The organism is Cupriavidus sp. CuC1, assembly GCF_044627735.1.
Lineage (GTDB): Bacteria > Pseudomonadota > Gammaproteobacteria > Burkholderiales > Burkholderiaceae > Cupriavidus > Cupriavidus ulmosensis.
In genome coordinates this window covers 1-50133 of record NZ_JBIUHC010000076.1, presented here as the reverse complement: position 1 = coordinate 50133, position 50133 = coordinate 1, and the positions used below count along the sequence as shown (strand labels likewise).

General features: G+C 62.3%; 46 protein-coding genes and 3 pseudogenes. 28 read left to right on the top strand and 21 right to left on the bottom strand.

Annotation, left to right across the window (positions count from 1 at the left end):
- Positions 1-359 precede the first annotated feature (359 nt).
- Both ACGLHR_RS28735 and ACGLHR_RS28730 read right to left on the bottom strand, forming a co-directional pair.
- Positions 360-3788 (bottom strand): adenylate/guanylate cyclase domain-containing protein, encoded by a 3429-nt coding sequence (locus ACGLHR_RS28735; protein WP_400097764.1) that lies wholly within the window; start codon positions 3786-3788, stop codon positions 360-362.
- Positions 3789-4095: 307 nt separating this feature from the next.
- Positions 4096-4764, bottom strand: coding sequence for a TetR/AcrR family transcriptional regulator (locus tag ACGLHR_RS28730; RefSeq protein ID WP_400097768.1), 669 nt, complete (start codon positions 4762-4764; stop codon positions 4096-4098).
- Positions 4765-5237: 473 nt separating this feature from the next.
- Between ACGLHR_RS28730 and ACGLHR_RS28725 the strand changes: the two genes are divergently transcribed.
- From ACGLHR_RS28725 to ACGLHR_RS28715, 3 genes are all read left to right on the top strand, one after another.
- Positions 5238-5480, top strand: a complete 243-nt coding sequence (locus ACGLHR_RS28725; protein ID WP_400097762.1) for a hypothetical protein — start codon at positions 5238-5240, stop codon at positions 5478-5480.
- A complete protein-coding gene (locus ACGLHR_RS28720; protein ID WP_400097760.1) occupies positions 5477-6919 on the top strand; it encodes an FAD-dependent oxidoreductase in 1443 nt (480 codons plus the stop codon). The genes ACGLHR_RS28725 and ACGLHR_RS28720 overlap by 4 nt, the downstream gene beginning before the upstream one ends.
- A gap of 63 nt (positions 6920-6982) precedes the next feature.
- Positions 6983-7663 carry a hypothetical protein gene (locus ACGLHR_RS28715; protein WP_400097758.1) on the top strand — a complete coding sequence of 227 codons (681 nt, stop codon included), beginning with the start codon at positions 6983-6985 and terminating at the stop codon, positions 7661-7663.
- Between the two features lie 111 nt (positions 7664-7774).
- Here the strand turns inward: ACGLHR_RS28715 and ACGLHR_RS28710 are convergent.
- Positions 7775-8082: pseudogene (locus ACGLHR_RS28710) on the bottom strand (CoA transferase); the annotation flags it as partial.
- Between the two features lie 183 nt (positions 8083-8265).
- On the opposite strand from ACGLHR_RS28710, the gene ACGLHR_RS28705 reads away from it, so the two are divergent.
- The 14 genes from ACGLHR_RS28705 to ACGLHR_RS28640 all read left to right on the top strand — a co-directional run bounded on the left by ACGLHR_RS28705 (position 8266) and on the right by ACGLHR_RS28640 (position 21827).
- Positions 8266-9132 carry an alpha/beta fold hydrolase gene (locus ACGLHR_RS28705; RefSeq protein ID WP_400097756.1) on the top strand — a complete coding sequence of 289 codons (867 nt, stop codon included), beginning with the start codon at positions 8266-8268 and terminating at the stop codon, positions 9130-9132.
- Between the two features lie 154 nt (positions 9133-9286).
- Entirely contained in the window at positions 9287-10936 is a 1650-nt protein-coding gene (locus ACGLHR_RS28700; protein WP_400097754.1) for an AMP-binding protein, read from the top strand.
- Positions 10937-10942: 6 nt separating this feature from the next.
- On the top strand, positions 10943-11719 hold the full coding sequence (locus tag ACGLHR_RS28695) for an SDR family NAD(P)-dependent oxidoreductase (RefSeq protein WP_400097752.1): 777 nt from the start codon (positions 10943-10945) through the stop codon (positions 11717-11719).
- 34 nt (positions 11720-11753) lie between these two features.
- Positions 11754-13076 carry an ABC transporter substrate-binding protein gene (locus ACGLHR_RS28690; RefSeq protein WP_400097751.1) on the top strand — a complete coding sequence of 441 codons (1323 nt, stop codon included), beginning with the start codon at positions 11754-11756 and terminating at the stop codon, positions 13074-13076.
- The gene (locus ACGLHR_RS28685; RefSeq protein ID WP_400097749.1) at positions 13073-13948 is read left to right on the top strand and encodes a branched-chain amino acid ABC transporter permease; all 876 of its coding nucleotides are present in this window, start codon (positions 13073-13075) and stop codon (positions 13946-13948) included. Before ACGLHR_RS28690 ends, ACGLHR_RS28685 begins: the two co-directional genes overlap by 4 nt.
- Positions 13949-13958: 10 nt before the next feature.
- Positions 13959-14999 (top strand): branched-chain amino acid ABC transporter permease, encoded by a 1041-nt coding sequence (locus tag ACGLHR_RS28680; RefSeq protein WP_400097747.1) that lies wholly within the window; start codon positions 13959-13961, stop codon positions 14997-14999.
- Positions 14996-15709: an ABC transporter ATP-binding protein gene (locus ACGLHR_RS28675; protein ID WP_400097745.1), complete on the top strand. Its 714-nt coding sequence runs from the start codon at positions 14996-14998 to the stop codon at positions 15707-15709. Before ACGLHR_RS28680 ends, ACGLHR_RS28675 begins: the two co-directional genes overlap by 4 nt.
- Positions 15706-16437 (top strand): ABC transporter ATP-binding protein, encoded by a 732-nt coding sequence (locus tag ACGLHR_RS28670; protein WP_400097743.1) that lies wholly within the window; start codon positions 15706-15708, stop codon positions 16435-16437. Before ACGLHR_RS28675 ends, ACGLHR_RS28670 begins: the two co-directional genes overlap by 4 nt.
- Positions 16438-16493: 56 nt before the next feature.
- Complete coding sequence (locus ACGLHR_RS28665) at positions 16494-17651, top strand: acyl-CoA dehydrogenase family protein (protein WP_400097741.1); 1158 nt, start codon at positions 16494-16496, stop codon at positions 17649-17651.
- 30 nt (positions 17652-17681) lie between these two features.
- Entirely contained in the window at positions 17682-18449 is a 768-nt protein-coding gene (locus tag ACGLHR_RS28660; RefSeq protein WP_400097739.1) for an SDR family NAD(P)-dependent oxidoreductase, read from the top strand.
- 15 nt (positions 18450-18464) lie between these two features.
- The gene (locus ACGLHR_RS28655; RefSeq protein ID WP_400097737.1) at positions 18465-19256 is read left to right on the top strand and encodes a hypothetical protein; all 792 of its coding nucleotides are present in this window, start codon (positions 18465-18467) and stop codon (positions 19254-19256) included.
- Positions 19257-19290: 34 nt separating this feature from the next.
- The gene (locus tag ACGLHR_RS28650) at positions 19291-20490 is read left to right on the top strand and encodes a thiolase family protein (RefSeq protein WP_400097735.1); all 1200 of its coding nucleotides are present in this window, start codon (positions 19291-19293) and stop codon (positions 20488-20490) included.
- The gene (locus tag ACGLHR_RS28645; protein ID WP_400097733.1) at positions 20487-20927 is read left to right on the top strand and encodes a Zn-ribbon domain-containing OB-fold protein; all 441 of its coding nucleotides are present in this window, start codon (positions 20487-20489) and stop codon (positions 20925-20927) included. The genes ACGLHR_RS28650 and ACGLHR_RS28645 overlap by 4 nt, the downstream gene beginning before the upstream one ends.
- A gap of 108 nt (positions 20928-21035) precedes the next feature.
- Positions 21036-21827, top strand: coding sequence for an enoyl-CoA hydratase-related protein (locus tag ACGLHR_RS28640; protein ID WP_400097731.1), 792 nt, complete (start codon positions 21036-21038; stop codon positions 21825-21827).
- Between the two features lie 47 nt (positions 21828-21874).
- Here the strand turns inward: ACGLHR_RS28640 and ACGLHR_RS28635 are convergent.
- Positions 21875-21973 (bottom strand): annotated as a pseudogene (locus ACGLHR_RS28635) (DDE-type integrase/transposase/recombinase); the annotation flags it as partial.
- Between the two features lie 131 nt (positions 21974-22104).
- On the opposite strand from ACGLHR_RS28635, the gene ACGLHR_RS28630 reads away from it, so the two are divergent.
- Positions 22105-23007 (top strand): LysR substrate-binding domain-containing protein, encoded by a 903-nt coding sequence (locus tag ACGLHR_RS28630; RefSeq protein ID WP_400097766.1) that lies wholly within the window; start codon positions 22105-22107, stop codon positions 23005-23007.
- 24 nt (positions 23008-23031) lie between these two features.
- Here the strand turns inward: ACGLHR_RS28630 and ACGLHR_RS28625 are convergent, their stop codons facing one another.
- The 8 genes from ACGLHR_RS28625 to ACGLHR_RS28590 form a co-directional block, all read right to left on the bottom strand.
- Positions 23032-24564 (bottom strand): class I adenylate-forming enzyme family protein, encoded by a 1533-nt coding sequence (locus tag ACGLHR_RS28625; protein ID WP_400097730.1) that lies wholly within the window; start codon positions 24562-24564, stop codon positions 23032-23034.
- A gap of 193 nt (positions 24565-24757) precedes the next feature.
- The gene (locus ACGLHR_RS28620; RefSeq protein WP_400097729.1) at positions 24758-25396 is read right to left on the bottom strand and encodes an AraC family transcriptional regulator; all 639 of its coding nucleotides are present in this window, start codon (positions 25394-25396) and stop codon (positions 24758-24760) included.
- Positions 25397-25427: 31 nt separating this feature from the next.
- Entirely contained in the window at positions 25428-26726 is a 1299-nt protein-coding gene (locus ACGLHR_RS28615) for a CaiB/BaiF CoA transferase family protein (RefSeq protein ID WP_400097727.1), read from the bottom strand.
- Between the two features lie 96 nt (positions 26727-26822).
- A complete protein-coding gene (locus ACGLHR_RS28610) occupies positions 26823-27980 on the bottom strand; it encodes an acyl-CoA dehydrogenase family protein (protein WP_400097725.1) in 1158 nt (385 codons plus the stop codon).
- A 52-nt stretch (positions 27981-28032) separates the two neighbouring features.
- A complete protein-coding gene (locus tag ACGLHR_RS28605; RefSeq protein WP_400097723.1) occupies positions 28033-29019 on the bottom strand; it encodes a Bug family tripartite tricarboxylate transporter substrate binding protein in 987 nt (328 codons plus the stop codon).
- Positions 29020-29113: 94 nt separating this feature from the next.
- On the bottom strand, positions 29114-30322 hold the full coding sequence (locus ACGLHR_RS28600) for an acetyl-CoA C-acetyltransferase (protein ID WP_400097721.1): 1209 nt from the start codon (positions 30320-30322) through the stop codon (positions 29114-29116).
- A 42-nt stretch (positions 30323-30364) separates the two neighbouring features.
- Positions 30365-31669, bottom strand: a complete 1305-nt coding sequence (locus tag ACGLHR_RS28595; protein ID WP_400097719.1) for an acetyl-CoA hydrolase/transferase family protein — start codon at positions 31667-31669, stop codon at positions 30365-30367.
- Positions 31670-31716: 47 nt separating this feature from the next.
- Entirely contained in the window at positions 31717-32610 is an 894-nt protein-coding gene (locus ACGLHR_RS28590) for a MaoC/PaaZ C-terminal domain-containing protein (RefSeq protein WP_400097717.1), read from the bottom strand.
- Positions 32611-32869: 259 nt separating this feature from the next.
- Between ACGLHR_RS28590 and ACGLHR_RS28585 the strand changes: the two genes are divergently transcribed.
- Both ACGLHR_RS28585 and fabG read left to right on the top strand, forming a co-directional pair.
- Positions 32870-34036: an acyl-CoA dehydrogenase family protein gene (locus ACGLHR_RS28585; protein ID WP_400097715.1), complete on the top strand. Its 1167-nt coding sequence runs from the start codon at positions 32870-32872 to the stop codon at positions 34034-34036.
- 314 nt (positions 34037-34350) lie between these two features.
- A complete protein-coding gene (gene fabG / locus ACGLHR_RS28580) occupies positions 34351-35100 on the top strand; it encodes a 3-oxoacyl-ACP reductase FabG (protein ID WP_400097712.1) in 750 nt (249 codons plus the stop codon).
- A gap of 163 nt (positions 35101-35263) precedes the next feature.
- Here fabG and ACGLHR_RS28575 read toward each other — a convergent pair whose 3' ends face one another.
- The 4 genes from ACGLHR_RS28575 to ACGLHR_RS28560 form a co-directional block, all read right to left on the bottom strand.
- Positions 35264-35977 (bottom strand): carboxymuconolactone decarboxylase family protein, encoded by a 714-nt coding sequence (locus ACGLHR_RS28575; protein ID WP_400097710.1) that lies wholly within the window; start codon positions 35975-35977, stop codon positions 35264-35266.
- A gap of 115 nt (positions 35978-36092) precedes the next feature.
- Positions 36093-36407, bottom strand: coding sequence for a putative quinol monooxygenase (locus tag ACGLHR_RS28570; protein WP_400097708.1), 315 nt, complete (start codon positions 36405-36407; stop codon positions 36093-36095).
- 13 nt (positions 36408-36420) lie between these two features.
- Positions 36421-37194 (bottom strand): SDR family oxidoreductase, encoded by a 774-nt coding sequence (locus ACGLHR_RS28565; RefSeq protein ID WP_400097706.1) that lies wholly within the window; start codon positions 37192-37194, stop codon positions 36421-36423.
- Between the two features lie 84 nt (positions 37195-37278).
- On the bottom strand, positions 37279-38256 hold the full coding sequence (locus ACGLHR_RS28560; RefSeq protein ID WP_400097705.1) for an aldo/keto reductase: 978 nt from the start codon (positions 38254-38256) through the stop codon (positions 37279-37281).
- A gap of 127 nt (positions 38257-38383) precedes the next feature.
- Between ACGLHR_RS28560 and ACGLHR_RS28555 the strand changes: the two genes are divergently transcribed.
- The 4 genes and pseudogenes from ACGLHR_RS28555 (at position 38384) to ACGLHR_RS28540 (ending at position 42398) form a co-directional block, all read left to right on the top strand.
- On the top strand, positions 38384-39277 hold the full coding sequence (locus ACGLHR_RS28555; RefSeq protein ID WP_400097704.1) for a LysR family transcriptional regulator: 894 nt from the start codon (positions 38384-38386) through the stop codon (positions 39275-39277).
- Between the two features lie 410 nt (positions 39278-39687).
- Positions 39688-40333: pseudogene (locus ACGLHR_RS28550) on the top strand (IS630 family transposase); the annotation flags it as partial.
- Positions 40334-40665: 332 nt separating this feature from the next.
- Complete coding sequence (locus tag ACGLHR_RS28545; protein WP_400097702.1) at positions 40666-40878, top strand: tripartite tricarboxylate transporter substrate-binding protein; 213 nt, start codon at positions 40666-40668, stop codon at positions 40876-40878.
- Positions 40879-41306: 428 nt separating this feature from the next.
- Positions 41307-42398, top strand: a complete 1092-nt coding sequence (locus ACGLHR_RS28540) for an alpha/beta fold hydrolase (RefSeq protein WP_400097701.1) — start codon at positions 41307-41309, stop codon at positions 42396-42398.
- A gap of 263 nt (positions 42399-42661) precedes the next feature.
- On the opposite strand, the gene ACGLHR_RS28535 is transcribed toward ACGLHR_RS28540, so the two are convergent.
- From ACGLHR_RS28535 to ACGLHR_RS28525, 3 genes are all read right to left on the bottom strand, one after another.
- Entirely contained in the window at positions 42662-42925 is a 264-nt protein-coding gene (locus ACGLHR_RS28535) for a hypothetical protein (RefSeq protein WP_400097699.1), read from the bottom strand.
- Positions 42926-43192: 267 nt separating this feature from the next.
- Complete coding sequence (locus ACGLHR_RS28530) at positions 43193-43711, bottom strand: HAD domain-containing protein (protein ID WP_400097697.1); 519 nt, start codon at positions 43709-43711, stop codon at positions 43193-43195.
- A gap of 74 nt (positions 43712-43785) precedes the next feature.
- Positions 43786-44127 (bottom strand): hypothetical protein, encoded by a 342-nt coding sequence (locus ACGLHR_RS28525; RefSeq protein WP_400097695.1) that lies wholly within the window; start codon positions 44125-44127, stop codon positions 43786-43788.
- 94 nt (positions 44128-44221) lie between these two features.
- On the opposite strand from ACGLHR_RS28525, the gene ACGLHR_RS28520 reads away from it, so the two are divergent.
- A complete protein-coding gene (locus tag ACGLHR_RS28520) occupies positions 44222-44455 on the top strand; it encodes a helix-turn-helix domain-containing protein (protein ID WP_400097693.1) in 234 nt (77 codons plus the stop codon).
- Between the two features lie 9 nt (positions 44456-44464).
- Entirely contained in the window at positions 44465-44872 is a 408-nt protein-coding gene (locus ACGLHR_RS28515; protein WP_400097691.1) for an RES family NAD+ phosphorylase, read from the top strand.
- 329 nt (positions 44873-45201) lie between these two features.
- Here the strand turns inward: ACGLHR_RS28515 and ACGLHR_RS28510 are convergent, their stop codons facing one another.
- Both ACGLHR_RS28510 and ACGLHR_RS28505 read right to left on the bottom strand, forming a co-directional pair.
- Positions 45202-45696 carry a hypothetical protein gene (locus ACGLHR_RS28510; protein WP_400097689.1) on the bottom strand — a complete coding sequence of 165 codons (495 nt, stop codon included), beginning with the start codon at positions 45694-45696 and terminating at the stop codon, positions 45202-45204.
- Between the two features lie 21 nt (positions 45697-45717).
- Positions 45718-46113 (bottom strand): hypothetical protein, encoded by a 396-nt coding sequence (locus tag ACGLHR_RS28505; protein WP_400097688.1) that lies wholly within the window; start codon positions 46111-46113, stop codon positions 45718-45720.
- Positions 46114-46570: 457 nt separating this feature from the next.
- Here ACGLHR_RS28505 and ACGLHR_RS28500 point away from each other — a divergent pair, with 457 nt between their 5' ends.
- Together ACGLHR_RS28500 and ACGLHR_RS28495 are read left to right on the top strand one after the other, a co-directional pair.
- Positions 46571-47626, top strand: a complete 1056-nt coding sequence (locus ACGLHR_RS28500; RefSeq protein WP_400097686.1) for an IS1595 family transposase — start codon at positions 46571-46573, stop codon at positions 47624-47626.
- Positions 47627-47845: 219 nt separating this feature from the next.
- The gene (locus ACGLHR_RS28495; protein WP_400097685.1) at positions 47846-49900 is read left to right on the top strand and encodes a phage integrase family protein; all 2055 of its coding nucleotides are present in this window, start codon (positions 47846-47848) and stop codon (positions 49898-49900) included.
- The last annotated feature ends 233 nt before the right edge of the window (positions 49901-50133 follow it).

The following is a 50133-nucleotide window of genomic DNA, read 5'->3' as shown; positions in this document are numbered from 1 at the left end:
CGACCTGTTGCCGTTTAACTTCGCACGCCAGCATACCGCGCCGCCGCGCCCAGCCTGAGCGAGACTGATCGTCGCCCAAAGTCCGGAACTCCTTGAATACTCAAGGTGTGCTGGATTTAGCGCTTACGCTGTATCAATCTCCGCCTCGAGAGCGCCAGATCAGGCCTTGCTCTGGCCAACATCTGTCCACACTCGCTCGCCGAAATCAGGCCGCCAGCAATTGACTGCGAAGCGAACAGCAATGCGCCAACATCATTGCTGCGTACTGGAAGCAGGCGCGTTGTGGTGACGTCTTCATGCAGACGAGGTTCTGCACATTCATTTTTCTCCCCGCTCGCCGAACGGGTAGTGGCAACCTGTCAGGTCAGATCATCCAGCAGTGTTTTGGCCTGTAGCCAATCGGCGGTGTCGAAGCCTTCCGTGAAGACACTATGGATCTCCGCCAGCGTCTGTCGCGCGGCATTCGTCTTATCCTGTTGTCGCAATAGCTGGGCCAGGCTCAGCGCGGCTCGCAACTCCAGCGACCTGGCCCCCTGTTTGCGTGCGATCGAGATTGCTTTGAGAAAACACGCTTCAGATTCTTCGTGGCGGGTCAACGCTCGCGGGGATAGGCTTGACTGTTGGAGTATCAGCTCCCCTTTGAGTCGATACAAGGTCGCCTCGTCGAACCGTTCTCCCGTCTTGTGCGCCAGACCCAGCGCCTCCGTCAGTGCGCGCTGTCCGGCTTGGACTTGCCCCGCTTTTCCATAGGCTTCGGCGAGCAAGGCCAGTAGACTGGGCTTTCCTAGTGCTGCGCCTGTAGCCTCGTAGGCAGTAAGGCCATCGCATATTTTGGCGATCCCCTCCTCGTGGATTCCCTGCTCCGCCAGCGCCCGACCTCGTAGGATGGATCCCCACGCCAAATAGAATGGAAACCCCTGCTCGCTCGAGAGTGTGATGGTGGCCTCAGCGAACTCCCGGGTTAGTTGCGCTTCGCGCCGACACTGATGTAGTGCGGCCGAAAAGGCCAGGCTTTGAGCAACGCTAACGGGGTCTAAGATCTTCCTGGCCAGCGCCAGGGCCTCCTGGCTGCGCGTGGCGGCCTGATCCGATAAGCCTAAACGCCAAAGAATCCAGCTCAAGGAGTTGAGTGCATGAACCGCCGGATTCCGCGCATAACCTATAAGAGCGCCGTGTGGCTGCTCATCGCGGAGTTGTAGTGCCAGCACTTGCTCCATGTAGGTACGGGCCATGCCGAATTCGCCCAAGCGGAACACGGTAGCCCCAAGTACACGATGCGCCTCTGCGAGCTGTTTCGGATCTTGCGTGTCTCGGGCCAGGCCAAGCAGCCGCATAGCCAAGGCGTGTGACGTCTTGTACTGCGCACGCAGATTGTAAAACGACCATAGTCCTAACTGTGCCGAGAAGAACTGTGGGGTTTCCATCCCCTTTTCGCCCAATGTCAGCGCGCGCGTGTAGGTCGCTTCCACTTCGGGGGCACCCGGACCTCGGGTGGCTATCATGGCCGGCCCGAGCGCTAGTAGCAGAGTGAGTTCCTGGCGTGTGCGCTCGGGCGTGTCGGGGAGTCGCTTGAGCAGCTCAACGGCCGTGCTCAGGTGATGGATCGCTTCGACCGGGGCAGAACGCTCGAGGGCCAGCTGACCGGCACAGTGCAGGTACTGAACTGCCTTTGGGATGTTGCCGCTCTGGCTGTAGTGGTGTGCCAGCTCGTTGCAGTAGTCTTTTAGCCGCCCCTGGAATAGAGCCTCGATAGCCTGGGCTGTGCGCTCATGCAGCGCGCTGCGCTGTTCCATAAGCAAGGAGTTGCCGGCGACTTCCTGGGTGAGCGCATGCTTGAAAGCGTACTCCACCTCTGGGAATGCGGGGCGCTCGTAAATGAAATCGCCCGCCTGTAGGTCGGCCAGAAGAGGGCGTAGCTTGTCGTTAGACAGCGTAGTGACGTGCCGGATGAGACCGAAAGGAAACTCCTTGCCAATCACGGCCAAGCTTTGCAACAGTTCCTTCTGGACGAGGGGGAGCCGATCGATGCGGGCGGCGAGCACGCCCTGGACCGTGGTGGGGATATGCAGTGAGGTCGGAGCCATCTCAATGCGGTAGCACCCAGGCTGGCCAAGCAGGGTTTTCTCCTCCACCAAAGTCTGGACCACTTCCTCCATGAAGAATGGGTTGCCTTCGGTCTTGTCCAGGATGAGACGTTTCAGGGGTGTAAGGGCGCGATCATTGCCGAGCAGCGCAGTCAGCAGTCCCTGGGCTTCGGTCTGGCCCAGCGGTTCCAGATGCAGTTGGACGTAATGGCTTTTGGGTCCCCAGTCATGGGAGTATTCCGGACGGTAGTTGACAAGCAGGACGATCCTCGCACCCGGCACATAGTCGATGAGGAGATTGAGGAAGGCGTCGGTTTCGCTGTCCAACCATTGCAGGTCTTCGAAAAGGAGCCCGAGAGGCTGATTGAGGCTTTCGCGGACCAGCAGGCGTGCAATCGCTTCAAACGTGCGCTGGCGCCGGATGGCGGGGGGCATGGTCGGTAGTACAGAGCCGGACTCGATGGAACCGAGCAGGTAGAGCAAGTAGGGCAATTGGTCTTCCAGCGCCCGTTCCAGGGTGATTAGCTTGCCGGTGACCTTCTCGCGGCAGCTTCGGTCGTTGTCCTGCGGGGTGATTTGAAAGTAATTTTTCAAGAGCTCGATTAGCGGCAAATAGGCGAAGGCCTTACCGTGCGATACCGAGAAGGTCTCCAGCACCAGGCAGCCTTGCTGTGATCGTGCCTTGAACTCGTGGAATAGCCGCGATTTTCCTACCCCGGCCTCGCCTACCACCCCGACGACCTGCCCATGCCCCGCCTTGGCCAGCTCCAGGGCGTTGTGCAATTGTTCCATCTCGGTCTGGCGTCCCACAAAGCGGGCCAGACCGCGGTGCGCCGCCACTTGCATGCGCGTGCGCAATGCCCCGAGGCCCAGCACCTCATACACCGCAAGCGGATCCCGCACACCCTTTACCTGGGTGGTCCCCAGTGCCTTGAATTCGAAATACCCCTCGGTGAGCCTGTGGGTAGACTCGCTGACGAGGATGGACGCCGGTGTGGCAACGCCTTCCATACGCGAGGCGATGTGGATCGTGTGTCCCACAGGATCGTAGTCCGTGTGCAGGTCGTCCGTGCGGATCGAGCGCACCAACACCTCGCCGGTGTGGACTCCGACGCGGATCTGAAGCGGTATGCCTTTGTCCAACCGTACTCGGTCACTGTGATGATGCATCGCATCCTGCATGCGCAGCGCTGCGTACAGTGCACGTAGTGCATGGTCCTCGTGGGCAATGGGGGCGCCGAACAGAGCGAGAATGCCGTCGCCCAGGAACTTGGCTACGTAGCCCTCATAGTGGTGCACAGCCTCCATCATCAGCGTCACGACGGGGTCGATCAGGTGACGCGCCTCCTCGGGATCCAAGTCTTGGATCAATGCCGTCGAACCCGCCATATCGGCGAACAGGGCCGTGATGGTCTTGCGTTCGCCGTCCTTCCCTCCTCTGGTTTTCATGGCCGCCTGCTCCGCCAGGATGCGCTCGGCCAGATGCGGCGGCGTGTAGTGAACAGGGGCCGAAGGGGCGGACTTAGGCACTGGAAGCGACTCCGACGGGGAGCCGTTCAGGGGCGAGCCACATGCGCTGCAGAAGTTTGCGGCAGGGCTGCACTCCTCGCCACAACGGGGGCAGATCCGTGCAAGCCCGGTTCCGCACCGCTCGCAGAAACTGGCCTGCGCGAGGTTCTCGAACCCGCAATTTGTGCAGCGCATATTGCCTCCGCCGTTCCTTCGCGTGCCTCCAATCCATTAGATGCCGTAGCGGCTTCTGCGGCAAGCTAGAGGCGCGGTGGCGGGAACCGGACGTACGGTCGTGTGAGGGCTCACGGGGTGACCCCTCACCCTACTCGTTGCGAGCATCCCCCAGGACGACAAACTGTGATTAATCGCCGGAATGCCGGCTCCAACCTTACATCGGAGCTTGGCAGCGCAGTCCACTTGCCAGGGGAGCGGCGTGGGGCTCGGCCGGAAGGGCCCTAACACGCGAGTCCTTTGCTGCAGCCTGTTGCCAGACGCAAGCCTAACCTTTTGTACCGGTGTTCTCCAGGCGATCTTCGTGTTTCAGCTTCTCATAGTGCCGACGTCCCTTTGCCGTGAACAACGGCTTCCAGCACGCATGAATGGCCTGCTCCAGATACTCGTCGAGCGACACGATTTCCGCGAGCCTCCAGTGCTTGAGTGCCCAGGCATGAGTCGCCGTGATGATGCGGTAGACGAGCAGTTCGACGTTTGTCTCGTTGAGATAGCCGGCCGTGATGCATTCGTGGATGCAGGCCTCAATGAAGCCATTGGTTTCGAGTTCCTGTTGCTTCATCTGCTCGATGTATTCGGGCTTAAGCGATTTGGTTTCGCGGTAGGTCAGCATCACAGCCTTCCGGTTCGCCGCAATCACCCGCGCATATGCATCGATCGCGCTATGCAACCTGACGAGCGGATCCTTGACCCCTTCCAGCGCAGCCGGGATCTCTTCCTTGTTGCGCTGAACGATGTGAAGAAGGGCAAGAAACAGGAGGTCTTGCTTATCGGAGACGTATTGGTAGACGAGACCAGCACTGACGCCCGCTTCGTCTGTGATGTCCTTCACCGTCGATTTATGAAAGCCTTCTCGGGAGAACAAAGTGATTGCTGCCAACGCCAACTGGCTCCGTCGCTTGGCCACCAGCAACGGGTCTTCGACGACGCTCTTCAAAGTCATGATTTGTTTGGTTCCCAAGATCAGTCCGACTCTATTATGAACGAACATTCAGTTTGCGCGCGATGGGGAAGAGCGTGCAGTAGCCATCAGCACCCTTGAGACCATGCTGCTGAAGTGCATTCAGGGGCGCGGCAAGTCGGGTTTCCCCTCATTGAAATTCTTCGTCGCCCGCACAAAACTTCATTCATGAATGAATGGTCATTCATTTTGCGCGTATCACCTTTGTCGAGGTTCGAAGCCGTTATGGCGGGGCAGGGTGGGGCTTACGTCCAGGCGAATCGCATGACAAACGTGCTGGCCGCGCCGCGCGTAAGGCGCAGGAGGCGTGAGGGCACCACTGCAAATCTTCTGCTTCGAACGGGGACGCCTGAAGCGTGACTTACCATGGCCTGTAACCACGTGCAAGCATGCCGTGGGTGTACAGATTCGGGCAGCAACCCTCAAAGGTACGGTTTGGAAGCTATCGCATGAAATCGCTGAATCTCAACATACCGCACTACCCCATGCTCCGTTTTGTGGTCCGACATGGGCCATGGCTCGCATACGTGATAGGAATTGGTGTATTCATTGCCGCCTTTGCCACGCTGCCGACACTCGGCGCCGTTCCGACGGTCGGTCTGGGCATCGCTGCAGGCGTCTTTGTTTTCGTGGTTGCGCGCACCTTGGTCGAGTTGGTGCAGTTGATCACTGACATGCTGCTGCCGAAATGAACTCGAGCCACTCGTCATCTATCACGCACGCATGCGATGTCGCGATCGTCGGGGGTGGCATTGCCGGGATGGTCGCGGCGGTCCGCTCCGCCGAGCGGGGACTGAAGGTTGTGGTCCTGGAGAAGGGCGATGACGCCCTGTATCGCTGCAACAGCCGATTCACGGGCGGGGCGTTCCACGTCTGCTTCCATAACGTAAGCGACGACGCCAGCGGGCTTGAGAACACTATTCGCGAGGCCACGCGCGGTTTTGCCAATCCTTCACTAGCTGCGGCTATCGCCTCACAGGGCCGAACGGCGGTCAGTTGGCTCAAAGGGCAGGGAATTCGCTTTATCAAGGCCGGTCCGAACGCTTGGCAGCACAATTTTCTTGCCCCTCCAAGCTTGATGGAGTCGGGTCTGCACTGGCAAGGTCGTGGCGGTGATGTGATGCTGCGCACGCTTCGAGATCGGCTTAATGCGCTTGGCGGAGCGCTTCTGCAAGGCGCGCGGGCACGGCGGCTCGAGATGGACCAAGGACGTTGCGCTGGCGTATGGATCGACCGTCAAGGTCGCGAGGAATTGGTCAAGGCACTTGACGTCATCCTCTGCGATGGCGGCTTTCAGGCAAATATGTCGCTGATGCGCGAATTCGTAACACCCGCACCGGAGAAGCTCAAGCAACGCGGGGCAGCGACGGGCGCTGGCGATGCGTTGATGATGGCGCGCGAAGTGGGGGCCGCGCTGACTGGAATGCAGAATGTGTACGGTCATCTGCTGTGCCAGGACGCGTTGCAGAACGATTCACTATGGCCATACCCGATCCTTGACTACGTCTGTGGCGCGTCCGTCGTAGTCGATCGTACGGGATGTCGCTTCATGGACGAAGGGCTCGGCGGCGTCTACATGACGAATTGTGTAGCGCGACTCGACGACCCCCTCTCGGCCACCGTCATTTTGGATCGCGAGATCTGGGACGGCCCTGCCACGCAGTTCATCTTGCCCGCGAATCCTCACCTTGTGCTGGCGGGCGGCACCGTAAGCGCAGCGGATTCGTTTGCTGGCCTGGCTGCTCAATTGAACCTCCCCACCGCTCAGCTCGAGGCGACCATCGCAGAATATAACAGGGCAGTGGAATCTGGGACGACACAGCAGCTTATGCCGGCGAGAACCACCACCAGCATGCGCGCCTACCCAATCATGCATCCGCCGTACTACGCGGTGCGCATTGCCTCCGGCGTGACGTACACGATGGGAGGCTTGGTGGTCGACGAACACGGTCATGTGCTGCGCGAAAGCGGAGAGCAGATAGGCGGACTGCATGCGTCGGGTTGCACTACGGGCGGAGTCGAGGGAGGCAGTGCGGCAGGCTACGTTGGTGGCTTGACGAAATCGGCGGTCATGAGCTTGCGCGTAGCTGACAAGATCGCGACAGATCGAATGGCTGTCGTACGAACGTAGTCCAATCGCACGGTCGCGTCAACTTTCGGCGAACAGGAACGATGACGCACAAGGAGGGGTGAAATGTCCAGAAGGCTCGGATTTCTGATGGTGATGATGGAACCACCGCCGGCACTCGAGGAGGAATTCAACGACTGGTACGACACGGAGCATGTCCCAGAGCGCAAGGCCGTCGAGGGAATTGAGACAGCGAACCGCTTCGTTTGCGTCAAAGGCTGGCCACGCTATGTCGCCTTATATGATTTGCGGGACGCGGGCGTCATCGGAGAGCCGGGTTATGCCGCTATATCTGGCGCAAATTTTTCTCCGTGGTCAAAACGGATACTCGGTCGCGTGCGCGGATTGTGGCGAGCGTTTGGAGAGCAACTCTATCCCGGTAATGCACCCACCGGTCCGATGACGCGGCTATTGCTGATTCGCTTTCGCAATGTCGACCCTGCCGACGAGCGCGCAGTTATCGCCAGAACCTCCGAGCTGTTCGAGCAGAGGCCTGCCGTGCGGCAGGTTCGAGTTGTTCGGAACGTTGCTGAAACAGTCGGCGAGTACGCGGCATTGATCGAATTGCTCGACGATGTCGATACTGGCCCGCTGGGACTTTCGGCGTATGGCGAACTAGCGGCGCACATCGATGCCGTCAATGAATACGTTCCCTACTGGTCACGAGGGCCCATCGCCCCGTCTACGACATCTCTGTCAACGCACTCGCTTCGCGAGCCAGAAAGGAAAACGCCACCTTTGCCATAGGTCATGTTCCCTGCCCATATTGCGGGGTGCTGCCTGGTTCATACCACCTGCCCTTCCGTCCATTGGAGCCGGAAGGCAGCAGTGTGCCCCAATCGGCGTTGTTGCCTGCTGGTAATGGCGCGCTTCTGGCGCGCTCAGGATCGCCGTGGTGGCGTACATGCCGGTGAAGAGGTCGACCACTGCCACGCCCACCTTCATCGAGCCGCCGCCAGGTTCCCCATCGGCATGGCCGGTGATGTTCATCTGGCCGCTCATAGCCTGGATCAGCAGATCGTAGCCGGGGCGGGCCGCGTGCCCATGTCCGCCAGGTTCTGGGTGCACCACGGGCCGGCCAGCACGCGCGAGAGATCGAGTACCCGCAAGTGGCCCAACGCCCCGGTGCGCGGGAAAGGGGGGAAGGTTCGCAGTCGGAGTAGCAGACGACGGGTACGGGTTTCCACTCATTGAAACATCTCATCATCTGCACAACACTCTAATGAATGAACAGCCATTCATTTTTGTCACGGTGATGCGCCTGAAACGTGACTTAGCGTGGCCAGAAGAACCGTCTACGAAATCTCTCTCAACGCATTCGCTTAACGAGCCTGAAGGAAACGCCACCCATGCCATACGTCCATCTCGAAGCCACGCCAACACAGCCCCCACTGTGCATACGCTACGAAGCGACGGGAGAACCCAATGCGCCGCATACGCTTGTGTGCATTCACGAACTCGGGGGGGCGCTCGACACCTACCAAGAACTTGCGCGGCGCTTGGCGCCCACGTGCAGGGTGATCGCTTTCGATCAGCGAGGTGCCGGACTGTCCGAGCATCCGATCGCTGCCTTCACGCTCGGAGACTTGGTGGCGGATATCGAACGTCTGGTGCGGAAACTGGAGATAACAACGCCGTTTCACCTGATGGGGCTCGCGATGGGTGCCGTCACGGCCGTCACCTATGCCACACTACACAGCGACCGCTTGAGATCGCTCATCCTGTGCGACGGAACCGGTGAGATCCTGCCTGCTGCGTCGCGCTATATCAAGGACCGTGCGAACATGGTACGGCAGATGGGCATGCGGGCAGTTGTCGATGAGTCGTTCATGAACTCATTCAAAGGCATCCTGGACGCGAACACCGATCCGAGATGGCAGGCATACCGTTGCCGCTTCCTGTCCAATTCGCCGATGTCCTACGCGATGCACTCTGACGCCCTGGCCGAAGCGCATCTTGACGACGCAAGCCTACAGTCGATTGCATGCCCGACGCTTGTGATGACGGGTGTTGACGACTTCATCTGGCCGCCGAAGATCGGACGCCGGCTGGCGGAGAGAATCCCGGGGGCAACTTTTCGGATTCTGGAGGGCGCAGCGCATTTCCCGCCGGTTCAGGCGCCCGACGCTGTTGTTCAGGAGGTCGAGGCGCTTTTCGCCAGCATCGACCGCTGCTCAGAATCAGGGACTAGCGCAGTACGGGATCAGTTAGCGTAACGCCTCCCTTCACGTGCCATGGACATCAAGAGCATTATCGAGGATCCACAGCTAGTCGCAATGCGACGTGGACAACTCGCGCGGGCTGCGATCAAGCTGTTCTCGCGTTAGATCGCGCAAGCGATGAAGTTGCGAGTTTAAGTCAAACTGAAAAATGAATGAATATTCATTCACAAACATCATGACACCTCTTCGTTTCGGGTTTCCAGAAGGCGGCATCGTTAACCCATCGGCCGATACCCTGCCGCTGCAAGACCGCGTTGCCGCCAAGTTGCTCGCACGTCAGGCGCAGGTGGTACCTGACCGTCCTTTCGTATTCTTCCGGGGACAGTGGCTGACCTACGGCGAGGCAGATGCTCGTGCGAATCAAGTCGCCAACGCCTTCGCGGCGCAGGGCATACGGAAGGGCATGCGGGTGGGGATCCTACTGCGCAACCGACTCGAGTTTCTCGACTTGTGGTTCGGCCTATCGCGGCTGGGTGCGATCCAGGTGCCGCTCAATCCGGAGTATCGAGCACCACAGTTGGCACACGTACTCCAACGTGCGCCCATTGAGATGGTGATTGCCGAGCGGGATCTTATTCCGGAACTTCAGGTCGCTCTGTCAACGACGGACCGTCGGCCGAAGCTGATGACACTCGGCGCACACCCGGCATCTCGGGTGGGGCTGAGCTACGAAAGCGAAGTCGGATCGGCCTCGGCGCAGCCGCCTGCTGGAGCGGAAGAGATCTCAGGGGCGGACCCCGGCGCCGTGATGAACACGTCGGGCACGACCGGCCCTTCCAAGGGGGTGCTCCTATCGCATGCGCAGCAGTATGTGCTCGCTCGGACGATCGCCGCCGATATGGATCTGGGGCCGGGCGACGTCTTCTACAACTTTTTTCCGCTGTTCCATAACACCGCACAGGCCATGATTACCATCCCGGTGCTTATGGTCGGGGCGCGGATGGTGCTGACGGAGCGTTTCTCGGCATCGCGCTTTTGGCCGGAGGCCGTCGAGTACGGGTGCACGGCTTTCTACTACATCGGCGAGATCATGCACATTCTGCTGAAGTCGACGACGCAGCGGGATGCAACAGGTTCCCGGCTTCGCATTGGCTGGGGAATCGGGACAAGGCCCAATGATTTTCTCGAGTTTCAAAAGCGCTTCCAGATTCCACTGCGTACAGGCTATGGATCCACCGAGGCGAATGTTCCCTGCGTACTGCCTCGTGGCTCGAAGGAGGTCGACAGCGCGGGACGTGCTGTCCCGGGATTCGAGATCCGCATCGCCAACGAGTTGGGAGAGGCGGTACCGGCGGGCGTTCAGGGCGAGATCCTCGTCCGTGCCGACGAGCCGTTTGCCCTGATGCTCGGCTACGACGGGGATCCGCCTGCGACGGTGGCTGCCTGGCAGCATCTGTGGCTGCATACCGGCGACGCCGCCACGATGAGCGAGGACGGCGACATCGACTTTAAGGGCCGTGTCAAGGATGCTGTTCGCGTCAGAGGTGAAAACATCTCCGCTTTCGAGATAGAGCAGGCCATCTGCGAGTTGCCGGAAGTGGCCGAGGTTGCCGCGATTGCCGTACCGGGCGAACTCGGCGGGGACGATCTGAAGATCGTCGTCGTCAAGAGGGACGGTGCGGAGCTCACTCCGGAGGACTTGATCGCGCACGCCCAGTCGTGCCTGCCTCGTTACTCGATTCCGCGCTACGTGGAGTTTGTCAATGCATTGCCGAAGACGGCGACCAATAAGGTGCAGAAGCACGTACTCCGGTCGACGCCCTTCACGCCAACCACATGGGACCGCACCCGCGGCTAAGGACCAATGACCAATTCGACAAAAGATGCCATGTTCAATCTGAAAGGAAAGACCGCAGTCGTCACCGGAGCGAGCCGCGGTATTGGTCGCAACGTTGCCTTGCGCCTGGCCGAGGCGGGTGCAGACTTGATTCTGTGGGGCCGCGACATCGAGGGCCTGCGAAACACTGCCGCAGAGATCGAGGGCTTGGGGGCCAATGCGGCAACCCACGCGTTAGATGTCACTGACCGCGAAGCGGTCGAGTGCGCAACTGAGACGGCCATCAGGACCATGGGGAAGATTGACACCGTTGTCGTCAACGCCGGCCTGAACGAGCTAAAGCCGTTCCTTGAGCAGGAGCCGAGCGACTGGAATCGCATGATCGGCACCAACTTGTACGGTGCCATCCACACACTGCAAGCGGTTGGCCGGCACATGACGGAACGAAAGTCCGGCAGCGTCATCACGATGGCCTCGATCTACAGTTTTGTGGGCGCACCTAGCAACAGCATCTATTGCCTCACCAAGGGCGGCTTGCTGCAGCTTTCCAAGGCCCTGGCCGTGGAGTGGTCCCGCTTCAACGTGCGCGTCAACGCAATCTGCCCAGGATGGATCGAGACAGCGCTCACGGAACCGTACATGCGTGATGAAAGATCCGTCAATGCCGGACTGCGGCAGATCCCACTGCGCCGGTTCGGGCGTCCGTCGGATATTGGCCCGATGGCGGTTTATCTCGCGTCGGATGAGTCGCAGTGGGTGACAGGCCAGAGCTTCGTCATCGACGGCGGGCAGATCGCCCGCTAGTTCTCTACTCAAACGACAATTGGCAGGAGACACCATGCAGGCCGACAGAAAACAGGAAACCGACGCTCCCAAAGCAAGCGCTTCTCGCAGCACGCTGAGGCGTCGCGAGTTCATGCTCGGGGCCGCCTCAGCTGCCGCCTCGCTGGCGATGCCTTCGATCGTCAAGGCGCAGCCCAAGACCGTCCCCATCGGTGTGGTCGTCGGTCTAACCGGCCGAGCCGGTCCGTGGGGAACTCCCGTGAGCGACGCCGTGCGGTTGGCGGTCGAGCAGATCAACGCATCCGGCGGCATCAAGAGCAAGGGGGGCGCCAAGATCGAGCTGATCGTGGCGGACCATCAGAGCAATCCACAGATGGCCGGCACGCAAACCGAGCGCGTGATCCAGGTGAACAATGTGCTGGCGGTCATTGGCAACGCCACCTCCGGGGCTACCGTGGTCGGTAGCGCCGCGGCGGAGAGGAACAAGACGGCGATGCTGTCCACCGACCTGGCGGACGCGCTGACTGAACGGGGTCTAAAGTACTTCTTCCGCATCGGGCCTCGTGCAAGCCTGTTGGCGGCCACGGCGGTGGAGTTCGTGCAGGCCACGGCCAAGTCGACCGGTGTGGTGCCAAAGCGAGTGGCGACGATTGCGGACGACACGACATTCTCGCAGTCTGCGATCAATGGCGTTCACTTGAAGCTTCCTGGTACCGGTTGGGCGGTACAGGAAAAGATCTCTTTCCCGGCGGGGCAGGTCAGCGACTTTGCGCCCATCCTGCAGCGCCTGCGGCTGGGCGGTGTGGACCTCATCTTCCATGCCACGTTCGCTCCGGATGGCATTCAATTGATGCGCACGATGAAGGCGCTCAACTATGACCTGATCGCTTCGGTGCACGTAGCCGGTGCGCCCTACACGCCAGAGTACACCGCGAACCTGAAACAGGACTCGAACTTCGTGACCGACGCAGTTGGGTTCGTCCCTGAGCTCGTTGCCAAGAACGCCTTGCTTGACAAGTATGCACAAGCTTACAAGGCGAAGTTCAACCGAGATATCGACGACCAGGCTTCCCTGGCGGTCACCGCGGTAGGTGTGTTGTACGACGCGCTCGAACGGTGCTCCGACCTGAGCCGCGAGGCGCTGGCTTCGGCCCTGCGCTCCACCGACCTCAACCAGGGCGCGAATCCATACGTGGTGCGCGATGGCGTGAAGTTCGACGCGAAAGGCGACAACGTCAAGGCTCGGGGTCTTGTTATGCAACTGCAAAACCAGCAGCAGCGCATTGTGTATCCCGTGGAAATGGGGACATCCAAGGTGCTCTGGCCTATGCCAAAGTGGTCTGGGCGTCCGACCTTACGTCGGGAGGAGTCGCGATGAGCTTCGATCTGCTGCTTGTCGGCGTGGCCAGCGGGGTGCTGGTCGGACTGGTGCTCGCATTGGTATCGACTGGTTTCAACCTAAGTCTGGGCGTCTCCCGTGTTGTGAACTTCCAGCACGGCGGCATGGTGTTGTGGTCGATGTACGGTGCCTATTTCGTGTGGGCCTGGACCGGTAGCTCATTGAATCCATACGTTACCGCACTTGTCCTGGTGCCGCTCGCCTTTGCCTTCGGCTATGCGCTGCACCGCTTGTTGGTCATCCGGTCCCTGTCAACCCTTGAGGACAGCCAGATTCTGTTCTCGATCGGCTTGTTGATCGCGATGCAGTACCTGGCTCAGTTCATGTTTTCGACTGACGCGCTTTCGTTGCCGGCCGAGCAACTGCAAGGTTCGCTTATCGTCGGGCCCGTGATTCTGCAGTACTCGCAGTTGGCCGCAGGGGGCGCGGCCCTGGTCGTGATGATGGCGTTGCACTGGATGCTGGCCCATACCGATCTGGGACGATACCTCCATGCCTGTGCACAGAACCCTACAGGTGCACGGGTCAGCGGGCTCAACGTCGAGCATCTCTCAGGCATAGCGATGGGCATCGCAGCGGCGTGCGCTGCGATCTCCGGGATCGCCCTGGTAACGCTGGCGCCGGTGTTTCCTGAACGCGCGTTCGAGTACGCGATCCTCTCGGTCGTCGTCTCGGTGCTCGGCGGGATGGGCAGCATGACCGGCAGCATTCTCGGCGGCTTGTTGGTCGGCGTGATTCTCTCGGTCTGTCAGGCGTTCGGTTACGGCGCCATAGCGCAGGCCATTGTGTATGGCCTTGTGTTCGTTGTGTTCCTCGTCAGACCGACGGGACTCGTCGGCTCGAAGGCATAGGAGATTGCTGATGCTTCCAATCACCTCTGTGGCTCAAGTGAGTCCCATGCAAGTTCGAAAGCTCAGATGGCTGGTGCCCATCATGCTGATTGCTATTCTGGTCGCGGTGGCTCCTTCTCTGAACCCGTATCACCTGCGGGCGCTGACGATGGGCCTGCTGTTCGGCTATCTCGCCGCGAGCTGGAATATCGTCGGTGGTTACGCTGGCCAGATGTCCCTGGGACATGCAATGTTCTTCGGCCTCGGCTCGTACTCGGTGGCCGTCCTGGCTAAGACCGACGCGCCACTGTTGCTGGCATTGCCGGTGGCTCTGGCGCTGGCAGGACTGCTCGCATGGGTCGTCGCGGCGATCTGCTTTCGGTATTCCCTGCGAGGCATCTACTTCGCGGTAGGCAGCTTGCTGCTGGCCGAGATCGCACGAATCGTCGTGGTGAACAGCGACGCGCTCGGACGGTCGCAGGGACTGGAGATACCGCTGCGCCCCGGTGTCCTCAATCTCGGGTTCGAGTCGAACCTGCCGTTCTTCTACCTCTATCTCGCCATGGTGCTAGCCATGGTCGTCGGCTGCCGATTGCTGGAGCGATCGCGCTTCGGCTACTCGATGATCGCATTGCGCGAGCAGGAGGAGGCCGCGAAGGCGCTGGCGATCGATGCCAATCAGGTGAAGCGGCGTGCTTTCGTGATCAGCGCGATGCTCACAACGGTCGGCGGCGTAGCCTATGCGTGTATGGTTCGCTTCGTCGAACCCGCCTACGACCTGTCTCTCGCTATTACACTGGTGATGGTAATGGGAGCGGTGCTCGGAGGCAGAGGCACGGTGCTAGGACCATTGGTCGGCGGATTGGTCGTCGTCCTCGTGCAGGAGATCCTGACCACCATAGGAAGCGCAGTCGGCACCACCTCGGTCTCCGCATTGGCTCAGTTGATCTATGGGCTGTTCTTCGTTGTGATCTTACTGGCGTTCCCGCGCGGCATCGTAGGTGAGATCTTGAGTCGCAGGGCCAACCGGCGGGCGGTTGCAGGGGCGGCCATCGTGGAGTCGACGCAATGACCATTCATGTCGAAAACGTCGGGATGCGATTCGGCGGGCTCACCGCCCTCGAGGGCGTGTCATTTAAAGCACCCCGCGACCGCATCGTGTGCATCATCGGCCCGAACGGGGCTGGCAAGACCACCTTGTTCTCGGTCTTGTCCGGCTTTCTCGTTCCGACTACTGGTGCGGTCAGGCTCGATAGCCGGCTACTCAGCGGCCTTGCGCCCTACGATGTGGCCCGCTTGGGCATTGCCCGCACGTTCCAGATCGTGCGCCCTTTCCTGGACCTCACCGTTCGGGACAACGTCATGGTAGGCGCCTTCGCTCGGGTTTCCCGTCACGGGGAAGCGACGGAGATTGCCGAGCGCGTGCTCGAAAAGGTGGGGCTCTACCACAAGCGCGACTTCCGGGCGTCCTACCTCACGCTGCCGGATCTCAAGCGACTCGAGGTAGCCAAAGCGCTCGCTATGGCACCAAGCTATCTACTTCTCGACGAGGTGATGGCCGGCCTGAATCTGAGAGAACAGCATGACGTGGCGACCATGCTGGAAAGCGTACATGACGCCGGCATTGGCATTTTGCTGGTCGAGCATTCCCTCGCAATCGTACAGCGAATGGCCGATCACGTGGTGTGCCTGGATGGCGGTCGCAAGATCGCCGAAGGAGGTGCCAAGGAAGTCATGCAAAACGAAGCAGTACAGGTGGCGTACATGGGAGTTGGCCAATGACTCGCTTGCTCGAAGTGAATAATCTGCGCGCCGGATACGGGCTGTTTACGGTGCTGCGGGACATGTCCTTTCATGTGGATGAAGGGGAAATCGTGGCGCTCGTGGGCTCCAACGGCGCCGGCAAGACGACGTGCTTGCGCTGCATCGCCGGATTGATTCCGTCGAAGTCGGGCACGATCTCTTTTGCCGGCCTGCCTCATCCTGGCGCGCGTCCTCATGCACTGGTTGAGGCGGGGCTGGTGTCGGTACCGGAGGGCCGTCAGCTCTTTCCCTCGATGACTGTCGAGGACACGCTGCTGGTTGGCGGCGCGACGCCGCGAGCGCGTGACAAGCGCACCGAGTCATTGAAGCGAGTGTATTCGCTCTTTCCGAAGCTGATGGAGCGGGAGCACCAGCTGTGCGGCACGTTGTCCGGCGGTGAACAGCAGATGGTGGCAATCGGCCGAGGCCTCATGGCCCTGCCCAAGCTGTTAGTACTGGACGAACCGTCGCTGGGTCTGGCCCCGACGATCGTCAAGCAACTGTTCCAGACAATCGAGCAGATTCGCGACCACGGTGTGACCGTGTTGCTGGTGGAGCAGAACGTCCGCACGGTGCTGCGGATCGCGGACCGTGCCTATGTTATCGAGAACGGCGGGATTGAGCTGTCCGGAAGGGCGCAGGATCTTGCTAGCGACCAGCGGGTTGTGGACGCCTACTTTGGTGTCGGGTCGAAGGAAAGCATCTGAATGAACGCATGCGAGAGCCGGATTGGCCGGCACGGAGACAATGGAGAAAATCAATTATGACGCTTGAATCAGAAAAGTTGCTGTTTACCACGCCCGAGCACGAACTGCTGCGACGTCAGGTTCGGCGGTTCGTTCAGAGCGAGGTCGTTCCCGAGGCGACCGCTTGGGAGGAACGCGGCGAGACGCCGCGCTCGGTCATTCGCCGCATGGGCCAGCTCGGTATGCTGGGCATGCGTTTTCCCGAGGCCTATGACGGTGCGGGCGCCGACACGATCGCCTCGGTCGTGTTTGCCGAAGAGTTGGGCCGCAGCACGTTCGGCGGCTTTGCGATCACGATCCTTACACAGACCGACACCGCTTCGCCAGTAATCGCTGCCGTCGGAACGGAGGAACAGAAGAGGCGGTATTTGCCAGGCATCGTTAGCGGTGAATGCCTCGTCGCCATTGCCATGACGGAACCCGACGCCGGCTCCGACATCGCGACGCTGCGCACCCGAGCCGTCCGGGACGGCGACCACTGGGTGCTCGATGGATCCAAGACGTTCATCACGAATGGCGTCAATGCGGATCTCTACGTCGTGGCAGCCAGGACGGATCCGGGCGCCAGGCCGTCGCACGGTGTGTCCCTGTTCCTGGTGGAGAAGGGGACTCCGGGGTTCCAGGTGGCGCGACGGCTGGACAAAATGGGCTGGTGCAGTTCCGACACCGCGGAGCTTGTCCTCGAAGGGTGCCGGGTGCCGGCCGCGGCATTGCTCGGCGAGCAGAACCATGGCTTCCAGGCGTTGATGCGCAATGTCCAGAACGAGCGTCTGGTGCTGGGGGCGCAGGCGCTCGGCGAGGCGCAGGCGGCGCTCGAATTGACCATCGAGTATGTTCGGCAGCGCAAGGCCTTCGGCGCCACCCTGTGGGACAAGCAGGCCATCCGCCAGCGCCTGGCTCTGCTGTCTGCGCGCGTTGAATCGGCCCGCCACTTCGTGTACAGCGTGGCGGCAATGGATGCCGCAGGCGTCGATTGCGTGAAGCAGGTTTCCATGGTCAAGGCGTTGTGCGGCGAATTGGTGAACGACGTGGTGGACGACTGCGTCCAGTTCCATGGCGGCACCGGCTATATGAAGGGCACGGTTATAGAGCGCATGTATCGGGACGCCCGGGTGCATGCGATTGGTGGCGGCGCCACCGAAGTGATGCTTGAGGAAGTCGCCAAGCGGCTCTAACAATTCAAATTCTTGAAAGGAGTAGAGAAAATGCCAGGGAATTTTTCGCAGCGCGTCGTGCTGGTAGCCGGCGCTTCAGGCGGTATCGGTTTGGAAGTCTCAAGGTTGCTTCTGGAACGGGGCGCGAAGGTCGCGTTGCACTACCGTACCAGCCCACGCGGGCTGAGCGAGCTGGCGGAACGCTTCGGGTCCGACCGGGTCCTGCTCGTTCGTGGTGACCTGACCAAGGGCGCCGATGTCGAAGCCATCGTCGCCCAGACCGTCGAACGCTTCGGGAAGCTGGACGCGTTCCTGAGCACGGTCGGCACGGCGCTCAGGATCAAACCGTTCCTCGAAACACCTGAGGAAATGGTGGACATGACTATCGACATCGAGCTGCGCAGCGTGATGACGAGCATCCGTGCCGTGCTGCCGCACCTGATCAACAACGGGGGAGGGCAGATCGTCCTGGTCGGCTCCGATTCAGGGAAGGTGGGCACGAGTGGGGAGTCCGTTTCCGCGGCCTGCCGAGGCGGCATCATCGCGTTCGCCAAATCGATCGCCCGGGAGTACGCCCGGCATAAGGTGCTCGTCAATGTCGTGTGCCCGGGGCCCACGGAAACTGAGCTGTGGAACGATCTGGTGCGCAACGACGAGTTCGGCGGCAAGATCGGCAACGCGATGGTCCGGGCGACGGCACTGCGTCGTCTCGCCCGGCCAGAAGAAGTCGCCGCCACCGCCGTGTTCTTGGCTTCGACCGAAGCTTCGTTCATTACCGGACAGGCGGTCAGCGTGAGCGGCGGCTTGACGATGTGCTGACGGAGCATGGCCGCCATGCCCGCTCTCACCATCCCAGACTACGACGAGGCATTGTCCCGTTCAGGACAACGGCGGCCGGCACCGCCCGCTCGGGTGCGTCTCGCGGTGATCGTCCCGAGCGTCAACACCGTCGTGGAGCCCTGGTTCGGGCGTGTGCTGCCCGACTCAGCGGCACTCCACGCGACACGGATGCTACTAGCCGACGACGTGACGTCCGAATCGCTGAAGCGCATGGATCGCGAGGAGGGCCTGGCCGCTGCGCGCCGCATCGCGAGCTGCCGTCCTCACGCAGTGGCCTACTGCTGTACGGCGTCGAGCATCGTGCAAGGGCCGACCTATGACAAGAAGCTACAGATGGATCTGGAGCGCATCACCGGCTGCCCCAGCTTCACTGCCGTCGGTGCGATCACCGAAGCGCTACACCAACTCGGCGTGTGGCGGTTGTCCATCGCGTCCCCCTACACCGAGGCAATCGATCAGGCAGAGCAACGCTTCTTTGCGGAGTTGGGCTTTCGGGTGGATGGCGCCGCGCATCTGGGCATCGGCGACGGCTTTTCACTGGCGTGCCCGACCCCCGAGGAGATCTACGCGCTGGGCCGCAGGGCATGGCGTCCAAGCTCTGACGCCTTGCTGATCAGTTGCCTCAACATGAACTCGCAGAACGTCGTGAGTCTGCTTGAGCAGCAGCTGGGCCGGCCGGTCATTACCTCGACGACGGCCACATTGTGGAAGCTTATGCGGGCATCCGGACTGGACGGCAGCGTCGAAGGCTATGGAGCGTTGCTGGCATGCGGCGCCGCGCGGTGAGCGTCGACTTCATTGAATTCACAGGAGATTTATCTTGAAAGTTGGAATCGTGGGTGTGGGACTTATCCCTTGGAAGGTGCGCTACGCGGACAAGACTTACTACGAGCTGGCGCTCGACGTCACGAAGGCCGCCCTGCAGGATGCAGGCATCACGTCACGCGACGTGGACCACGTCGTGTGGGGGCTGTCGGACCTGATGGTGGCCTGGGTCCGGCAGTGCTGTCCGAGCACCACCATGCAGGACTATATCGGTATGGCCGGAAAGTCCTCCGTCCATGTGAGCGCCGGCGCGGTCACCGGGGCAATGGCGGTGCGCCAGGGCATGATCGAAATCCTCTCTGGCATGTCGGAGGTTACCCTGGTGGTGGGGTCGGGCAAAGGCATGGATCTTTGGGACCCGGTGCAGCAGAAGCGCTCCTCCGCATTCCTCAAGGCCATCATGCTGGATCTGGATACCAACTGGGAAGTTCCGGTCGAACCGCTGGCGGCGGCAAACTTCGGCTTTGCGGTGCAGGCGCACATGGACCGCTTCGGTTCACCGACCGAAGAGCAGATGGCGAAGGTGTCGATCAAGAATCATCGCAATGCCTTGTCCAATCCACTCGCGCAGAGTGGCATCGCGCTCACCATGGAGGACGTGATGCAGTCGCGGCGCGTCGCGGGGCCTTTGAAGCTGTACGACTGCTGCCTATACAGCGAGGGCGCAGCCGCCCTGATCCTGGCATCCGAGGATCGGGCCCGCGAAATCAGTCGAAACCCCATCTGGATCGATGGAGTAGGGGCGGCCAACGAGCGCAGCTACATGCCCGACTTCGATAACCTCGGAAGGATCATGTGCCAGCAGAAGTCAGCCGAACGCGCCTATGCAATGGCCGGTATCAAGGATCCCCTGAAGGAACTCGACTTCATCGAGACACATGATCTTCTGACGGGGGTCGAGCTGATGAGCTACGCAGAGCTTGGCCTGTGCAAGGCTGGCGAAGGAGGCCGCCTGATCGACGAAGGCTTCACGGAGAGGACGGGTCCGATGCCCGTCAATCCCTCAGGCGGCATGATCGGCTGTGGCCACGTTGCCGGATGCTCCGGAATCTCGCGCATTGGTGAAGTCACTCAGCAGTTGCGAGGTCAGGCAGGGGGCACACAGGTGCCGATCAACAAGGGACGGGCCATCTTCTCCGCGATCGGGGGGCCTGGCATTTCTCAAAGCTGCACCGTCGTTCTGGGGGCATCATGAGCAACGCGGAACACTTCGAAGTCGAGCTGACCGATGTCTATCACTACCGCCTCAGCTACGGCGGACAGTCACCCTTCTTTCGCGGTCTCGAACAGGGGCAGTTGATCGCGAGCCGATGCGCGCAGTGCGGATTTGTCTGGCTGCCGTTGCGTCCGATCTGCTCGAAGTGCTATGAGGAGGCGGCGCCGCTCCAATTGAGCGGCGGAGGAGAGATCCTGACGAGCATCGTGCTGCCCGAAGCCCCGGCGCATTTAAAAGCGCTCGATGCGCAGGTGGCGTCCGCGCTCGTGAAACCGGATGGCTCCGACACCTGCATCAAGGCCTTCGTCGTTTCGAAGTCAGGGCGCTTCGCGCGCGGGACCCGGGTCTCCGCCTGCTTCCTCGCGGAAATCCGGACGATTGCCGATTTCTATTTCATACCCGAGGAAGATGACTGATTTCGCAGGAGGAAGCTTGGGGCCACCGTTCCGGCTCGCATCTCGCTACTGCTATGTCAGGGATTGACCTCCTTCGCATCACACCATCAGATTACCCAAGAGGCTTACATGGAATTCAACGACATCCTCTATTCGAAGCACGCTGGCATCGCCCGCATCACGATCAATCGCGAGAAAGTGATGAATGCCTTCCGTGGTGAAACCGTGGAGGAGATGATCCTTGCACTTCGCGACGCAGACAATGATCCGGAGGTAGGCGTGGTCGTGCTCGCCGGAGCCGGCGAGCGAGCGTTCTGCACCGGGGGAGACCAGAGTTCTCATGACGGAAAATATACTGGCCGCGGTGTCGTCGGACTCCCGGTCGAGGAGCTGCATACGGCGATCCGTGACTGCCGTGTGCCTGTGATCGCCCGGGTGCAGGGATACGCCATCGGAGGCGGTAACGTCTTGTGCACGCTCTGCGATATCACCATTGCGTCCGAGAAGGCGATCTTTGGACAGGTGGGGCCAAAAGTTGGCTCGGTGGACCCCGGCTGGGGAACGGCATACCTCGCGCGGATCGTGGGCGAGAAGAAGGCACGCGAACTTTGGTATTTCTGCCGCCGCTACACGGCTGCACAAGCTGAAGAAATGGGCCTGGTCAACATCGTCGTGCGCCACGAGGAGTTGGACGCCACGGTGGACGCTTGGTGCGTGGAGCTGCTCGAGAAGAGCCCAACGGCCGTGGCCATCGCGAAGCGCTCGTTCAATGCTGACAGCGACAACATCCGCGGCATCAGCAATGCAGGCATTGAGGCGCTTGCGTTGTTCTACCAGACCGAGGAGTCGAAGGAAGGCTCGCGCGCGTTCCGTGAGAAGCGAAAGCCCGATTTTCGGGGCGCGCGCGATCGAAGTCGGTGAACTCGCCTGACGTCGTTCTCCCGCCCGTCGTCGCCACCAGCGGCTTCCGCGGCCTTGTCGCGCTCAGCGCGTAGCAGGAATTCGACGGTGTTGCCAGCCTTGTCCACTGCGCGGTACAGGTACTTCCACTGCCCGCGTACCAGGATGGCTGGCCCGCCCCCGGTCCGCCTTGGAGGAGGGCGGCAATTCACGCCTGGCGGGTCCGAAAATCGCACCGCTTTAGTGTACTGCGCGCTGCTTTAGGAGATAATCCGCTACGATGCTTGGGAAGGATGTGATGCGCTTTGATCTGGTCGATCTGAAACTGTTCACCCATATCGCGGAGGCCCAGAGCCTGACCGGAGGTGCACAACGCTCCCACCTGTCCCTGGCCGCGGCCAGTACCCGCATCAAGAACCTGGAGGAACACGTTGGCGTCAAGCTGCTGAGCCGCAGCAGCCAGGGCGTGAAAGTGACCGGAGCGGGGGAGACACTACTGGCCCACGCGCGCCGCGTACTCCGCCAGCTGGAGCAGCTGAGCGGCGATCTCCAGGAATACGCGTCCGGCGTGAAGGGCCATGTGCGTGTCTTTGCCAACACGACCGCAATGAGCGAGTTTCTGCCAGCCGTGCTGCGCACCTACCTCGTCAACCATCCGGACGTGACCATCGACATGCACGAACGGCTGAGCCCGGACATCGTGCGCGCGGTGCAGGAGGGGATGGTGGACATCGGCATCATTGCCGGCAACGTCCGTACCGAAGGGCTGGAGGTCATGCCATACCGGCGCGATCGCCTGGTCCTTGCCACCGCGCTGAGCCACTCGCTGGCCGAGCACACCAGCGTGGATTTCATCGATACGCTCGACTACGACTTCATCGGCCTGCCAGAGGCGAGCGCGATCCACAATTTCCTCAAGCGGGCCGCCGCGGATTTGCAGCGTGAGTTGCGCTGGCGCGTCCAGGTCAGCAACTTCGAGACCGCCTGCCGGATGATCGAGGCGAATGTCGGCGTCGGCGTGCTGCCGGAGAGCACCGCCGCCCGCCACGCGGGTACGATGGCGCTGCGGATCGTCCAGCTCAACGATGAGTGGGCCGAGCGCAAGCTGCAGATATGCGTCGCGGACCTCGGCGCATTGCCGCTGTTTGCGCGCAAGCTGGTGGACCTGCTGGTCGAGGATGGTCTCGGGCGCCAGGACTGAAGGCGCCCCCGACACCATTGCTGTCTATTTCTGCTCAGCGACCATCTGCATGAGCTGGTGCTTGAGCAGCTTGCCGCTGGCCGTCGTCGGGATCGAGGCCACGCGCAGGATTTTCTCCGGGCGCTTGTAGGGCGACAGGCGCTCGACCAGGTAGTCGTGCAGCGCCGACGCATCGAACTTCTCTCCATCCTTGATCTCGACGAAGGCGATCACTTCCTCGTTGCCGTCCGCGGTGGGCTGCCCGACAACGGCCGACAGGCGCACGGACGGATGCGTGTTGATGACCGATTCGACCTCGATCGGATAGACGTTGAAGCCGGAGCGGATAATCAGGTCCTTGGTGCGGCCGACGATGAATAAGGCGCCGTCGCGGCCCAGCCGGCCAATGTCGCCGGTGTTGAGCCAGCCGCCGGGGCGCAAGGCTTCGGCGCTCAGCTCCGGCGCGCGGTAGTAGCCGCGCATGACACCCGGTCCTCTTACCCATAGCGCGCCCGGCTCGCCCTCCGGCACCGACTTGCCGTCCGGCCCGACCACCTGCAGTTCGGCGCCTTCGACGATCTCGCCCGCCGAGCAATCGGTGCGCGGCCGGTCCATGCGCGTCACGAACAGTGAACCCGCATACTCGGTCATGCCGTAGCCATGGTGCAGCGGCTGGCCGAACAGCGCCTCGACCTCGCGCTTGAGCGTCGGATCGAGCGGGCCGCCACCTGTGTAGAGATAGCGCAGCCTGGGCGACGGCTCCAGTGGCATGCCGCTCGCCCGCACGTACGCGACGATGCGGTTGAACATCGTCGGCACGCCCTGCAGTAGCGTAATCGCGCCCTGCCGGATCGCCGCGGTGACGTCCGCCGCGTTGAAGCGCGCGCTCAGGTACAGGCTCGCACCGGCCTGGAACGTCGAGACTAGCAGCGTCCCCAGGCCGAAGACGTGCGACATGGGCATGACCGCATAGGCGCAATCGTCGGCCTGCATGCGGCGGGAGTCCACCGTGAAGCGCGCAAAATGCAGCAAGCCCCGATGCGTGACCATCACGCCCTTGGGCTGCCCCGTGGTGCCGGACGTGTAGATCAGCACAGCGACCTCGCGCGCGAGCGCTTCAGGTTCACGCTCGCTGGTCTCGTCGACGGCGCTGGCCATCAGCGGGCCGAGCCCGGCGGGCGCAAGCTCCCGTGCCCGATAGCGCACGCCGTGCCGCAGCGCATCTGGCGACGCAGCGTGGGTGAACAGCATCAGTCGCGGCCGGCAGTGAGCCCGGATCACCTCGATTTCCCGCTCCGAGAGACGGGCGTTGACGACGACCGGCCATGCACCCAGTTCCGACAACGCGAACACCAGCGTGATCACCGCCAGGCAGTTTTCGGCCGCCATCAGCACCCGGTCGCCGGTGCCGACGCCCTGTGCTTGCAGATAATGCTGCGCATCCTCGATGCCTGCCCACAGTTGCGAGAAGGTGACGGTCCGGCCATCCTCGAAGACGGCCACATGGTCGGGTGTCTGGGTAGCCCAGTGGCGTGGGATGTCGCTGATCCGTTTTGTGGGTTCTCGGTCCGGTGGCATCTCGCGGAAATCCTTGTACGGGGTAGAAAGCCGTTCGGCAGGGCGGGGCGCAAGCAGAACGACGCCAGTGTATGTGCACCGGAAATGCGGTGCAATCGGTAATCGGCAAAGGTGGATTTCTTGGTTGCCGAAAGCGGGTTGCCAGCGCGGGAGCAGGGTGATCCGAGACGCTGGCCGCCTCATGCCGGCAAATTCAGGCGAGTTGCTGTTCGAGCCATTGTGGCAGGAAGGCAGCGGCACGTCCCGTGACGACGGAGCCGGTAGCCCGCCCGGTTGCCAGCCGCCGGAGCGCGCGCAGCGACAGGCCGAACCAGTCATAGAAGGCGGCCTCCAGGTCGCTGCAAGGCGACCAGCCGATGCGGCGCTTCAGTTCCTCAGCGCCGATGCCATCGTTCAGGACTTCGAACAGCGCGCGCATCAGCCGTTGGGTACGGCACAGCTCAGTCAACGCGGCGCCTTCCGAGAACAGCGTGCGGCGAACCTGCGCTGGCGAAGCATGCAACAGGTCAGCGATGAAGGCCGCGGTCCACGTGTGCTGAGGCTGGACAAACACACGCTGTGACAGACGCTGGTGCAGGGACGGCTCGGACACGCAGCCGGGTTGGAACTGGATTTCAAAGCTGCAGCCTGCCGGCTGGGCTGCACCGCCATCCAGGTACAGGTCGATCGCCTCGAACGGCGCGACAACGACGCGATGGCCCGGAACCATGACGCGCTCGAAGCCGCGCCGCCTGACCCGCGTCTTTCCCTGTGTCGCCGTGATCAATAGCGGGAAGGCCGGCACCAGCCGCGACAGGTGGACGTGCGAACCGGACTGCAGCTGGACGCGCATGGCTGAGGCGAGTTCGATGCGGCCTGGCGGCTTACACTACGCGCCGGGCGCGCAATGCTTCCAGTTGCTGCGGACTGAGCTTCAGGTAGTCGCGCAGCACCTCATCCGTGTGCTGGCCCAGGGCTGGCGGGGCATAGCGCAGCGTGGGCGGTGTTTCCGACAGGCGCAGCGGGCTGGCCGCGGTGACCACCTGATTCACAGACTCCCCGGCGGGCGGCTTTGCTCCCGGATAGCGCTCCTGCTCGATGCGCAGGCCCCGGTGCTGGACGTGAGGGTCGGCATAGGCCTGGGCAATGTTGTTGATCGGGCCGCAAGGCACGGAATTGGCTTCCAGCAGCGTGATCCATTCCGCCGTCGGCCTGGTGCGCGTGAGCTCCATCATCATCGAGATCAGCGCCTTTCGATGGTTGACGCGGCCGGTGTTGGTGGCATAGCGTTCGTCCCGCGCCCAATCCACGCCGGCGGCTTCGCAGAAGCGCGCGAATTGCCCGTCGTTGCCGATGGCCAGCAGCATACTGCCATCGGCGGTGGGGAAGTCCTGGTAGGGCACCACGCTTGGGTGGATATTCCCCTGGCGCCGGGGGACGTCGCCGGCGTTCAGGAAGCCGGCGCCCTGGTTGGCCAGCACCGCCATCGCTACATCCAGCAGGGCGATGTCGATATGCTGGCCCCGGCCGGTGAAGTGGCGCGCTTCGAGTGCGCTCAGGATGGCGGTGGTGGCGTACATGCCGGTGAAGAGGTCGATCACCGCCACCCCTACCTTCATCGGGCCCCCGCCGGGTTCTCCGTCGGCCTGGCCGGTGATGCTCATCAGGCCGCTCATGGCCTGGATCAGCAAGTCGTAGCCGGGGCGCGACGCGTAGGGGCCGGTGTGGCCAAAGCCCGTCACCGAGCAGTAGACGAGGCGCGGGTTGAGCGCGCTCAGGCTGTCATAGTCCAGCCCGTAGCGCTTGAGGCCGCCGGTCTTGAAGTTCTCCACCACCACGTCGCTCTGCTGGGCCAGCTCTCGGATCAGCGCTTGCCCCTCCAGTGTGGACATGTCCACGGTGACCGAGCGCTTGTTGCGGTTGCAGGCGGTGAAATAGCAGGCTTGCCGGGTGGGCGCGCCGGCCTCGTCCGCCAGGAACGGCGGGCCCCAATGGCGGGTATCGTCGCCTTCGCCAGGCTTTTCGATCTTGATCACGTCGGCGCCCATGTCCGCCAGGTTCTGGGTAGACCACGGGCCGGCCAGCACGCGCGAGAGATCGAGCACCCGCAGGTGGCTCAGGGCGCCGGTGCGCGGGGAAGGGGAGGGAAGGTCTGCAGTCGGCGTAGCGGGGGATTCTGTCATGGCAGGGCAGGCAGTCACGTCAGGCTGCCCGTCCTGGGGACGGGCAGTGGCGCAGGGGATGGAGGGCAGGTTCGTGAGGGGGTGGCGGCGCAACGCCTAGGAGCCGCGCGCTTCGCGGATCATGTTTCGGGCAATGATCACCTGCTGGATCTGCGTCGTGCCCTCATAGAGGCGGAACAGGCGCACGTCGCGGTAGAAGCGTTCGATGCCGAACCCGGAGATATAGCCGGAGCCGCCGAGGATCTGTACCGCGCGGTCCGCCACGCGGCCCACCATTTCCGTGGCGAACATCTTGCAGCACGAGGCCTCGGTGGAGACGTTCCTGCCGTCGTCGCGGCGGCGCGCGGCGTCGATCACCATGCATTCTGCGGCATAGAGCTCGGCCTGGCTGTCGGCCAGCATGGCCTGGATCAGTTGGAACTCACAGATCGGCTGGCCGAACTGCTGGCGCTCCAGCGAATAGTTCAGGGCGTCACGAAGGACGCGCTTGGCCACCCCGACGCTGACCGCGGCGATGTGCAAGCGGCCCTTGTCGAGCACTTTCATCGCCGTCTTGAAGCCCTGGCCTTCCTTCAGGCCGATCAGGTTGGCGGCCGGCACGCGCACGTTCTCGAAGATCACGTCACAGGTGTGCGCGCCTTTCTGTCCCATTTTCATGTCGCGCTTGCCGAAGCTGATACCCGGTGTCTTCGCATCGACGATGAACGCCGATACACCGGCCGATCCCTTGATCTCGGGATTCGTTCGCGCCATCAGCGTGAACATGCCGGCCTGCGGCGCGTTGGTGATGAAACGCTTGGTGCCGTTGACCACATAGTGGTCGCCATCCTTGATCGCCGTAGTGCGCAGCGAGCCGGCGTCCGAGCCGGCGTCCGGTTCGGTCAGCGCGAAGGAGGCCAGGGTTTCACCAGTGGCCAGCCGCGGCAGCCAGGCGGCCTGCTGCTCCGGCGTGCCATCCATGAGAATGCCCTGCGAGCCAATGCCCACGGTCGTGCCCAGCAGTGAGCGGAAGGCCGGCGAGGTCTGGCACAGCTCCATGACCACGCGCACCTCTTCCTCCATGGTCAGTTCCAGGCCGCCGAAGCGCTCAGGAATGGTCATGCCGAACAGGCCCATCTCGCGCATGTCCTGCACGATGTCCTGCGGGATTTCGTCGGTCTCGGCGACGAGCGCCTCCGCGGGTACCAGGCGCTCGCGTACAAAGCGGCGCACGCTGTCGAGCAAGGCTTCCAGGGTGTCGTTATCGCGGATCATGTCAGGTCTTCCTAAATATCGGGTCGGGGTCGGGTCGGTGTCGGCGATATGCTCAGTCCAGCGTGACACCCTTGAGCACGCTGGCCCACTGCGTCCGCTCACGCGCGGCGGTGTTCAGGACATCCTGCGTGGTGCCGCTCCACTGCTCATAGCCGAGCTCGGCATAGCGTTTCTTGAGCTCCGCGTCCTCCACGGCCTGCCGCACCGCCGTGGCCAGCTTCTGGGTCAGATCGGGCGTCGCGCCCTTGGGCGCATAGATGGCGTACCAGCCGCCCGCTTCGTATTCTTTGAGGCCGGCAATCCCGGACTCGCGGAAGGTGGGCACACCGGGCAGCGACGGACTGCGCTTGGGAGAGCCCACGGCGATGGGCTTGACCTTGCCGCTCTGCACATAGGAGCTGGCGGTGCTGATGATGTCGAACATCAGGTCGATCTGGCCACCGATGGTGTCGGTCATGGCCGGGGCGTTGCCCTTGTAGGGAATGTGGTTCAGCTCGACCTGCGCCTGCCTGGCGAACAGGGCCATGGCGACGTGGTTGGAGCTGCCGACGCCCGAAGAACCGTAGCTGAGCTTGCCAGGGTGCGCCTTGGCGTAGGCAACCAGGTCCTGGGTACCTTTGAAGGGCTCTTTGACGTTGGCTACCAGCATGTTGTAGTAGCGGGCCACCGGTGCGACCGGCGTAAGATCCCTGGCTGGGTCGTACGGCAGGCTCTTCATGATGTTGGGCGCGACCGTCAGCGCCGCGCTGGCGGCAAACCATAGCGTGGCGCCATCGGGCTTGGCGCGTGCCACTTCATAGCCGGCCAGCGTCGCATTGGCGCCGGGCTTGTTGTCGACAATGACGTTGGCGTTGAGCGTCTTGCCCAGTGCCAGGGCGAACAGGCGCGCGGCCTGGTCGGCGGGGCCGCCGGCGGCGTAGCCGACCACGAGGCGAACCGGCTGGCTGCTGGGCTGTGCCGTGGCGGACGCGGCAGCCAACGTTGCGCCGCACAGGGCCAGGCTGGCCAGCACGAAATGGCGGCGTGAGGTGAAAATCAAGGTACTCTCCTACGTAATGCAAATGGCAGGCGCATCCCCCGCGGCCACAGGGTGCGGGGGCTGAACTGTGCTCGGGAATGAAGGCTGGCGCTGCTCAGTAGCGTTCAAAGACTGCGGCGATGCCCTGGCCACCGCCAATGCACATCGTTTCCAGGCCATAGCGGCCGCTACGGCGCTGCAGTTCGTGCAGCAGCGTGGCCAGGATGCGCACGCCGGTGGCGCCGATCGGATGGCCCAGCGAGATGCCCGAGCCGTTCACGTTGAGCTTGTGCTCGATCGCATCCTGGTCATGCCATTCCCAGCCCTTGAGCACGGCCAGTACCTGGCAGGCGAAGGCTTCATTCAGCTCCACCAGGTCCATCTGGTCGAGCGTCAGGTTCAGGCGCGCCAGCAGCTTTTTCACTGCGGGCACCGGGCCGATGCCCATATGCGAGGGCTCGCAGCCCGCTGCCGCCCAGCCCACCAGCGTGGCCATGGGGGTGAGGCCCAGCTCGGCCAGCTTGTCCTCGGCCACGATCAGGCAGGCGGCCGAGGCGTCGTTCTGCTGGCTGGCGTTGCCGGCAGTGACGGTACCGTTCGGCATCAACGTGCGCAGCTTGCCCAGGCTTTCACGCGTGGTATCCGCGCGGAAACCCTCGTCGCGCGCAAACTGCACCGGATCGCCCTTGCGCTGCGGCACCTGCACGGGGACGACCTCGGCATCGAAGCGGCCGGCCTCCCAGGCCGCCGCAGCGCGTTCGTGGCTGCGGGCAGCGAAGGCATCGGCCTCCTCGCGGCTGATGCCGTAGTCGCGCGCCAGGTTCTCGGCCGTCTCGATCATCCCGGAGATCTTGCCGAAGCGCTCGACCGGCTGCGAGCGTTCGCGGCCGCGGTCGAGGCGGTCATAGAAGCGCACGTTGCCCGAACGCGATCCCCAACGCATATCCGTGGTGTAGTACTCAATGTTGCTCATGCTCTCGACGCCGCCGGCGATCACCACGTCGGCGGCGCCGCTTTGCACCATCATCGAGGCCGTGACGATGGCCTGCAGGCCGCCGCCGCAGCGGCGGTCCAGTTGCATGCCAGGCACCTCGACCGGCAGGCCGGCCTGCAGCGCGGCCCAGCGGCCGACGCAGGGCACCTCGCTGTTGGCGTAGGACTGGGCAAAGACCACGTCATCGATACGCGCGGGGTCGATGCCGCTGCGTTCCACGACGGCGCGCACGGCGGTCGCGGCCAGTTCCTCGACGGGCACCGGGCGCAGGCTGCCGCCGAAGGTGCCGACGGGCGTGCGGAGGGGAGTGACGATTGCAGCTCTGCGCATGGAAGTCTCCTTGGAACTCTGTTTGGGGGTAAGCAAAAAAGATCAGTCGGTCAGTGTTTGCCCTGGCAGGGCGACGAAGACCGCGCCGCACTGGCGCAGCAGGGCGTGGGCCTGGCGCTCCAGGTCCTCGCGGTGCTGGGGGGCGGCAATGTCCAGCATGCGGCGCACGCGCTGCGAGAGCGTCTGCCCCCGCAGGTCCGCCACGCCGTGCTCGGTGACGATCAGGCCCGCGTCCGAGCGGGGCGTGCTCACCGGGCCGGACAATTGCGCCACGATGCGGCTCGCGCCCTTGGCGGTCGCCGGCAGGGCGACGATGGGCAGCCCGCCGCGACTGCGCGCAGCGCCGCGCAGGAAGTCCACGGCGCCGCCGACGGCACCGACATAGACGCCGGCGGCGACTTCGGCGTTCACCTGGCCGGTGAGGTCGACCTCGATGGCGGAATTGATGGCGGTCAGCTTGTCGATGCTGGCAAGCACCTCGGGGTGATGGGTATAGCTGGTCTCGCGCAGCTGCAGCTGCGGATTGCGGTGAGCCCAGCGCCGCAGCCGTTCGCTGCCCATCAGGATGCCGGCGATGCCGACGCCCGCATCAATGCTCTTGCGCGCGTTGGTCAGCACGCCGGCTTCGGCCAGCGCTGCAATGCCGTCGCCGACGGCACCACTGTGCAGTCCCAGGTCGCGGTGGCCATGCAGCGCCGCCACTACGGCCTCGGGCAGGTTGCCGATGCCCATCTGCAAGGTGGCGCCATCCTCCACCCAGCCGGCAATGTGGCGGGCGATGGCCTGCTCGGCCAGCCCGGGCGCGCCGCGGTCAAGGCTGATTGGCAGGTGCAGCGCTTCGACCTGCAGGTCGATATCGTCCGCGGTGAGCAAGCGGCTGCCGTGGGTCCATGGCACCTCGGGGTTCACCTCGGCGATGACGACGCGGGCCCGGTCGAGCGCCGCGGGAATGTACTCATGCACCAGGCCCAGGCTGTAGCGCCCCTGTTCGTCGGCGGGCGATACCTGCACCAGCACCACGTCCGCCCGCAGCGTGCCCTGGCGAATCAGCCCTGGCAGGTGCGAATAGTGGCTGGGCACGATGTCCAGCACGCCGGCCTTGGCCAGTTGGCGGTGCGGGCCGCTGGCGGCATAGCCGAAGAAGTCGAGCACGTCGGCCTGGGCCGGCTGCAATGTGTCCGACTGCCCGATGCCGACAAAGACACTGAGCCGTCCTCCCTGCGCGATCGCGTGGCGGTGTTCCACCAGCGCGCGCGTCAGCGTCAGCGGCTCGGCGGTCGCTTGTCCCCACCAGAGATGGTCTCCGGGGCGGATCAAGGCTTGCAGTCGGGAGGCTAGGGTGTGCATGTCCACGGGGCAACAGTCAGTTGGCAGTCAGGCGGGGCTATGTCGGTTCAGCCAATTTCGGCCCAGCCGTGGCTAAGCACGACCTTGTCGCGCTCCAGCACCTTTGCGCGCAGCTGATAGTGGGACGGGTTCTCCGGCATGCGCCAGATTTCGGTGAGCAGGGTTTCGCCGGGAAACACGGGGGCAGCAAAGCGGATGTCCAGCGCGCGCAGCCTGGCCGGGTCGTACGCCGCGCATTGGCGTACCAGTGCATGCGCCACCAGGCCGTAGCTTGCCAGCCCGTGCAGGATGGGGCGCTCGAACCCCGCCGCCCTGGCGACCGCCGGGTCGGCGTGCAGGGGGTTGAAGTCGCCCATCAGCCGGTACAGCAGCGCGGCCTCGGGGCGGATCGCCTGGGTGTCGGTGAAGTCGGGCGCACGGTCTTCCGGCGTCGGGCGCAGCGCAGGCAGCGGCGCGTCGCTGGGCTGGCCGCCATCCAGCTGGCTGTAGCCGCCGTCCCCGCGCAGGAATGTCACCTGCTGCACTGTCGCCAGCAGTTCGCCCTCCGCCGTTTCCAGGCGTCGCTCGGTGACCATGATGGCGCCTTTGCCTTCCCCTTTGTCAGTCAGGTGGGTGATGCGATTGTGGCCGACGATGTCCGCGCTGGCCGGCAACGGGCGATGCAGGCGCATGCGCTGCTCGCCGTGCAGCAGCTTGACCCAGTCGATGCCGGTATCCGCCTCGCGCGCCCAGAAGCCCGGGTAGCCCAGTACTACCGCTTGCGCGGGCAGGGTGCGCAACCCGCCAGCGGCGCCTTCGAACACAAAGGGCAGGGCAGTCGCTTCCAGCGGATCGTTGCCCAGCCCCAGGCTAAGCGCATACAGCATGCTGTCGCGCTCGGTGTAGCGCTGGCGAACGGGGGCGAATGGTCGTTGCTTGAGGTGCTGGTAGCTGACTGCCATGTCCTTTGTTCCTATGTCGTCGTCAGGAGATAGCCCAGAGCATGTCGCCAAAGCGGACTTTGCGCTATTTGACAATGCCAATGGTGGACTTTGGCGATTGCGAAAACGGGGACCCGGGACCTGACCCCGGCCGCGTCTTAACCTCAGTGGAAGGCGCGCTTTCGTAATGGCTGATTGCCCAACTTACCAAACGCCGCGACTATGGCGGCTATCACGAGGAGGCGGCCGTCCGCCAAAGACTGAACGTCAGACACGCGCCATGATCGAACAGACCCAATCGAACAACTTTCAAGAAATCCGCGATGCCGTCCGCGCGCTTTGCGCGGAGTTTCCCGACGAGTACTTCCGCAAGGTGGATGAGCAGCGCGCCTATCCCGAGGCCTTCGTCAATGCGCTGACAGACGCGGGCTGGCTCGCAGCCCTGGTCCCCCAGGAATACGGCGGCTCCGGCCTGGGCCTGACCGAAGCTTCGGTCATCATGGAGGAGATCAACCGCTGCGGCGGCAATTCCGGCGCCTGCCACGGCCAGATGTACAACATGGGAACGTTGCTGCGGCACGGCTCCACGGCACAGAAGGAAAAATATCTGCCGAAGATTGCCTCGGGGGAATGGCGCCTGCAGTCAATGGGCGTGACCGAGCCCACCACCGGCACGGATACCACCAAGATCAAGACCTCGGCGGTCAAGAAGGACGGACGCTACGTCGTCAACGGCCAGAAGGTCTGGATCAGCCGCGTCCAGCACAGCGACTTCATGATCCTGCTGGCGCGCACCACGCCCCTGGCCGAGGTGAAGAAGAAGAGCGAAGGGATGTCCATCTTCATGGTGGACCTGCACGAGGCGCAGAAGAAGGGCCTGACCGTGCGCCCCATCCCCAACATGGTCAACCACGAGACCAATGAGCTGTTCTTCGAGGACCTGGAAATCCCCGAAGAAAACCTGATTGGTGAAGAGGGGAAGGGCTTCAAGTACATCCTCGACGGCCTGAACGCCGAGCGCACCCTGATTGCCGCCGAATGCATTGGCGACGGCTACTGGTTCATGGACCGCGTGACCAAGTATGTCAAGGAACGCGAGGTCTTCGGCCGCCCCATCGGCCAGAACCAGGGGGTGCAGTTCCCGATTGCCGAATCCTTCATCGAGCTGGAAGCGGCAAACCTGATGCGCTGGAAAGCCTGTGAGCTGTTCGACAAGCACGAGCCCATGGGCGCACAGGCCAATATGGCCAAGTACCTGGCGGCCAAGGCCAGCTGGGAGGCCGGCAATGCCTGCCTGCAGTTCCACGGCGGCTTTGGTTTTGCCTGCGAATATGACGTGGAGCGCAAGTTCCGGGAGACGCGGCTGTACCAGGTGGCGCCGATCTCCACCAACCTGATCTACGCCTTCGTCGCCGAACACATCCTGGGCCTGCCGCGGTCGTTCTGACAGGCGACTGGCGAAAGCCGTGCAGGGCTGGTGCTTTTTCCCCACCCGCTTCGGCTGTGCGCAATCGGATGAGGAGCTCTGGCCCAGGCAGCGTCCACCGTCATGGCGGTATCCGCACCGGACCTCCCGCAATTTTGCGAACTTCATCGCGCTGATAGTTTGGCGGCCGACACACCATACTGCTTCAAAGGACAGCGGACGTCGCATGACCGACTTGGTCCGTCAATGCGTTGCGGACAGCAGCACGGCGGTCGGTTAGAAAGGGAGCGCGCCGCGACGGCTTCCGCCGCTACGGCTTAACGAGAGGAATGGAAATGGATTTGCAAATCAAAGAGCGTGTCGCCATCGTTACCGGGTCGGCGCGAGGCCTTGGTGCGGAAACGGCTCGCCGGCTGGCCGAAGAGGGCGCGCGCGTGGTAGTGACAGACATACTGCGCGAGCGGGCGGAAGAGACCGCCGCAGCGCTGCGTGCCGATGGCCTGCAAGCCCATTGCGTGATCGCTGACATCACCAAGGCTCAGGATGTGCACCGTCTGGTGGAAGAAACGATTGCGCAGTTCGGCGGGGTACATATCTTGGTCAACAACGCCGGTTTCCCGCGGGACAAGTTTCTGGTGAAGATGAGCGAGGAAGACTGGGACCTCGTCATGGAGGTCATGCTCAAGGGGGCGTTCTTGGCAAGCCGGGCAGTGATGCCGCATTTCATCGAACAAGGCTGGGGCCGCGTCATCAACATCAGCTCGCGCGCGCACTTTGGCAATCCCACGCAGGCCAACTACTCAGCCGCCAAGGCGGGGCTCATCGGCATGGCGAAGGCGCTGGCAATCGAGGAAGGGCGCTATGGCGTCACCGTGAACTGCGTTGCACCAGGCTTCATCGAGACGGAGATGGTGCAGGCGTTGCCGACGTACGAAACCATCAAGGAGCGTGCAGTGCAGATGCAGCCGATCAAGCGCGTGGGTCGTCCGGGGGATATCGCCGACGCGGTCGCGTTCCTGGCCTCGGAGCGCGCGGGCTTTATCACTGGCGAGGTGCTGCATGTGAGCGGGGGACGCTTCGGCTGAGCCAGGCATCGATTGATGCCAGCGCCTCTGGAAGGATTTGTGCCGTTTTGTGGCGTTGCTCCCGTCTAAGTATCGCTGCCAAGACCGTATTTCAGCCTATCGGAGATCTCGGCGTGGGCGAGACTCTGGGCTTTGAGGCACTGATTCGGGAGCAGTTGTGCGCTCAGCCAGCACGCTTCTCGAAGACATCCTTGGCAACCACTGCAGCGGACATGGCATTGGGCCACCCGGCATAGAAGGCGAGGTGCGTGATGACTTCTGCCGCTTGCTCTTGGGTGAGACCATTGTCCATGGCTTTGTTCACGTGAAAGGTAATTTGCGCGGCTTGGCCGGACGTCACCAACGCAGCCACGGTTACCAGGCTTCGGTCGCGCGGCGCGAGGCCTGGTCGGAGCCACAGGTCACGGAACAGGACATCGGTCGTATATCGCGCGAGCATCGGAAAGGCAGTGCCAATCAACTGATCGACAGTAGCCGCGCGACGTGCCTCGACCAATTCGTCGATCGGAAGCAGCTCGACCGATGCGCTGGGAAGCTGATCCTGTCGGATCCCGCGCTCGGCGAAGATGTCGTCCGCAATCGCGACAACTGCGCTAGCATTGGCCCACCCCGAATAGAATGCCAGATGAGTGATCGTTTCCGAAAGCTCCGCCGGCGTGACACCGTTGTCCAGCGCCAGCTTGATATGGGTCGCCAGCTCGATTGGCTGCGACCGGGCGATCAGCGAAGCAACGGTGACCAGGCTGCGATCGCGGGGTGACAAGGCTGGGCGCTGCCACAGGTCTCTGAGTGCATCTTGGGTGTATCGCGCTAGTGCCGGCGATACCGCCCGCACGTCGTCCAGCTCTATCGCTGGATAGGAGTTTGTCTCTGTCACTGTAGATGGCTCCATTTAGGGTTGCTTTCGACCAGGGCCAGCCTCATATCTTCGCTTTGGAAGTAACCGTTGGCTAAATCTCGTGGTCATGGTCTCGATCGGATCGTTGTTACCTTCACGGCTCACTGACGCGACTGCTCGTAATCACCCTCAAGGGACAGTCCAATAGTGGCAGCAGTTGCTCGACCACTTTCGGCACATTCGGATGGACGACGTGCGCAGTGACTGCTGCTTCGGACGCCCAGCCATCAACAATGTAGAACGTGTCGGGGTCATTCAATTCCTGGTTGATGTCGTAATAGAGGCAGCCCTCTTCCGCGCGCGCCGGGGCCACCAGGTCGAGGAGAAGTGCCTTTACCTTGCCACGGTTCGGCGTCTTGGCGCGCACGATGCAGATAATGTGCCGCTCGTCCGACTTGACAGTTTCCATATTTCTGCTCCTTCTAATTCCTGCCCGCGTAGACGCGGGTCATGCCGCCGTCGACGACGAGATCGATACCGCGGATGTAGCTGCTGGCATCGGATGCTAAAAAAACGAGTGCGTCGGCGATGTCCTCTGCCGTTCCCACGCGACCGGCCGGGATTTCGGTGGACACGCGCTCGATATAAGCGGCGATGTCCTCGTCGCTCATTTTCTGTTCGCTGCTGTAGCCCTCGGTCGGCACTACGCCGGGGCTGATCGTGTTAACCCGGATGTTGCGACGCTTGAGGTCTGTAGTCCAGCTTCGTGCGAGCGAGCGCACGGCCGCCTTGGTGGCGGCATAGACTGCGAAGCCCGGCAGGCCCATATCCGCAGTAATCGAGGCATTCAGGACAACCGAGGCACCATCGCGCAGCACGTCGAGCATGCTTTGCATTGTCAGAACGACGCCCTTGATGTTGATGCTGAGTTCGCTGTCTATCTGCTCTTCGGTCAACTGCTCGAGCGGCGTCGCGTGGCCACCGCCGGCATTGGCGAAGAGGATGTCGAGCTGGCCATGCTCCGCCTTGATCGTTTCGGCAACGCGCAGCATGTCGCTTTTGCTGGTGGCATCCGCTTGGATTGCGGTGACCGAAGAGCCGAGTTTGGCCACAGCCTCGTCGAGCGCGTTCTGCCGCCTCCCCGTGATGTAAACGAACGCGCCCTGTTTAATCAGCCGTTTGGTCGCGCCAAAGCCGAGGCCCGTCGTCCCGCCTGTCACAAGGGCGACGCGCCCCTTCAGGATCTGTGTGTTCACGATCTGATTCCTTGCAAGTACTGCTGCTTTCGCAGCGGACGGCGGAGACGCCAGGTCACGGCCACCCGCTGCCGATCGATCGGATCAGCGGTTGACCGTCTTCATCATCTGGGGGGTGTACCGCGCGCCCTGCACCGGTACGCTCGCCAGCACGTCGCCTAGCTCGCGCAAATCATCTGACGTTAGCTCGACATCGGCACCGCCGACATTCTCTTCAAGGCGGTGCAGCTTCGTGGTGCCCGGAATGGGCACGATCCACGGCTTTTGGGCAAGCAACCATGCCAACGCGATCTGCGCAGGGGTCGCCTGTTTGCGCTTGGCAATCTCGCCGATCAGTCCGACCAGGTTTGCATTGGCCTGCCGCGCCTCGTCCGCAAAGCGCGGCAAGGTATTGCGGATGTCGCCTTTCTTGAACGTGGTGCTGTCATCGATCTTGCCGGTCAGAAAACCCTTCCCAAGCGGACTGAACGGCACGAAGCCGATCCCCAGTTCCTCGAGCACCGGCAGGATGTCGGCTTCGGGATCGCGCGTGAACATCGAGTACTCGCTCTGCAGCGCAGTCAGCGGCTGGACGGCGTGCGCACGCCGGATCATTTCGACGCCGGCTTCCGACATGCCAAAATGCCGCACCTTGCCTTGTGCGATGAGGTCTTTGACCGCGCCGGCCACGTCTTCAATCGGCACGTTGGGATCGACACGGTGCTGATAGAACAGGTCGATGACGTCGGTCTTGAGGCGCTTGAGCGACTGCTCCGCCACCAGCCGGATCCGCTCGGGACGACTGTCCAGGCCGGCCTTTGCATCGCCGTCCTTGAACCCGAACTTGGTCGCCACGACAACTTTGTCGCGGAACGGGGCAACCGCCTCGCCAACCATCTCCTCGTTCGCTGCGCCGTAAGCTTCTGCGGAGTCGAAGAAGGTCACGCCGCGTTCGAAGGCGGCGCGGATGAGGCTGATGGCCTCCGACGTGTCGGTGGCCGGACCATAGCCGAAAGTCAGGCCCATGCAGCCAAGGCCGATAGCCGACACCTCAAGACCACTTCCCAATATGCGTTTCTTCATGGTTCGCTCCTCATGTACGGGTAGGGCCAGGGGGGATGGCTGGCCAAGTTGAAGTGCAAAGATAATCCTGGCAGCAACATGAGGGTAGGGGATAAAATTAGCTAACCGACATGAGAGAGATTCATGAATGACTCGGATCGATCTGAACCAGCTAGGGGCGTTCCTGGCAGTAGCGAATGAAGGCAGCTTCACCCGCGCAGCCGCGCAACGAGGCGTTACTCAGTCTGCCCTCAGCCACACGATTCGAGGCCTGGAAGAGAAGTTGGGGGTCCGCCTTTTGTCGCGCACCACGCGCGGAGTGACCCCTACGGAAGCAGGCCAACGGCTGCTCGAAAGAATTCGCCCCCATTACGAGGGCATCGAATCCGAACTTGACGAGCTAAGCGGACTTCGCGAAAGGGTTGCGGGTACCATCCGGATCAACACCCACGACCATGCGGCCTACACGATCCTGTGGCCAAAGCTTTCCAAGTTGCTGCCGAAGTATCCCGAGCTCGTTATCGAGATCACAGTCAGCTATGGCCTGATTGACATTGTGGCCGAGCGCCACGATGCCGGAGTGCGCCTTGGCGACCAGGTGGCCAAGGACATGGTAGCCGTCCGGATCTCGCCGGATTTTCGGTTTGTCGTTGTTGGCTCGCCCTCCTATTTTGCCGATCGGGAGAAGCCCGTTACGCCGCAGGATCTCACTGCCCACAGTTGCGCCAATCTCCGACTTCCCACCTACGGAGGTCTTTACGCGTGGGAGTTCGCCAAGGGCGGCAGGGAACTGCACGTCCAGGTAAAAGGACAGATGATCTTCAATACCTCGCCGCAGATACTTACGGCGGCTTTGGAAGGGTACGGGCTGGCGTACCTGCCGGAAGACGTCGTGCAACAGCACGTCGCTGAGGGAAGGTTGGTGCAGGTACTTGAAGACTGGTGTCCCGTTGGCCCCGGCTACCACCTCTATTATCCGAGCCGACGGCAATCGCTGCCGGCGTTTTCTTTGGTGATCAATACCCTCCGGTATCCCAGTTGAGGGTTCAGAGCCAAATGGCCGCTCATCGGCCCGATTCGGCCGTTCGATTGCCAACGCTCGCATGTCCGAGAAGGGCCTGGCGCGGCGGTTCGGCGCTCTGCAAGGCGGGCACTCGTGATCGACTATTTAGGAGGGCCACCCTGCCCACCGGCGGCCTTGGCCTAGGATGCGATGATTACCAACCTTGGGGTAGCTTTGATTTCGTGCATGTATGGACCCGACGCCATTTGCAAGCCTCTTTTGGTGATGAGAAGTGGTCTGCACGCATGTATCCGGCTTGCCTAGTGGGCGAGAGCCGAAGCATGCCCGCAGCCTCGATGAGATCCGTGCACCCTGTCCTTAGCAATCTATCGGCTTGGAATAATCCAGCCTGCACCGAAAGCAGGGTCTCAGGATGCTGGGTTAACCGACGTCTGAACCTAATGCCGCAAAAGCCGCTGCAGCGCGCTTACCGGCGCGACCCGGAGGCAATCGATCGCTGGCGGCATGACACGTATCCGGCCATTGCCAGGCAGGCCCGTAAACAGTAGGCGGATATCTTCTTTTGGGACGAATCGGGCTTTCGAGCTGACTCGGTGCATGGCAAGACCCGGGCGCCGCTCGGCGAAACGCCCGTGGTCAAGCGGCCGGCCAGCGGCAAAGCATGAGCGCGGCGTCCGCCGTCAATTCGAAGGGTGCCTTCTGGTTTGCAATGTACGAAGGCGGGGCTCAGCGGCGAGTTGTTCGTCACGCTGCTCAGGAAGCTGATGTTCAATCGAAAGAAGGCGGTACATTTGATCGTCGACGGATTGCCAGCGCATAAGAAAGCCATCGTCAAGGACGACGTCGCCAGCACGCAGGGCAAACTGACCTTGCATTTCCTGCCCGGTTACGCACCGGACCTTCAATCCGGAAGAGTTGGCGTGGAGTCACGTCAAGCGCAACGGCGTCGCGCGCTGCCCTTTGCAAAGAGGCGAAAGGCTGGGCCTGCGAATTCACGAGCAGTTTGCACAAATTGGGCGGAACTCGAAGCTCGTGCGCTCATTCTTCAGGCATCCATCTGTCCGCCATATTTCTGACTTATTAGTAATCAGCATTGCCTTAAATAAATTTCACATTTTCGGGATGTATCCTTGTTGCGAAGTGGAAATTGATGTTGGAACCAGTCTCTGCCTCTGTATCTGAAGCCATTTGAGAGAATTCTCCACTATGGATGGATCTCGACGGGCGATAGTTCTGCATAGCAAGGTGTTTGCCGTAAATCGCAAAGATGACACACGTCTCCATGCAATATACTTGCCGTCTGAATGCAATCGGCTGACCTAGTCTGGTGGGAGACCTTCGGCTTTTCCGGGGGATGGCACTCGTGATCGTTACTGCTTCGCAACACATGAGAGGAAGACAACGCTATGCCGCTCTTGATGGTTGTAGGTGCCAAACAGCCCGACAGGACGCCTTCGGATTTCATCGCCCGCGCGAAGGCGAATCCCAAGGAGATGACCTTTGCGTCGGGAGGAACCGGCTCCGGGACTCAAATTGGAGCCTCCATTTTTTTGCGGCGGGCCGGCCTGGATGTGTTGCACGCGCCCTATAAAGGCAATGCGGCTGCCATGGCCGTGTGAGCGGGCGTGTGGACATGATCTTTGATGTTTGCGCCACCAGCATTGGTTACATCAAGGGTGGAAAGGTGCGAGCTCTGGCCGATTCGTCGCCCACGCGGCATCCAGGCCTATCGGATGTCCCGACCTTCGCAGAGCAGGGCGTGGTCAATGCCAGAAGCAGGACTAAGAGCGGCTATCAGAACCTTTCAACATGGCGCGGGCGGATAACATAGCAAGCGAGCGTGAGCCGGGCAAGATGGACAACCTGACGACGTTTAACGCGAACGCGCAACTACCGTACCGCCTACCCTCATTTCCTAAGATCGAGACGATGCGATGAACTATTTGGACGATGAGCTATATGAACGAGGAATTGTCGAGCGCCGCACGGTAACGGGCGACTGCCCGCGGATGCGTTTGATCCTGGCGACTATCTACGCGCGACAGTCATGACCGCAATCCTTGATGCGGCCGACTGCGCCAACTCCCCGCCAGGCTCGTCCGGCGAGCCCATCACCATCGAACGCCAGGGCAGCTTCTTCGTCGGCGGCCGGCAGGTGACTGCCGCCGGGACCTTCGATCCCGACGCATTGCCTTATCCTTCCGGCGCGGGGCAGACCTTCTGGATCGACCAGATGTACGTGCAGTACCAGATCCCGCTGAATGCGCGCAAGCTGCCGCTCGTGTTGGTGCACGGCGCTGGGGGTACAGGGCGCGTCTGGGAAAGCACGCCCGACGGCCGCGAAGGCTTCCAGACCATCTTCCTGCGCCGGGGCTTCCCGGTCTACATCGTCGACTTGCCGCGCGGCGGCCGCTCCGGCTTTCCGAGCTTCACTGGATCGATGGGCAAGCTCGACGACAAACAGCAGGTCGTCCCCGGAACGACGTTCACGCCCGGACGCGAACATGCCTGGAACCGCTGGCGCTTGGGCCCGAAGTACCCCGAGGTGTTCCCGGTGCAGGCCTTCCCGATGAACGCGGTCGACCAGTTTCTCCAGCACGTGCGGCCGCTGGTCTCGGACGACCCGCAGGTGATCAGCGGCGCCCTGGTGGCCCTGCTCGAGAAGATCGGCCCGGCGGTGCTGGTGACGCATTCGGCCTCAGGCCAGTACGGATGGCTCGCCGGCGCGCGCTCGCCCAACGTGAAGGGCATCGTGAGCTACGAACCTGGTTTTGTATTCCCGCAGGGAGAGGTGCCCCCGCCGATCCCCCTATACCAGGAAACCCAGGATGCCGGCGCGCCAATTGCCCAGCAGGAGTTCGCGAAGCTGGCGACAGTGCCAATCGAGGTGGTCTACGGTGACAACATCCCGAAGCAGCCGATTTCCGACCTTCTTGCCGACGGGCGGCGCGCGCAGGTGATCACCGCGCCGATGTTCATCGATGCCTTGAATCGGCGCGGCGGCCAGGCGAGCCTGCTCCTGCTGCCCGACGCGGGGCTGAGCGGGAACTCGCATTTCATGTTTTCAGACCTGAACAACCTGCAGGTGGCGGATTTGCTGTCCGCCTTCTTGGCCCGTTTCGGTCTCGACGCGCGCTGACACCAGCCGGTTCCGTCGAGCCTATGATGGACTCGCCATCACCGGCCGGAGGATAGCATCGTCAACCCACGAGTGACGACGAGTCACAGTGACGCGCTGACGTCGCGCACCGCTGCGGCTTGGCCGGTCCGGCCTTCATCGGCGAGTGGCGCCGCGCAGCGGCGGCTGAGGCGCGCTTCGGCGTGGCAAAGAAGGGCTTTGCAGCGAGGCCTGGGCAGCCTGCGGGTGCTACCGCTCGATGGCGACGCAGGCCGGCACTATGATCAATCGCCCTCAGGCCTACCGTCGGCGAGCCACAGCTGCACTTCTTTCATTCTGAGCCGATAGCGCGAAAAGTTGTGTTCCCCAAGCCTCGAGAGATCTCCCTTGACCATTTCCTTGAGCTGGATTGCGGCCTCAGCCTCCAGGCCGAGATCCGCGATCACCATGATCAGGGGCTCTCGGTCTCGCACAACGTGCGCGACGACTTCGCTGATTGCTTGTCGAAACTTTGCCCGAAATGGATCGGGCTGCTCGGCCGCTGCCATCAGAGCGGAGTCGAGAGCCGTTCGCCCTGTTTCTGCAGCGACAGTGCGCTGCTATCCAAAGGCGTCGATCAATTTTTTCATTTCTGGCTGCGAGATAAGCGATGTTGTCCAGCCTTGCTCGTTGCAACCGAGCTTTCCTCCCATGCGTCTGCTCCGGACCGGCCCTTCCAGCGCGAGCGAATCTCGCCTTGCCATACTGGCAACACCCACACTAAGGCTGAAGGCGGGCCATGCCCCGGCTCCGATTCGAAGCGACAAGGAGGAGATCTACTGCTCCAGACTTGCTAGCCAGCTCAACTTCTGCGCCAATTCTTGCTGCGCCGATTGGCTTGAAAGGCCAATGTCGCCATCCGTCTCAACGAGGTGGCTGCGGAGTTCCTCTTCCCATCCATCGGCGTCATCGTCAATCGCTAGCCATCTCGCTGCGCGACTTCCAGCCCGCGACCGATACCTGGATATTTGGCCGAAACGTGAAGCCTCTACAAACCAGTTGCACTCGACACGATGAGCTCCCTCGCTTTGGCGGCCCATCGCCGAATGCCATGTACCGCCAATCACGCGATGCCTAAGGCCGGCAGGCAAATAGTCCCTTGCTCTACCGAAACCGAGCATACGCACCCACGAGGTGGAGAGCACGATATTGAGCTTGGGATAAGGCGTCAGCAACTCCTCGAGAACCGGTGCCCACATGAAGAGGTGGCCCTCTTCTTGCAGTACCGGCCTTCCCCTCACAAGATAGACACTGTCAGGATGAAGTACTCCGTCATAGTCGAGAAATAGGATCATTCGTCTCGCCAAGGCCCAGGCCGCGGCCGGCTTGTTAAGGTAAATTTGCTTGGGGCAACATGCAGGTGTCAGCGTCAACGCAGATCATCCCATGCGCAAAATCGATCGCCATCTACGGTGTGAACCAGGAAGTCGCTGTCGCGTTCCTCGGGTAGTAGGTTCACAGCGAGCTGTTGTGCACCCTCAAAGGTGCAACTCAAGGTGACCTTGCTGCCTTCTTTCAAACCGATCTCGAGTTTCTTCGAGTCCTCGAAAAACACTGCTTGTACGACATCGGCTTGATCCAATGCAACGTGCAAGCCGAACTTCAGCACCTCCAACTCTACCTTGTCGTTGCCAGTGTGAACCGTCAACTCGGCCTTGACTGATCTGCGGCCGTCGGCCACAGCTTTTCTGCGCACGCTGCGGGAACTCATAAAGAAGCGATCTCCGGGAAAACGTAGGGTGAAGGATCCTATGCCCAAATTATCCTGTTTTGGGAGTTTTTGGAATAGATGGTCGCATCACGTGATGAAAACCATTCACTCACAGCGATATGCGGCGGTCATTTCGGAACTTCGAAGGGTCAGAGTAGAACGCAAGATGACCCAAAAAGCACTTGCAGAGCATCTGGGAAAACCTCAATCGTATGTCGCGAAGGTGGAGGTATTGGAGCGGCGCCTAGATGTCGTCGAGGTGAGTGATTGGCTCCATGCCCTTGGCGCGGAACCTGCGTCGTTTTTTCAGAGCTTTGACTGGTGGTGACACTGGGCCATGCGACTCGGCTTTGAACCTTTCCCACCATTGCGACGCGCGGGCAGATCCATAGGGAGTGGCGAACATGCATCGGTCATACTGAAGTATCTGCACGGACTTATCGCCCAGCCTGCTCGCTCGGAAGAATCCGACTACATCCTGACCCAGGCGATGGCTCCGTTTCTTCACTTCGAGATTGACGAGGGGTTCGACGGCATCATCTTCAAATCGGTACAGCCTGAGTCAGGGTTCAACTATGCAATCTTTCCGGAGCCGGGGGCCCAGGCGGCCGGGTTCTCCCTGCGACTGGCGGGGCCGCCAGCCTTTTGTACAGTCTCGAAAGTCGTACTGCAGGGCTGTCGGCAGCCCAAGCCGTCGGCTGTTGAGCCCAATAGCTGCGCGCAATGCGGTTGCCGTTCCGACTAAAGCGCGCGTGATGCGTTCCGACCTACCCGGAGCTTGCCTGCTCAGACCGGGGCATGGGACCATTCGGCGTAGTTAAGGGTGATGCGCGGTGGCGGTTTTTCGCCGACCGGCGGCCATGCAACGTTAGGGAATCCGCCAGCCGATTCGCTGCGGAAAAGCGCGCAAGCGGGACACGCACAAAGAAGAAAAGCCCGCAGCGGGGTGGATGCGGGCGCGGAAAGGATCATAGATGCAATCACGATAGGGGCGCTATGATAGTTGGATGGGAAGATGACGTCTGCCCCATCGCAGTGTGGTGCCACTCGTTGCATAGCGATTCCGACCAACGGCTAGCGAGCGTCAGGCAATGCATATGGCAAGCGGCGGAGTCCCCCTGCAGCGTGAGCCACTTCGGTGGCCACAGATGGGGAGTATTCTGAAATCAGGTTGGTATTCTTGTTGTACAGAAGAAACGAATCGGTAGTTCTCAGCAGAAGATACCCTTCTATGAAGGTTTTCTTCTCGCTCTCGATCCTTTCGGAGATCTTGACGGGTATGCCGCCGCCGTAACCTACAATTCTGAGGAACTCGGCATAAATCGGGGCGTTGAACATCAGAAATACGGCCCTCACAACAGCAGCCGTGACGGCGCCGATGGTGGCATACAGCCAGATCAGGCTTTTCCAGATTAGGCAGGATATCAAGACAAAGCTAAAGAGCGTACAGCAAATCCAGAATATCATTTTATCCACGTTTCCATTTCGGAATGGGAATGAGAAATAAGTAAATAGAAAAAAGCCGTTTAGATCGCGCAGTAGGAACAGAATACCAGCGAAATCATCCACGCTGGTCCAGCCAGCAAATAATTAACGAAAACTTTTAGCGCCTGCGAATGCAGGTGGGTTCGTGGCCAGAATCCGCTTTCCTTCGTCGGACGTCAACAATCTTGTAGCTATGTGTTCCGCCAGTTTCTCTGCGATCGAAAATTGCGCCACAAAGGAACGAATTAGGAAAACGATACCGGCAAAAACGAGCGCTCCGATGAATAGAATAAAGAAGCTGATCAGCGTTACAGTTGCCTTCAGATATGGCACGCCTTCAAACGAGGGGCGGAATCCATAGTGAATCACATAGTTGTAGGTGGCATATTCGCTGACGACGCCAAGGACACTGGCACCGGCGGGTGGGACGATGGCCATCAGCAACATGTGTATGTCTGGATTCCAGGCCAGAGAACTACGCATTAGTTTGATGATGAGCATGTCGACGCGTTGCTGGATCGAGCGCAACACAGGGCTGAGTACCCGCGGGGGGGGGGACGGCTGGGATAGTACCCCTATTCCGAGGAGAGCGCCTCCGAAAGTGTGGCGGCCGGCGCGTAGCGGACTACGACTCTTCTGTCGTTGTTTCGACCGGCGGGTGCAGATAGAAGCGAAGCGGCGCCGGCCGTACGCAGCGAAGCGGGGCGAAGGATCGCGGTGCCACCGGAGCGCTTGGGCCGTTACAGCACTTTTGGGGCAGCCGCGAAGCCCATCAAAGAAGGACAAACAAAGTCTCCGACCAGGGACCAAGGAAACCTTTTAGGAAAGGCGAGGCGAATGGCGATTCCGCCGAGCGGGCAGACCTGATCCTGACGATTGGCGTTGTAAATTTCGCGCGCGGCCAATGCAAGATAACCGCGCTATGGGGTATCCATTTAACCGGAGTTACACTTCGCGCATGGAGCTTCCAATCGCAGGCATTGACTACCCTCGTTCCTTCGGCGAATTCCAGACATGGTTTCAGTCCGATGCCGACTGCCTGGATTACCTGGAATGGCTGCGCTGGCCGACCGGATTTGTCTGTCCGGACTGCGGCCAAGCTGGCGGATGGCGACTCGGAGACGGGCGATACATGTGCACGCACTGTGGCAGCAGGACATCCGTAACGGCGGGGACCATCTTCGATCGAACTCGTACACCACCCACAGTTTGGTTCGCTGCTTGCTGGAACTTCGCCTGCGGCAAAGACGGAATCTCGGCCCTGAGTCTGAAGCGAACCTTGCAGATTGGTTCCTATCAGACGGCTTGGGCCATGCTGCATCGGTTGCGATCGGTGTTGGTGCGTCCCGATCGGGAACGCCTGCGTGGAAGGGTAGAGGTAGATGAAACTTACATCGGCGGTATCGAGCCAGGGTTGATTGGAGGACGCGCTCAAGGCAAGAAGGTATTAACCTGTATTGCAGTCGAGCTCCTGCAGCCCAGCGGGCTCGGCCGCTGCCGTATTATGGTACCCATTGCGAATGCCTCGACGGAGTCACTGCAGGCGTTCGTGTTAGCCAACGTGGAGCCAGGGGCAACGGTGGTCACCGACGGTTGGCCGGGCTACCGGGGATTGGAGCAGAACGGCTACATTCATGAGCGTCGCAGCCAGCGGGCAGCTCGCGCGCGTGGGGAAGACCCGGGCGCGCTGTTGCCAGGCGTGCATCGAATTGCATCCCTGGCAAAGCGCTGGCTGCTCGGGACGCACCAAGGAGCGGTGGACGCTGCGCACTTACCCAGCTATCTCAACGAATTCGTGTTCCGCTTCAACCGCCGACGTTCACGCAGCCGCGGGCTGCTGTTCTGCCGGATCTTGGAACTCGCTGTCGCTCATGACCCCGTGCGCTACCAAGACCTGACGCACAAGAAGAGTCCCAAGGCCGTGCGTCCGACGCCACCTCGGAAACGCGGACATCCTCCCAGTCTCGATCGCCCGCGGCAAAATCGGCCGTGGAGACGTGACGACTCCGGTTAAATGGATACCCCACACCGCGCTTATTTTGCTATCCTAAAACCACCGACGTCACCGGCAGCCCTCGCGCCGTGCCCGTCCGGTCCCCACCCCGCGGCGCGCTGCTGAGCTTCGTGCGCCGCCTCGTCGTCGACCCCGCTGCCCCGTTCGCCACTTCCTGGCCGAACCCCGCGGCCGACCCGCCCCGCCGAGCTGTCGAGTTCGCCTTGCGTGGAGGTCGCCATGCCCGCATTCCCATTCCCTGACACCGACCCTGCGCCAACGGCCGAGTCCGCTGCGCGGGTCGACCTGACGTCACGGCTGCCGGTCGTCACACGCCCGCGGCTGCACCGCGGCCACTTCGCCTACCTGCGGGCGGTGGTGCAGGGCGTCGCACCGCGCCGCGCGTGGGCCCGCTATCTGCCGGAAGAAGCTGGCGTGGGGGATCGGGACGAGGCTGAGGACGCCGGCCAGGCCGAGGACCGGACCGCGCGTGTGCACCGGATGACGGGCTGGATTCGCGCGGAACTGTGCGCGGCGGCCGCGCGCGGCGGCCAGTTCGGGCGCGCGACCCTGCTGCGCCTCGATCTGGCACCCCTGGGCTCGGCGCTGCCGACGCTCGAGACGTTCGTCGCGGCGCAGGGCCTGGAGGAGTTCAGCGAAGCCGAGCAACTCGCCGACTACGAGGCGGCGTTCGGGACGGCGCTCGCGCAGCAAGGTCGCCGCACCGCGCTGCTGCGCCGGCAATTGCTGGCGATCCATGCGCTGGAAGCCACCATGGCGGTGCCGGTGCGGCTCGATGATGGCTGCGAGGCCTGGCTCACCGACGCCATCGCCGCGCGCCTGGCCGCGCACGGCCTGCGCACACTGGCCGACCTGCACGCCCGGGTGGCGGGGGACGCGCACTGGTGGCGCACGGTACCCGGCGTCGGCGCCGGCAAGGCGGCGGCGATCCGGCAGTTCCTCGCGGCCCACGCCGGCACGCTCGGGGCCTTGCCCGACCTCGACGTGGCCGGGCCGGTGCCGACCGGCGCCCAGACGACCTCCCACACGGCGCCATCCCGTGCGGCGCCCCCCGGCCCGGCGCCGCTGGCGCCGTCGCCATTCGTGCCGGTGGAACGGCTGGTGTTGCCGCCTGATCTCGACGGGCGGACGGGGCGTTTTCGGGCGAGCCGGGACCTGTGCCTGATCGACGCCGACGACGACCGCCAGGCCATCCTGACGTGGCTCGCGGTCAAGGCGCCGCCGGTGGCGGCCCCACCGGGCGAGCCGCCGCGCCCGAGCCACACGTTGTTGGCCTACCGCAAGGAAGCCGAGCGCCTGCTGTTGTGGTGCGCACTGGAGCGCCGGCGGCCGCTCTCCTCGTTGACTGCTGAAGACACGGTGGCCTACCAGGCGTTCCCCCTTGCACCGCCGGTTCATTGGTGTGGCCCCCGTAACGTGCCGCGATGGCACGTCGGCTGGCACCCGTTCGAAGCGGGGCTCTCGGCCCGCAGCGCGGCCTACGCGATCGCGGTGCTCGGCAACCTGTTCGCGTTTCTGGTCAGCCAGAACTACCTGGTTGGCAACCCGTTCCGGGCGGTGCGCGTGCCGGTGCGGCTCCCGCGCGGACCCGACCCCGGGCGGGGCTTAAGCCAGGAGCTCTGGCAGCATGTGGTCGCCGCGCTCGACGCGCTGCCGCGATGCCTCGCGAGCCTGCGCCTGCAAGTGGCTTTGCACCTGCTGCATGCCGGCGGGTTGCGCCTGGCCGAACTGGTGGCGGCGCGTACCGACGACCTGGAGTACGTCGTGCTGCGACAGGCGGATGGCACGTCGGTGGCCGGCTGGCTGTTGCGCACTGTGGGGAAGGGCGGCAAGACGCGCCTGGTGCCGGTCCCGGACGCCTGGCTCCAGCGGCTCGGCCACTATCTGGTGGCGCGCGGCCTACCCGCCGATCCGCGCCAGGCGCGCGGCGTGCCGCTGCTGGGCGTGGTGCGCGGCGGGGCCGCAGCCGATGCCGGTGTGACGGGCAGCGCGGTGCACGGCCAGCTCAAGCGCTTCTTCTTGGTGTGTGCCGCACGGCTGGAAGCGACCGATCCGGTGGTGGCCGACCGGCTGCGCCAGGCGAGCTGCCACTGGCTACGCCACACGCACATCAACCACTCCCTTGACCATGGGGTACCGGTCGAAATCATTCAGCAAAATGTCGGTCATGCATCACTTGGTACGACGACCATTTATGTGCGCAGTGAGGACGCGCGACGGCTCGATGCAATGCAGCAAATGTGGCGGCAGCGGGGGCCGGCGGAGCGGGCATGAGGGGCTGCGATGGACACGCGAGCGTCGGTGCGCCCGCGGCGAAATTGCGCGGGGCCATGCGCCCTTAATGGGGCGATGGGCCTCACCGTGCGTCAGGCAGAAAATCGAGAAAAGGCCTGAAAACAAGCGGTTTTTAACGCGAGGAGGAGGGCGTGAACCAATCCACCCAAGTTAAGCAGCGCAAAGAAGGCCGCGATTGATCAACGCAAGGTCTTGACACGTGAGGAGATTTG

Excerpts from the sequence above, each read along its gene's own strand:
- ACGLHR_RS28735 (WP_400097764.1), bottom strand. The coding sequence starts at position 3,788 with ATGCGCTGCACAAATTGCGGGTTCGAGAACCTCGCGCAGGCCAGTTTC.
- ACGLHR_RS28725 (WP_400097762.1), top strand. The coding sequence starts at position 5,238 with ATGAAATCGCTGAATCTCAACATACCGCACTACCCCATGCTCCGTTTT.
- ACGLHR_RS28720 (WP_400097760.1), top strand. The coding sequence starts at position 5,477 with ATGAACTCGAGCCACTCGTCATCTATCACGCACGCATGCGATGTCGCG.
- ACGLHR_RS28715 (WP_400097758.1), top strand. The coding sequence starts at position 6,983 with ATGTCCAGAAGGCTCGGATTTCTGATGGTGATGATGGAACCACCGCCG.
- ACGLHR_RS28705 (WP_400097756.1), top strand. The coding sequence starts at position 8,266 with ATGCCATACGTCCATCTCGAAGCCACGCCAACACAGCCCCCACTGTGC.
- ACGLHR_RS28700 (WP_400097754.1), top strand. The coding sequence starts at position 9,287 with ATGAATGAATATTCATTCACAAACATCATGACACCTCTTCGTTTCGGG.
- ACGLHR_RS28695 (WP_400097752.1), top strand. The coding sequence starts at position 10,943 with ATGACCAATTCGACAAAAGATGCCATGTTCAATCTGAAAGGAAAGACC.
- ACGLHR_RS28690 (WP_400097751.1), top strand. The coding sequence starts at position 11,754 with ATGCAGGCCGACAGAAAACAGGAAACCGACGCTCCCAAAGCAAGCGCT.
- ACGLHR_RS28685 (WP_400097749.1), top strand. The coding sequence starts at position 13,073 with ATGAGCTTCGATCTGCTGCTTGTCGGCGTGGCCAGCGGGGTGCTGGTC.
- ACGLHR_RS28680 (WP_400097747.1), top strand. The coding sequence starts at position 13,959 with ATGCTTCCAATCACCTCTGTGGCTCAAGTGAGTCCCATGCAAGTTCGA.
- ACGLHR_RS28675 (WP_400097745.1), top strand. The coding sequence starts at position 14,996 with ATGACCATTCATGTCGAAAACGTCGGGATGCGATTCGGCGGGCTCACC.
- ACGLHR_RS28670 (WP_400097743.1), top strand. The coding sequence starts at position 15,706 with ATGACTCGCTTGCTCGAAGTGAATAATCTGCGCGCCGGATACGGGCTG.
- ACGLHR_RS28665 (WP_400097741.1), top strand. The coding sequence starts at position 16,494 with ATGACGCTTGAATCAGAAAAGTTGCTGTTTACCACGCCCGAGCACGAA.
- ACGLHR_RS28660 (WP_400097739.1), top strand. The coding sequence starts at position 17,682 with ATGCCAGGGAATTTTTCGCAGCGCGTCGTGCTGGTAGCCGGCGCTTCA.
- ACGLHR_RS28655 (WP_400097737.1), top strand. The coding sequence starts at position 18,465 with ATGCCCGCTCTCACCATCCCAGACTACGACGAGGCATTGTCCCGTTCA.
- ACGLHR_RS28645 (WP_400097733.1), top strand. The coding sequence starts at position 20,487 with ATGAGCAACGCGGAACACTTCGAAGTCGAGCTGACCGATGTCTATCAC.
- ACGLHR_RS28640 (WP_400097731.1), top strand. The coding sequence starts at position 21,036 with ATGGAATTCAACGACATCCTCTATTCGAAGCACGCTGGCATCGCCCGC.
- ACGLHR_RS28630 (WP_400097766.1), top strand. The coding sequence starts at position 22,105 with ATGCGCTTTGATCTGGTCGATCTGAAACTGTTCACCCATATCGCGGAG.
- ACGLHR_RS28625 (WP_400097730.1), bottom strand. The coding sequence starts at position 24,564 with ATGCCACCGGACCGAGAACCCACAAAACGGATCAGCGACATCCCACGC.
- ACGLHR_RS28620 (WP_400097729.1), bottom strand. The coding sequence starts at position 25,396 with ATGCGCGTCCAGCTGCAGTCCGGTTCGCACGTCCACCTGTCGCGGCTG.
- ACGLHR_RS28615 (WP_400097727.1), bottom strand. The coding sequence starts at position 26,726 with ATGACAGAATCCCCCGCTACGCCGACTGCAGACCTTCCCTCCCCTTCC.
- ACGLHR_RS28610 (WP_400097725.1), bottom strand. The coding sequence starts at position 27,980 with ATGATCCGCGATAACGACACCCTGGAAGCCTTGCTCGACAGCGTGCGC.
- ACGLHR_RS28600 (WP_400097721.1), bottom strand. The coding sequence starts at position 30,322 with ATGCGCAGAGCTGCAATCGTCACTCCCCTCCGCACGCCCGTCGGCACC.
- ACGLHR_RS28595 (WP_400097719.1), bottom strand. The coding sequence starts at position 31,669 with ATGCACACCCTAGCCTCCCGACTGCAAGCCTTGATCCGCCCCGGAGAC.
- ACGLHR_RS28590 (WP_400097717.1), bottom strand. The coding sequence starts at position 32,610 with ATGGCAGTCAGCTACCAGCACCTCAAGCAACGACCATTCGCCCCCGTT.
- ACGLHR_RS28585 (WP_400097715.1), top strand. The coding sequence starts at position 32,870 with ATGATCGAACAGACCCAATCGAACAACTTTCAAGAAATCCGCGATGCC.
- fabG (WP_400097712.1), top strand. The coding sequence starts at position 34,351 with ATGGATTTGCAAATCAAAGAGCGTGTCGCCATCGTTACCGGGTCGGCG.
- ACGLHR_RS28570 (WP_400097708.1), bottom strand. The coding sequence starts at position 36,407 with ATGGAAACTGTCAAGTCGGACGAGCGGCACATTATCTGCATCGTGCGC.
- ACGLHR_RS28560 (WP_400097705.1), bottom strand. The coding sequence starts at position 38,256 with ATGAAGAAACGCATATTGGGAAGTGGTCTTGAGGTGTCGGCTATCGGC.
- ACGLHR_RS28555 (WP_400097704.1), top strand. The coding sequence starts at position 38,384 with ATGACTCGGATCGATCTGAACCAGCTAGGGGCGTTCCTGGCAGTAGCG.
- ACGLHR_RS28545 (WP_400097702.1), top strand. The coding sequence starts at position 40,666 with ATGCCGCTCTTGATGGTTGTAGGTGCCAAACAGCCCGACAGGACGCCT.
- ACGLHR_RS28540 (WP_400097701.1), top strand. The coding sequence starts at position 41,307 with ATGACCGCAATCCTTGATGCGGCCGACTGCGCCAACTCCCCGCCAGGC.
- ACGLHR_RS28535 (WP_400097699.1), bottom strand. The coding sequence starts at position 42,925 with ATGGCAGCGGCCGAGCAGCCCGATCCATTTCGGGCAAAGTTTCGACAA.
- ACGLHR_RS28530 (WP_400097697.1), bottom strand. The coding sequence starts at position 43,711 with ATGATCCTATTTCTCGACTATGACGGAGTACTTCATCCTGACAGTGTC.
- ACGLHR_RS28525 (WP_400097695.1), bottom strand. The coding sequence starts at position 44,127 with ATGAGTTCCCGCAGCGTGCGCAGAAAAGCTGTGGCCGACGGCCGCAGA.
- ACGLHR_RS28520 (WP_400097693.1), top strand. The coding sequence starts at position 44,222 with ATGAAAACCATTCACTCACAGCGATATGCGGCGGTCATTTCGGAACTT.
- ACGLHR_RS28515 (WP_400097691.1), top strand. The coding sequence starts at position 44,465 with ATGCGACTCGGCTTTGAACCTTTCCCACCATTGCGACGCGCGGGCAGA.
- ACGLHR_RS28505 (WP_400097688.1), bottom strand. The coding sequence starts at position 46,113 with ATGCTCATCATCAAACTAATGCGTAGTTCTCTGGCCTGGAATCCAGAC.
- ACGLHR_RS28500 (WP_400097686.1), top strand. The coding sequence starts at position 46,571 with ATGGAGCTTCCAATCGCAGGCATTGACTACCCTCGTTCCTTCGGCGAA.
- ACGLHR_RS28495 (WP_400097685.1), top strand. The coding sequence starts at position 47,846 with ATGCCCGCATTCCCATTCCCTGACACCGACCCTGCGCCAACGGCCGAG.